Genomic DNA, 54,984 nt, shown 5'->3' with positions numbered 1-54,984 from the left:
GCCTTCCGGCTGCTCGGCATCCTCCAGCGCAACGACCTGGTCGAGCGCGTCGGGAGCAACTACCGGCTGGGCGCCCAGATGCTGGACATCGGCACGCGCGCCTACGGTCCGACCCCCCTGTTGCTGCGGGATGTCCTCATGCCGCACCTCGCGGACCTGTACGAGCTGACGCACGAGACCGTCCACCTCGCCGTCCTCCACGGCACCGACATCGTGTACGTCAACAAGCTGCACGGCCACCGCGCCGCCCGCTCCCCCTCCCAGGTCGGCGCACGGCTGCCCGCGTACTGCACGGGCGTCGGCAAGGCACTGCTCGCCTTCGACCACGACGCGGCGGAAGCCGCCGTGGCGGAAGGTCTCCCGTCCCGCACCGAACACACGCTCTCGGACCCCGCCCTCTTCCGCGCGACGCTGCGGCGCATCCGCCAGGACGGCATCGCCTACGACCGCCAGGAGGCCGCCCCGGGACTCAGCTGTGTGGCCGTGCCCATCATGGGGCCCGCCGGGCGGCCGGTGGCCGCGTTCTCCATCGCGGGCGCCGAAGCCCGCTTCGACGGCGCCCGGTTCGCCCCGGCCCTGCGCCGGGTGGCCCACGAGGCTTCCCGGGCGGTCAGCGCGGCGCGGGCCCGGCAGACCGCGTACGCCACGGCCTGAGACCCGGTTCAGCGGCGGCTGTTGCCGTGCGTGCGCCCGATGCTGGTGCCACCCGTGCCCGGCTGCACGCGTGGAACACTCACCACCACGTGGACGAGGCTCTCGCCCTCCAGCGATGCGTACATGTGCGGACGGTCCCCCGGGTACCGCGCGAAGTCCCCGGCCGACAGCTCCACCGGCGAGTCGACCGGCCCCACCCGCACCCGTCCGCTGATCACGTACAGATGCTCCAGCGTGCCCACGGGATGCGGCTCGGACGGCTTCACCACACCCTCCGTGTCGTGGCCGACACGCAACAGATAGTTCTCGATGACGCCGGAACCGTAGATGTGGTCCAGTGCGCGGGAGGCGTATCCCGCATGCTCCTGCCAGGTGACCTCGTCGCCCCGCTGCACGGTCATCACCTGTTCCCGCTCGGCCACCAGCCGGGTGACCGGCACCCCGAGCGCGGCGGCGACGGAGAACAGGGTGTCCACCGTGGGGTTGCCCGCTCCCTGCTCCAGATTGGACAGGGTCTGCTTCGCCAGCCCGGCCTGCCGGGCCAGTTCGGCCAAGGACAGACCCCGCTGCTCTCTGAGAAGGCGCACATTGCGCGCCACCACGGCGTTTCCTGAGGACACGCACACACTCTAGGCCCAGGTCACGTACGCGAAGCCACCGCCCATGGACTCCACGCCCCGCAAGGACCAGGTCGTCCGGGACCGTCCCGTACGACGACCACGTCGGTGTCCCACGGTGGCCCGGTCGCGGGCGTGCCCCTGCGCCCCGCACATCCTCGCGTCCACTCGGCCGTTGCCCGCAACTGGTGCAACGTCAGGGCGAGTTGCTCGCCGCCATGCCGCCGCGTGACCCGTCCACCTCCGTCGCCGTACGGGAACTGAGCGTTCCCGGGCGGGAAGGAGCGCCCGACGTACCGGTGCGGATCTGCACACCCCAGGGCGGCGCGGAACCCCGCGGCGCGCTGGTCTACCTCCACGGCGGCGGATTCCGCCTCGGCAGCGTCGCCCTGTCCCGCGGGATCGCGCGGCCCCGACATGGAGCCGCCTACGCAGGGTCTCCGCCGAGATCGGCCGCCGGTGAATCTGCCGGTGCAGGGCATCCTCCGCTCGCGCCCGTGCCAAGAGTGCGTCGTCACCGTCAGGCAGAGTTGCGATCTCCTCCGGCTGCACACTGGGTGGTGGTTCCCCGCTGATGGCCTGCAGCGATCCGGGACCGACCTCGGCCCAGCCGATCAGGAGCAGGGGGCCGACCGCGTCGAAGGCCGCCCGCCCCCACGTACCTGCGAGCAGGGGTTCGGTGACGTTGAGAGCGAGCGTGAGCAGACTGGTCAGGAGCAGCAGTCGGCGAGCCGGACGGAGCGCCGCCGGAGGGGCCCCGGACCTCCACCGGATCCCCAGCCGCCGCGTCCGCGTCCGGATCAGGCGAGTACTCCCCCAGGAACCGTGCCAGCTGCGCGGCCGCCGGCAGACCGGAAACGACCCACGCGAAAAGGGCCCGCACAGGCTCTCGCCTGCGAAGACCCTTCGCACCGTCGGGACGACAGGATTTGAACCTGCGACCCCTTGACCCCCAGTCAAGTGCGCTACCAAGCTGCGCCACGTCCCGGTGCCGTTTGACCTGGGGTTTCCCCGGTCGAAACGCGCAAGGAAACAATACCGCACCGGGCTCGGTGGTCGCGCACGCGTTTCGTCCGGATCGGAAAGACGTCTTGACCTGAAGTTTGGTTGAGGTTGGACGATCGTCGTCATGACGATCACCGAGGAACAACCGCTCGGCCACGCGGACCTGCCCGCCCTGATGAGCCTGATGACCGGCGACGAGAAGCACGGCCCGGCCGCGACCTCCACGCTCGACGTGCTGTGGGTGCTCTACGACCGGGTGCTGCGGATCACGCCGGAGCGCGTCGGCGACCCGGCCCGGGACCGGTTCCTGCTCAGCAAGGGGCACGGGCCGATGGCGTACTACGCGGTGCTGGCCGCGAAGGGGTTCGTGCCGCGGGAGTGGCTGGCGGGCTTCGGCTCGTACGACTCCCCGCTCGGCCACCATCCCGACCGGACGCTGGTGCCGGGCGTCGAGATCGGCAGCGGTTCGCTGGGGCACGGGCTGCCGATCGCCGTCGGGACCGCCCTCGGGCTGCGCGCCCAGGGGCTGGCCGAGCCGCGGGTGTGGGTGCTGGTCGGGGACGCGGAGCTGGACGAGGGCAGCAACCACGAGGCGATCGCCTTCGCCGGGCCGGCCGGGCTGGAGCGGCTGGACACCGTCGTCGTCGACAACTCCTCCGCCCGTCATGCCCGGCCGGGCGGGATCGCCGCCCGCTTCGAGGCGGCCGGCTGGTCGTCGGTGACCGTCGACGGACGTGACCACGAGGCGCTGTACGCCGCGTTCACCACCCCGCATCCGGGCCGCCCCCATGTGGTGGTCGCCCGGGTCGAGCCCAAGTCCGCCTGAGTCGTCAGGCGGTTCACCGAGAAGGGAACCCCCGTCCATGGACACCATGCGTGACCGCTTCACCCCCGTCGCCGCCCGGCTCCTCGACGAGAACCCCCGGGTCGCGGTGGTCCTCGCCGAGATCGGCGCGGCCGACTTCGAGGAGGCTCTCCGTCGGCACCCGGACCGGGTGATCAACGTGGGCATCCGCGAACAGCTCCTGGTCGGGGCGGCGGCCGGGCTGGCGCTGACCGGGCTGCGGCCGGTCGTGCACACCTTCGCCTCCTTCCTCGTCGAGCGGCCCTTCGAGCAGCTCAAGCTGGATCTCGGCCACCAGGACGCCGGCGCGGTGCTGGTCAGCGCGGCCGCCTCGTTCGACTGGCCGGCCGGTGGCTACACCCACATGGCGCCCGGTGACATCGCCCTGCTCGACACCCTGGACGGCTGGACCGTGCGCGTGCCCGGGCATCCCGACGAGGCGGAGACCCTGCTGCGGCACGCGGTCGCCGCGGCCGACGACAAGGTGTACGTCCGCCTGTCCGCGCAGTCGAACCGGTCGGCGCTCCCGGTCGACGGCCGGCGCTCGCACACGGTCCGCGAGGGCCGCTCCGGCGTGGTCGTCGCCGTCGGGCCGATGCTGGACGCCGTTCTGGACGCGACGGAGGGCCTGGACGTCACGGTGCTGTACGCGGCGACCGTACGGCCCTTCGACGGGGCCGCGCTGCGCCGGGCCACGGAGTCCGCGGGCACCGATGTCGTGCTGGTCGAGCCGTACCTGGCGGGGACGTCCACGACGGCCGTGACCGAGGCGCTCGCCGACGTGCCGCACCGGACGCTCGGGCTGGGCGTGGGGCGGCGCGAGCTGCGGCGGTACGGGACGGTGGCGGAGCATGTGGCCGCGCACGGGCTGGACGCGCGGAGTCTGCGGGAGCGGATCGGACGGTTCGTCGCGGCGCCGGTGCCGGGGTGATCAGTTCTCGCCGGGCAGTCCCAACTCCGGGTGGGAGTCCAGGAGTCGGGGCGAAGCCGCCTGTCTCCAGGAGTCGGCGAGGATGTCGCGCAGTTCGGCCTCGTCCTCCAGCGCGGCGAGGCGCACCCGGACCCAGGCGAACTGGGCCTCGTGATCGGCGATCCAGAACTTGCCCGGCTCGGCGAGCACCAGTTCGTCGCGCTCCTCCTTCGGGCAGCGCACGGCGATGGAGGTCTCGTCCTCGGGGAGGGTGGCGAACATCTTCCCGGCGACCCGGAAGGTGGGCATGCTCCAGGCGACCTTCTCGCTGGTGTCCGGCAGGGACAGGGCGACACGGCGTACGTCTTCGGCTTCCGGCATGCCACGAACGGTAGCCCCTGGCACTGACAGTCACCCGGCCGGAACGTCCAGCTGCTTGTAGTAGAGGGTCGTCGGCCGCCGCACCCCGGCGGGGTCTGCCGCGTAGTCGGGGATGACCCCGGCCCGGGTCCAGCCGGCCGTGCGGTAGAGGTGTTCGGCGGGGCTGCCGGTCTCGGTGTCCAGATGCAGCAGGGTGATCCCGGCGGTGGCCGCGGCCTCCTCGGCGACGGCCAGCAGCCGGCGTCCGAGGCCGCGGCCCCGGGCGTCGCGGTGGACCATCAGCTTGACCAGTTCGGCGCGGTGTGGGCTGTTGGGCTTGTCGGGGAAGGGGAAGGACAGGCTGACGGTCCCCACCACCCGGTCCCCGCCGTCCAGGGCCACCCACACCGCGAGCCGTCCCGTCGCCACGGCGTCCACCCGCCCCTGCCACCAGGCGGCGGCCCGCTCCCGCTCGAAGGGCGCCAGGAAGCCGACGGACGCCCCGGCGTTCACGGTGTCGGCGAGCAGGTCGGCCAACTCCCCCACCCGCTCCGGCAGTCGGTCCGCCCCGAGCCGCAGCGCCGTCACGGCCGCACCACCGCCAGGACGTACCGCGTCGCCTCCGGCCCCGCGCAGCGGAAGCGCGTCGGCCCCCACACCCGCAGCCGCAGGCAGTCGCCCGTGTCCAGCCGGTGCTCGCTCCCGTGGGCGGTGACGGCGAGCGTCCCGTCGAGCACCCAGATGTGCTGCTCCAGACCGGGCACGGGCGGGCGGTCGTAGGCGAGGTCCGCGCCCGCCGCGAGCCGGCCCTCGACGAGTTCGCCGCGCAGTCCGCCGTGCGGCGGCGACACGGACCGTCGTACGAAACCGGCGGCGCGGTCCTCCCACACCTGCTGTTCGGCGGCGCGCAGCACCGGCGCGGGCTCCGCCTCGACCTCGCTGAGCAGCTGGGACATGGTCCGGCCGTAGACGTTGCAGAGCCGGTTGAGGAGGGCGGCGGTGGGGCTGATCTCGGCGCGCTCGGCCCGGGACAGGGTCGACTTGCTGATGCCGCTGCGCTCCGCCAGCTCGCCCAGGGACCAGCCGTGTTCGGCCCGCAGTTCGGCGAGGCGGCCGCCGAGCCGGGCGTCGACGGGGTCGGGGGCCGCCGCCGTCTCGTCTCGTTTCATATCCGGGACGCTATCCCTGATATGAAACATCCGTGTTAAGAGCCGCGTTACGGAAGGCTCACAGGCGGGCGGCCTCGCCCAGCGCCTCGAGCACCGGGCGGATCAGCGGATGGCCCTCGGCTCCGCGTCGTACGGCCGCGAACACGCGGCGGGTCGGGGCGACGCCGTCGACGGGGCGTACGACCACTCCGGTCAGGTCCGTGCCGCGCAGGGCCGAGCGGGGGACGAGGGCGACCCCCGCGTCGGCCGAGGCCAGCGCCACCACGGCGCGGAAGTCGTCGGAGGAGTGTTCGAGGCGGGGCTGGAAGCCGGCGTTCTCGCAGGCCAGGACGACCACGTCATGGCAGGGGTTGCCGGGGTAGGGGCCGATCCAGGGGTCCTTGGCCAGCTCGGCGAGCGGGACCTCGGGGGCCTCGGCCAGGCGGTGGTGGAGCGGGACGACCGCGTCGAAGGGCTCGGCGTACAGGGGCACGTGGGTCAGGCGGGGGTCGTCGGCGGGCGGGGCGCCCCGGTACTCGACGGCCACCGCCACGTCGACCTGCCGGTCCAGCACCATCGGGAGGCTGGCGTCGCCCTCGGCGTCCTGGACGCGGATGCGGATGCCCGGGGCGGTGCGGGCGAGGTCGGCCACGGCCGGGGCGACGACCTGCGCGATGCCGGTGGCGAAGGCGGCGACGGTGACCGTGCCGGCCTCGCCGGAGCTGTAGGCGGCCAGTTCGGCCTCGGCCCGCTCCAGCTGGGCGAGGACCGCGTTGGTGTGCGCGAGCAGGATCTCGCCGGCCGCGGTCAGCCGTACGCCCTTGGCACTGCGCTCGACCAGGCGGTGGCCGGTCTCCTGCTCCAGGGCCGCCAGCTGCTGGGAGACCGCCGAGGGGGTCAGGAAGAGCGCGGCGGCAGCCGCGGTCACCGTGCGGTGGTCCGCCACCGCACGGAGGATGTGGAGCCGCCGCGCCTCGATCATGGGATTGATTATCGCAATGTGTCGGCGCCGCTCCGACCGGCGGTTCGTACGTCGACCGGACCGGCGGTTCCTACGTCGACGGGACCGCCGGTTCCGACGTCGACCGGACCGGCGATTCCGGCGACGACCGGACCGCAGCAGCAGCCGGTCGAGAGCCGGCCGACCCGCGGACGCCTCCGCAGCCGGTCGACAGCTGGCCGACCCACCGACGCCTCCGCAGCCGGTCGCCCCGCGAACGCCGGGCGCCGACCGGGTCACCGACGCCCGGGCTCCCGCCCAAGCCACCGCCGGTCCGCCCCCGCCCAGGCCGCTACCGCCCAGGAAGCCGCCTCCCAGGCCGCCGCCGCGCGGGCCGCTGCCGCGCGGGCCGTCGCCCTCGCCCAGGCCGTCGCCGCGCCGGCCGCCGCCCTCGCTCAGCCCGCCAGTTCCGCCCGGGCCGCGACGAAGGCGTCCACCGCGCGGTCGACGTCCTCCGTGGAGTGCGCCGCGGAGAGCTGGACGCGGATCCGGGCCTGGCCCTGCGGGACCACCGGGTAGGAGAAGCCGATCACGTACACCCCGCGCTCCAGCAGCAGCTCGGCCATCCGGGCGGCCTGGGCCGCGTCGCCGATCATCACGGGGGCGATGGCGTGGTCGCCGGGGAGGACGTCGAAGCCCTCGGCGGTCATCCGGCGGCGGAACAGGGCGGTGTTCTCGGTGAGCCGGACGCGCAGGTCGTCGGCCGACTCCAGCAGGTCGAGGACCTTGAGGGAGGCCGCCGCGATCACCGGGGCGAGGGAGTTGGAGAAGAGGTAGGGGCGGGAGCGCTGGCGGAGCAGGGCGACGATCTCCGCGCGGGCGGCGACATAGCCGCCGGAGGCGCCGCCGAGGGCCTTGCCGAGGGTGCCGGTGATGATGTCGACGCGGTCCATCACGCCGTGCAACTCGGGGGTGCCGCGCCCCGAGGGGCCGACGAAGCCGACGGCGTGCGAGTCGTCGACCATGACCATCGCGTCGTAGCGGTCGGCGAGGTCGCAGATCTCGCGGAGCGGGGCCACATAGCCGTCCATGGAGAAGACGCCGTCGGTGACGACCAGGCGGCGCCGGGCGGACTGCGCCTCCTTCAACTGCTGCTCCAGGTCGGCCAGGTCGCGGTTGGCGTAGCGGAAGCGGCGGGCCTTGGAGAGGCGGATGCCGTCGATGATCGAGGCGTGGTTGAGGGCGTCGGAGATCACCGCGTCCTCGGGGCCGAGGAGGGTCTCGAAGACACCGCCGTTGGCGTCGAAGCAGGAGGAGTAGAGGATCGTGTCCTCCTGGCCGAGGAACGCGGCGAGGCGTTCCTCCAGCTCCTTGTGGACCTCCTGGGTGCCGCAGATGAAGCGCACGGAGGCCATGCCGTAGCCCCAGCGGTCCAGGGCCTCGTGGGCGGCGGCGATCACCTCGGGGTGGTCGGCGAGGCCCAGGTAGTTGTTGGCGCAGAAGTTGAGGACCTCGCCGGGGCGGCCGCCCGCGGTGACCCCGACGGTCGCGGACTGGGGGGTGCCGATCACCCGCTCGGGCTTGTGCAGGCCGGCGGCGCGGATCTCGTCGAGGGTGGTGCGCAGGTCGTCGCGCACGGAGTCGAACATCGCAGAAGCTCCTAGGGGGTTACGCGGTCCAGTCGAGGATGACCTTGCCGCCGCGGCCGCTTGCCGCGTCGGCGAACGCGGCCTCGAAGTCGCGGTAGCCGTAGCGGCCGGTGATCACGGGGGTGAGGTCGAGTCCGCCCTCCAGGAGGACCGACATCGCGTACCAGGTCTCGAACATCTCACGGCCGTAGATGCCCTTGATGGTGATCATCGAGGTGACGACGCGCGCCCAGTCGACGGGGAACTCCTGGGCGGGCAGGCCGAGCATGGCGATCCGGCCGCCGTGCGTCATGTTGGCGATCATGTCCCGCATGGCCTCGGGTCGGCCGGACATCTCCAGGCCGATGTCGAAGCCCTCGCGCAGGCCCAGCTCCCGCTGCCCGTCGGCGATCTCGGCCCGCGCCACGTTCAGCGCGAGGCTCACGCCGATCTTGCGGGCGAGGTCCAGGCGCTCCTCGCTGACGTCGGTGATCATGACGTGCCGGGCGCCCGCGTGCCGGGCCACGGCGGCGGCCATGAGACCGATCGGCCCGGCGCCGGTGATCAGGACGTCCTCGCCGACCAGCGGGAAGGAGAGCGCGGTGTGCACGGCGTTGCCGAACGGGTCGAAGATCGCGGCCACGTCGAGGTCGACGGGGACGCGGTGCACCCAGACGTTGCCGGCGGGCAGGACGACGTACTCGGCGAAGGCGCCGTCGCGGCCCACGCCGAGGCCGACCGTGGCCCGGCACAGATGGCGCCGCCCGGCCTGGCAGTTGCGGCACTTTCCGCAGACGAGGTGGCCCTCGCCGCTGACCCGGTCGCCGACCTTGACGTCGGTGACGTCCCGGCCGGTCCCGACGACCTCGCCGACGAACTCGTGCCCGAGCACCAGCGGGGTGGTGATGGCCTGCTGGGCCCAGCCGTCCCAGGCCCGGATGTGCAGATCGGTACCGCAGATACCGGTCCGCTCCACCTTGATCAGTACGTCACCCGGTCCGACCGTGGGCTCCGGCACGTCCGCGAGCCACAGCCCGGGCTCCGCCTTCTCCTTGACCAGCGCCTTCAACGCTACGGCTCCTGTGCGTGAGGTCCCGGCCGCGGGCACGCCGGAGCGGCCCGCGGCCGGGCATGGGGGGTGGTATATCGGACAGCAATCTGCCGCACCGGGCGCACCGGGTCCATCGAGGATTTCTTAAGCGCCGCCACAGCTGCGCTTCACGCCGCCCGGACGGCCTTGTGGGTCACGCCTGTTCGAGGCGGGAGACCTGGTAGTGACCGATGAACCACTCCTGGGCCACCCGGGTGACGAGCACCGAGAGTTTCACGTCCAGCGGGGGCCGGTCCGTGAACGAGAACTCGACGGCCAGATAGCCGAGGACGACGCCGTCCGCGAGCCGCCGGGTCTCCAGGACGCGGTATTCCGCCTTCATGCCGAGGGGCTGGGAGGCGTAGTAGTCGGCGACGCCCTGCCGTCCGACGCTGTAGGGGTGCAGCCCCTGGAAGACGGCGTCCTCGGTGAAGAGGGCGGCGACGCGGTCGGGCCGGTGCGTGTCGACGTCCGCCTTCCACCGGTCGAGCACTCCGCTCAGGATCGCCGTGCCGTCCGTCGTCGTGGTCATGTCCGCTCCTTGGTCCAAGACGTGGCGTACGGTCAGTGACCGGCGCTCATACCGCCGTCGACGTGCAGAATCTCGCCGGTGACGAACGGGGCCGTCTCCAGGAAGAGCACCGCGTCGACGATGTCGCTCGCTTCACCCATCCGGCCGACCGGGTGCAGGGCGGCGAGGAACTCGTGGGTCTCCGCCGGGTGCATGGGGGTCTTGATGGTGCCGGGCGACACCGCGTTGACGCGGACGCCGCGGGTGGCGTACTCGATCGCCAGGGACTTGGTCGCGGACTGCAGACCGCCCTTGGTCAGCGAGGCCAGGACGGAGGGGACGCGGGCGTCCGCGCTGTCGACCAGGCTGGTGGTGACGCTGACGATGTGCCCGCCGCCCTGGGCGAGCAGGTGCGGCAGGGTCCGCTGGGTGAGGTGGAAGAAGCCGGCGACGTTGATGCCGGTCACGGTGGCGTAGTCCTCGGCCGTGTAGTCGGTGAACGGCTTGGCGACGAAGACACCGGCGTTGTTGACGACGGTGTCGATCCGGCCGAACCGGTCGAGTGCCGCCGCCACGACCCGCTCGGCGGTCGCCGGGTCGGCGATGTCGCCCTGCACGGTGAGGACGCCGTCGTCGTCGAGGGGGGCGATGGTGCGCGAGGTGGCGACGACGGCGTGGCCGAGCTTGCGGTAGCCCTCGACGAGGGCGGCGCCGATGCCCTGCGAGGCGCCGGTGACGATCGCGACCTTCTGCTGCTGCGTGCTCATGGTGACCTGCTTCCTGGTGGGTGACCGGTTACTAGCCGACCGGTCGACTATTGGGAAGGTAGGCCGAGCCGAGCCGGGGCGCCACGATCGGTTTCCTCACTGCTGGGAGCCGCGGCCTCCCAGTGCGCGGCTCGGCTCAGCGTGGGAGCGCGTACGGGTCGCCGGCCGGCAGCCAGGCGTCCGGGGCGTGGATCCCGAGGTCTCCGACGCCGTCGCACAGGGCGTCGACGGTGGCCAGGACGCCGGCCCGGTCCTCGCTCGCGCGCCGGACCAGGGACCAGGTCCAGTACGCCTTCGGCGCGACGACCTCACGGCGGACCAGGTCGGACGGGAGCGGAGCGGTCTGCCCCTTGGGCGAGTTGAGGACGGGGCGGGTGCAGCGGCGGACGTGGTCGAAGAAGGCGGGGCCGGTGACGGCGCCGTCGGAGATGCGGACCTCGCGGGCCCCGACGGCCTGCGCCAGTTCCGCGCCGTACTCGTTCCAGGAGGCCCAGGAGGTGAGGTCGTCGTCGATGAGGACGTCCACGTCCCGGGCCGCCAGGTCGGCGGTGTCGGTGCCCTTCGCGACGGCGTACAGCCGGTCGGCGCCGATCAGCCGGGCCCGCAGCCCGAGCCGTTCGAGGTCCTCGGTACGCACCCAGCAGACGGCCAGGTCCAGGCTGCCGTCGGCGACCCGGGCGGCCTGGGTGTGGGACGGGGCGACCCAGGCGTCGAGGTGCACCCGGGCCACCGCCGCCGTCCGCGAAGCCAGGTCCGGCGGAAGCCAGTTGACGTAGCCGAGCCGTACCGGCTGCGAACCCGACAGGCGCCCGGCACGGCGTTCCAGGTCGGCGGCCCGCTCCAGCAGGGCGCGGGTGTCCGGGAGCAGGGCGGCACCGGCCGGGGTGAGCGAGACCGAGCGGCGGTCCCGGTCGAACAGCCGGACACCCAGGTCCCGTTCGAGGGCCTTGATCTGCTGGGAGAGGGAGGGGCCGGCGATCAGCAGCCGCTCGGCGGCCCGGCCGAAGTTCAGTTCCTCGGCGACCGCGACGAAGTACCGCAGCTGGCGCAGTTCCACGCGCGCCATGCTACGCGCGGTGCGAGGCCGCGCCTCCCAGCAGCGAGGCAGCCGGTCGTGGCACCACCGCCGGTGCCGGACGCACGATGAGGTGAGCGACGACGGAGGGAGCACATCGTGCGGGAGTTCCTGGTGGAGATCACCACCACCGTCCCCGAGGGCACGGACCAGGACGAGGTCGACCGGCGGCGGGCCGCGGAGGCCGTCCGCGCGCGGGAACTGGCCGCGGAGGGCAGGCTGGCCCGACTGTGGCGCCCCGTGGGCGAGTTGCGCAGCATCGGCGTCTGGCGCGCCGCCGACGAGGAGGAACTCCACGAGAGGGTGCTCGGCACCCTGCCGCTGCGCCCCTGGATGACGCTGACGGTCACCCCGCTGGAGTCCCACCCCAACGACCCGGGCCGGGTCGACGGCTCCCGATGACCGCTCCCGCTCCCGCCCCGTCCCCCTGGGCCCATGTCGCCCGGGCCGCCGCCGCGCTGGCCGCGGGCATGGGGGTGGGCCGCTTCGTCTACACCCCGATCCTGCCCCTGATGCACGCCCGGGCGGGGCTGTCCGCGGGTGCCGGGGCGAACCTGGCCACCGCCAACTACGTCGGCTATCTTCTCGGCGCGCTCGCGGGCACCCTGGCCCCCGGGCTGGTCCGCTCGCGTGCCGTGCTGCGCGGCTCCCTGCTCCTGCTGACCGCCACGCTGGCCGCGATGCCCCTCACCCACGGCGTGCTCGTGTGGGGCGCGCTGCGGCTGCTGGCCGGGGCGGCGAGCGCCCTGGTCTTCGTCGTCGCCGTCGCCTCCCTCCTGGACCACCTGCGGGACCACCCGGCGCACCTGCCCGGCTGGGCCTTCGGCGGGGTCGGCGCGGGCATCGCGCTGTCCGGTCTGCTGGTCCTGGCCCTGCGGCCGGTCGCCGACTGGCGGGCCGCCTGGTGGTCCGCCGCCGCGCTCACCGCGCTCCTGGCCGCGGCTGCCTGGCGGCTACGACCCGAGGAGGCGCCCTCCGCCGGCCCGGTGGCCGGAGGCCGGGCGCGGGCGCGGGGGCGCGGCCACCGCTGGTTCGGCGCCCTGTTCGTGAGCTACTTCCTGGAGGGCGTCGGCTACATCGTCGCCGGTACCTTCCTGGTCGCGGCGATCGGCCAGGGCTCCCCCGGCTGGCTCGGCAGCGGCGCCTGGGTGCTGGTGGGACTGGCCGCCGTACCGTCCTCGGCACTGTGGGCCCGGCTCGGGCGCCGGTGGTCCCGACCGGGCCTGCTGCTCACCGCGCTCACGGTCCAGGCGGCCGGCATCGCCCTGCCCGCGCTGACCGGGAGCACCGCCGCCGCCCTGGGCTCGGCCGTGCTGTTCGGCGCCACGTTCCTGGGCGTCAGCACCCTCGCCCTGGCCACGGGGGCGCAGCTGCGCTTCCCGCGCTCCGTCGCCCTGCTGACCGCCGGATACTCCGTCGGCCAGATCCTCGGCCCCCTGGTCGTCGCCCCGTTCCTGCGCCACGGCTACCACCAGGCCCTGCTCCTGGCCGCCCTGGCGGTCCTCGCCGCGGCCGCGGCCGCCGCCGTCCTGCGGGCCGGCTTCCCGTACGCCGTTTCCGACCACATGGGCGCGGACCACACCCTGCCGGTACGACGGCGGCAGGCGTCCGACGTCACGCGTCCTCAGGCACCGTCACCCGGACACCGCCACTGAGACACCGCCACTGAGACACCGTCACCGGGGCTCTGTCACGCCGAGCAGCGCCCGGCAGTTCTGCCACAGGGGGCTCAGCCGCCCGGTGCTGTTGTACAGCTTGGCGAACATCACCTGGCCCTCCAGCTGGGCCACCACCGCCCGCGCCGCCTCCCGGGTGTCGGTCACGCCCACCTCGCCGCGCTCGCGGGCCTCGGCGACGACGGACTCCACCATGTCGACCTGCGCGTCGAAGATCTCCTGCAGCCGGCCACGGACCGCTTCGGTCTGGTTGCTCAGTTCCAGGGTGAGGTTCCCGAACAGACAGCCCGCCACCGTGCCGCAGCCCTGCTGGACGGCGAGTTGACCGGCCTCCGTCTCCTCGAACAGCCGCCGCAGCCGCTCCAGCGGCTCCGCGTCGCTTCCGAGGGCCCGGGTCCAGTCGCGTTTCTGGGCCGCCCAGTGCTCGTCGACGACGGCCAGCGCGAGGGACTCCTTGGAGTCGAAGAAGTAGTAGAAACTCCCCTTCGGCACCCCGGCCGCCTTGCAGATCTCGGCCACGCCGAGCGCCGAGTAGCCGCGCCCCTCGATCAGCGACCGGGCGGCGTCGAGGATCTTCCGCTTGGCGTCACTGGTCCGTCCCATACCGCAAGGGTACGGAAGTACTAGACCGGTCGGCTAGTGACGGGGCTGTTCCCGTCGTCACAGCAGCGGGAGGCCGTCGGCCTCGCGGCGCTCGATGCGGGCCACCAGCTCCGCCGCCGACGCCTTGATGGTCTCCAGACCGGGCCGGCCCCAGGGCCGGGGCTCCACGTCGATCACGCACACCGTGCCGAGCACCGTCCCGGTGCTGTCGATGAGCGGGGCGCCGAGGTAGGAGCGGATGCCGAACTCGTCGACGACCGGGTTGCCCGCGAACCGCGGGTAGTCGCAGACGTCCTCCAGGACGAGCGCCTTGCGCCGGACCACCACATGGGGGCAGAAACCGTGGTCGCGGGGCAGTTCACGGCCGAGCACGGGGATGGTGCCGTCGGGCTTCACCACGGGCGGTGCCACGGCCGGCAGGTGCAGGCCCGCGAAGAACTGGCGGTCCCGGTCGATGAAGTTGACCATGGCGTACGGGGCCCCGGTGACCTCGGCGAGCCGGTCCGCGAAGACGTCGAGCTCGGGCTCCGGGCGTTCGCCCAGGCGCAGTTGGCCGAGGCGGCGGGTGCGCTCGGGTGCCTCCTTGTCCTCCGGCGTGAGCAGCAGACGACCGACCGGGCGCGACGGGTCGTACCTCATGCGCCGGCTCCGTCGTTGTGGACGTGGGTCATATACGTGCTCCGTGAGGGGTGTGTGGGGATCACATGTGGGCGCCGTGGCTCGGCGCGGAGACCGGAGCATGGGCGATGAGATGGCGGACAAGCGTGAGCAGGGTCTGGACGCCGGAGCTGGAGATCCGGGCGTCGCAGCGGACGACCGGGACCTCCGGGTCGAGATCGATGGCGGCGCGCACCTCCTCGGGGTCGTAGCGGTAGGAGCCGTCGAACTCGTTGATGGCGACGATGAAGCCGAGGCCGCGCTCCTCGAAGAAGTCGACGGCCGCGAAGCAGTCCTCCAGGCGGCGGGTGTCGGCGAGGATGACCGCGCCGAGCGCGCCTTCGGACAGCTCGTCCCACATGAACCAGAACCGCTCCTGCCCGGGCGTGCCGAACAGGTAGAGCACGTGTTCCGCGTCCAGGGTGATGCGGCCGAAGTCCATCGCCACGGTCGTCTCGACCTTGTTCTCGACGCCGTCGAGACTGTCGGTCGCGGCGCTGACCGTGGTGAGGAGTTCCTCCGTGGACAGCGGCGCGATCTCGCTGACCGCGCCCACGAAGGTGGTCTTGCCGGCCCCGAACCCACCGGCCACCAGGATTTTCAGCGCGGTGGGGAAGGGGTCAGAGCTGTCGTCGTAGTCCATCGAGCACTGCCTCCAGTAGGGACCGGTCCGTGGGGTTGTGGTGGAAGACGGGGGGCTTGGCGGTCAGCGCCCCGCAGTCGACGAGGTCGGAGAGCAGCACCTTGGTGACCACGGCGGGCAGTTTGAGGTGCGCGGCGACCTCGGCGACCGGGACGGGCGCGCGGCACAGGTCGAGCGCCTGCGCGTGCTCGGGGCCGAGGTAGCCGAGCGGGGTGGCCCCGGTGGCCATCACCTGCGACATCAGGTCGAGGGCGATGCTGGGCTCGGTGCGGCCGTTGCTGACCGTGAACGGGCGCACCAGGCGTCCGGCCGCGTCGTCGAGCCACGGCCCGTCGCCGGCTGCCGCCACCCTCAAGGCCTCATCGCCGTGGATTCGACGGCGTGCTGCCGGGGCGCGGTGACGAGGTACGGGCGGACGCTCTTGACCAGCATCGCCATCTCGTAGCCGAGGACGGCGGCGTCGGCCTCGCGGCCGGCCATGACGGCGAGGCAGGTCCCGGAGCCGGCGGTGGTGACGAACAGCAGCGTCGAGTCGAGTTCGACGACGACCTGGCGGACGTCCCCGCCGTCACCGAACCGGACGCCCGCGCTGCGGCCGAGCGAGTAGAGGCCGGAGGCGAGCGCCGCCATGTGGTCGGCGCTGTCCGGGTCGAGGCCGTGGACGGACTTCACCAGTCCGTCGCAGGACAGGAGCACCGCGCTGGTGGTGTGCGGTACGCGCTGCACTAGCCCGCTCATCAGCCAGTCGAGGTCGGATACCTGGGCGGTCGGCGCATCGCTCGCCATGGTGGATCGACTCCTTGGGGTACGAAGGTCTGCGGGAGCGCTGGGGGTGGGGGTGGGGGTGAACGCGGTGCTGGTCATCCGGCCGGTGCGCTCCCGTCGGGCCGGGTGGTGAGGTCGGAGGTGTGCACCGGGCGCAGGGTCGGGGAGTGGGGCTGGGGCTGAGGTCGGGGCGCGGACCGGGGGTCGGCCGGGTCGCGGTGGCTTCGGCTCTGGGGTGCCGGGGCCATGTGGTCCGAGGCGAGGTACTCCGGGGCGGCGTGGTCCCCGGCGAGGTGGTTCGGGATCGAGTGGTCCGGGACGCTGTGTGCCGAACCCATGTATCCCGCGCCCACGTACTCCGGGCCCGTGTACGCCCGGCCTGTGTAGTCCGAGCCGGTGTGGTCAGGACCCATGTGTTCTGGCCCCAGGTGTTCCGGCCCCATGGGGTCCCCGGCCGACTGGTCCAGCACGCTCTGGCCCAAGGTGCTGTGGTCCGGGGTGGTGTGGTGCGCGGTGGTGTGGTGCGGGGTGGTGTGGTCCGGAGCCATGTGCCCGGCGTCCCTATGGGCGGGATCTCCGGGGGCCGCCCCCATATGCGCGGTCTCCATATGTGTGGCGTCGGCATGTGTGGCGTGGGACGTGCTGGTCGCCGCCTCGCCGCCCAGGCCGTTCGCCGCGTTCATGTGGTCCGCGCCCATGTCGGCGAAGCCCATGCCGGTGAGACCGGTGTGGAGGAAGTCTCCCTGTGCCCCGCCGCCCGTCGTCCCGTCGGCGGCTGTGGGCTCCCCCTGGGTGGCCTCCAGGTGCTGCTGGGCTTCGGCGAGGCCGATGCCTCGCTGGAAGGCGGCCATGAGGCCGGGGTCGTGTCCGGCCGGGTTCTCGTTGTCCGGGCGGGGCGCGGGGCCGCCGCGGAGCTGGGGGACGATGTGTTCCTGGGCGCGGCGGCGCGGCAGTTGGGGTTTGCCCATGGTGCCGCGCACGGCGCCGACCCGTGGGACGGGCGCGGTGCCCGCGTGCTCGGCCACCACGGGCCGGTCCTCGGGCCGGATGCCGGGCAGCGCGTCGGCGGGGTTGGGCCGGGCCTCCTGCGAGCCGCGTACCGGCAGCGGTGCGGCAGCACCCGCACCCCCCTGCTGCGCGCGCCGGCGCCGCCCGCCGACCGGCGTCGTGGTCGGGTCCTCGGCCGGCTCGGGCAGCTGCCCCACCGACGCACCGCTCACACCGCCCGCGCCGCCCACACCGCCCGCGCCGCCCACACCGGGCATGTCGGTCGTCCGGCCTCCGGCGGCCCCGGCGTTCGGCCCGGCGGCGATGCGCACGACCTCCAGCGGACCCGTGCCGTCGGACGGCCGCGCGGCTCCGCCTTCCGGCGCACCGCCCGGTCCCCCCGGCAGGGCGCCTCCGGCCCCCGGGTCACGCGGCTGCGGTACGGCCCCGGGTGAGCCCGGTGCCGTGCCGAGCAGGGCCTGCGGGACGACGAGGACGGCCTGGACACCGCCGTAGATGTTGGTCTGGAGGCGGACGTTGATGCCGTGGCGGCGGGCGAGCTGGGAGACGACGAACAGGCCGATGCGGCCGTCGGCCAGCAGGCTGGCGACGTTGACCTGGTCGGGGTCGGCGAGCAGGGCGTTCATCTTGGACTGTTCGCCGACGGGCATGCCGAGTCCGCGGTCCTCGACCTCGACCGCGAGGCCGGAGGTGACGAGGTTGGCGCGGAGCAGCACCTGGGTGTGCGGGGCGGAGAACACCGTGGCGTTCTCGACGAGTTCGGCGAGCAGGTGGATCACGTCGGCGACGGCGTGGCCGCGCAGTTCGCCGTCGATCGGCGGGACGAGTTTCACCCGGGAGTACTGCTCGACCTCGGCGATGGCGGAGCGCAGCACCTCGGTCATGGAGACCGGGTTGCTCCACTGCCGCCGGGAGACCGCGCCGCCGAGCACGGCGAGGTTCTCGGCGTGCCGTCGGATGCGGGTGGCCAGGTGGTCGACGTGGAAGAGGCCCTTGAGGAGGTCCGGGTCCTCGATCTCGTTCTCCAGGTCGTCGAGAATCGAGATCTCCCGGTGCACGAGGGACTGAAGCCGCCGCGCCAGGTTGACGAAGACCTCCAGCTTCTGTTCGCTGCCGGCCTGGCTGGAGAGCTGGGCCGCCTGCACGACGGCGGTGACGGCGCCGTCGTGCGCGCGGGACAGGTCGGCGGCGAGCAGTTCGAAGTCGTCGGCACCGGCGGGCGGTCCGCCGCGCGGGGTGCGCTGCGGCGGGGTCTCGCCGCGGCGCAGCGCGTCGACGAGGGCCAGCAGGTCGGCCTCGCCGCGGGCCGCGTTGCGGCGCAGGGCGCCGACCCGGTCGCTGACCGAGCGGGCGGCCCGGCCGGCGGCCACGGCGGCGATCACGACGGCCGCGGCCGTCACCGAGACCGCTCCGGCCAGCACGGCCAGCAGGGTGAGGCCGGGCCGCGCGCCGGCGGAGCGGACGGTGAACAGGACGGCCGCGCAGCCGCTGAGCGCCACCGCGACCGGCGGCAGCACGGCGAGACGCATCAGCTGAGGCCGTATGTGGGTCTCGGGCAGCGCGGGAACGGGTCGGGCGACCGGACGTCCGTGCCGGCCGCCCTCACGGCGGTCGGCGCGGGCGGCCGGTGCACGGAGGTGAGACATCTGCGTCCTCGTACTGGTCCGTCGGGCCTGATTCCTCGCGCGGGGCGCGCGAGGTGGGCATGCGCCATCGCGATGTTGGACGAGGGGACCGCAAAAGAATTCGGCCCCGTGTCGTCCGACGGACACTCACAGTAGTCGCCGACGCATCATGTGCGGTGGGCAGTTGACAAAGTCCCCCGGGGAGGGTCCCGCTCTGGTATGAGCCGTCGTACGAAAGACCGATAACCCCCTCGACGCTTCGCCCCCGAACAGCCGACAACCGATCCGACCTGCTCAAAAAAGGTCACCCGCAGAACATGAGAACCGGGGCGCCCCACGCTCCCCGTCCATGCACCGGGCGCCCGTCCGTACGCCCCCGGCCGCCCCGGCAGCACGCCCGCGCGACCCACGCACCCCCGCCATCATCGCCCAGAACATCACTCACGGTGACCGCGCTGGGGGTCGATGCCCGTCACCGCGTCGGTCGCGGCCCCGGCCAGGTCCGGGTGGCTCAGGACCTCGGTGCTGTCGATGAACTGGTCCACCGCGCCCGCCGTCCGCAGCTCCCGTATGTCCGGGTCCTTGATGCGGGCGGTGAGGGCCCGGGTGAAGCGATCGGCGCGCAGGACGCGGAACGGCCTGGAGTGGTAGGGGCGGGTGCCGGGGTCGACCCGGTCGGTGAGCTCCAGTTCGTTGTGGAGATGGGCGACGATCTCGTAGGCATGGGCCAGGTGCCGCTCACGGGTGTGCCAGTCCGTGGCGGCGAGCACGGCGGTGAGCTCGGGGGTGAGCCGAGGGGCCGCCGGGGTGCCGGCGAAGGCGCTGCCGAGCCATTTGCCGTACGGCGGGTAGCGCCGGTCCATCAGCAGGCAGAGCCGCATGAGGTCGCGGACCAGGCGGGCGGCCTCGACGGCGGAGCCCAGTTCGTCGCCGACCTCGCCGCAGCGGCCGACGAAGGCCTCCTCCTGGGCGATGCGCCGCCACTGGCAGGCGAGGAGGTGGAGCCAGAGGTCGTGGGGGTACCAGCGCAGCGCGGCCCGGGCCGGGGTGAGCGTGCGGAGGCCGTCGTGGAACACGGCGCCGGCCGTGGCCTCGGCGAGCAGCTGGGTGGGGGTGGCGAGCCAGTGCGCCGGGGTGACGCCGGAGGCGGGGTCGAAGCCGAGGGCGGCCCGGAACCAGGGGGACACGGCGGTCACCTCGACACGGTGGTGCACGGGCCCTTCGGTGACCTGCATGACCCGGATGTCCCGGTCCTTGGTGGCGGCGAAGTGGGTGGGCCAGCCATGGAAGGTCTTCGGGAGGTGTTGGGCGAGTACATGTCTGATGCGAGCGGCATGGCGCGGCACATCGTGGGGGTGGAGGAAGAGCTGGAGGCGTGGGCCCCATTCGTGGTCGGCGGAGCGTTCGGTGTCGTAGCCGAGGACTTCGGAGCCCGGGCCGATACGGGCCGCCGTATGGGGTATTCCGGGGGCGGCCTCCTCCAGCAGCGAGCGCACGGCCTCGGTGTAGAAGCGTCGGGACAGCTCAAGTCCCGGTAAGAAGGCGGGGGTTGGCATATGTGCATGGCTCATGCCCATGCCCCTGCCCAGGTTGTGCAGGGGCATGCGCGCCGTTTTCACGCCACCGCCACAACGGTGGCGCAACTACTTCACAAGATCGTCCGCGTCCGGTGCCACCGCGTCGCCGGCCAGGCCGAGGTCGCCCGGCCCGGCCTCGCCGCGCGGCTGGAGGGCGCGGCGCCAGGGCCGGGCGATCGGCGCCGACACCTCGCGCCACCACGGGTCGACCGGCGGTTTCCCGGCGGGCTCGAAGGGCTCCCCGGGGCGCGGCAGCGCGATCGTCTGGCCCACCGCGTCCCCGGCGTCCTTCGTCCACTCCCCCGGTTCGGCCCAGGCGTGCGGGGCGAGGTTGAAGGTGCCCCAGTGGATCGGCAGCAGGACGCCGTGCGGGCCACCGCCCTGGAGGTCCAGGTGGGCGCGCACACCTTCCTCGGGCGTCATGTGTATGTCGGGCCAGTACTCGCTGTACGCCCCGATCTGGATCATCGTCGCGTCGAACGGGCCGTGGTCGGCGCCGATGTCCTTGAAGCCGTCGAAGTAGCCGGTGTCACCGCTGTGGTAGATCCTGTGCTCCTCGCCGGCCACGACCCAGGACGCCCACAGGGTGTGCTGGGTGTTGCGCAGCCCGCGGCCGCAGAAGTGCCGAGCGGGGGTGGCCGTCAGGGTGAGTCCGCCGATCCTGGTCTCCTCGTGCCAGTCCAGCTCGCGCAGCCGGTCGGCGGAGACACCCCACTGTTCGAGGTGGGCACCGACGCCGAGCGGCACGGCGAACAGGGTGTCCGTGCCGGCCAGCGCCTTGATGGTGGGCAGGTCGAGGTGGTCGTAGTGGTCGTGCGAGATGACCACGACGTCGACCTTGCCGAGCGCGGCGATCGGCAGCGGCACCGGGTGCAGCCGCTTGGGCCCGGCGAACGGGAACGGCGAACAGCGCTCGCCCCAGACGGGGTCGAACAGGACGCGGTGCCCGTCGATCTCGGCGAGCACGCTGGAGTGGCCCATCCACGTCAGCCGCAGGCCGCCGGCGGCGGGCCTGGCGAGGTCGGCGAGCGTGGTGGCGTGCACCGGGACGGTGCCCCGGGGGGCACGGCGGGCGCGCTGCTCCTTCTCGAAGTAGGTCTTCGCGAACTGGAGCATCGAACCGGAGGGCCGGGTCCGGGCGGTACCGCCCGGGTTCTGGAAGACACCGTCCTTGAAGTGCGGTGAGCCCTGGATGCGGGCCAGGCGCTCGCCGCCGGGGTCCGCGCCGAAGGCGGCGGGCCGCAGCGCACGGAGCCCGGAGCTCAGGGAACTCGAACCGGTCACGGTACCTCCAGTGGTAAGGCTGAGGCCCTCCATTATGGTCGGCCCCTCCGACAGTCGGCGTTGACACCGGACCGCCCGCCTCCCGATACTGACCCACTGTTCAGTAGGAACCCGCTCGCCCCCGCTCGCCCCCGCTCGCCCCCCACTCGCCCCCGCTCACCGCCTTCCTGCGAGGAAACTCCATGACCGCTCCCCTGATGTCCCTCGTCTGGACCGACCACGTCACCGGCCGCCGGGGTTTCCTGGTCGTCGACCGGCTGGTGCGGGGCGTGGCCAGCGGCGGTCTGCGGATGCGGCCCGGCTGCACCCTGGAGGAGGTCACCGGCCTCGCGCGCGGCATGACGATGAAGGAGGCCCTGCACTACAACCCCGGGGGCCGCTACGTCCCGCTGGGCGGCGCCAAGGGCGGCATCGACTGCGATCCGCAGGACCCGGGGTCGTACGACCTGCTGGTCCGCTATCTGCGGGCCATGCGGCCGCACATCGAGAGCTTCTGGACCACCGGTGAGGACCTGGGACTCACCCAGGACCTGGTGGACCGGGCGGCCGCCGAGGCGGGGCTCGTCTCCTCGATCCAGGCCGTGTACCCGCTGCTGGACGACGAGGCGGCGGCCCGGCGGCGGCTGGCGGACGCCTTCGCGGTCGAGGTGGACGGCATCGGGCTCGACGAGCTGGCGGGCGGCTGCGGGGTCGCCGAGTCGGCGCTGACGGCGCTGGACCGGGCCGGGGTGCCGTACGCGGGGACGCGGGTCGCGGTGCAGGGCCTGGGCACGATGGGCGGGGCCACGGCGCGGTTCCTCGCCCGCGCGGGGCTCACGGTGGTGGCCGTCGCCGACGTCAAGGGCACGATCGCCAACCCGGCGGGCCTGGACGTGGAGGCGCTGCTGCGCGCGCGGGACGCGTACGGCACCGTCGACCGCGCGGTGCTGCGGCCCGGCGACCTGGAGCTGCCGGGCGACGCCTGGCTGTCCGCGGACGCCGAGGTGCTGGTGCCGGCGGCGGTGTCGTACGCGATCGACGCGGCCGACGAGCACCGGGTCACCGCCCGCTGGATCGTGGAGGCGGCGAACATGCCGGTGCTGCCGGAGGCGGAGGAGCGGCTCGCCGCGCGCGGGGTGACCGTGCTGCCGGACGTGGTGGTCAACTCGGGGACCAACGCCTGGTGGTGGTGGACCCTGTTCGGCGACATCGGCCCGGACGCGGACGAGGCGTTCGCCCACACCCGGCGTTCGATGCGGGCCCTGGTGGAGCTGATGCTGGACCGCGCGGAGCGCGACGGCACCACTCCGCGGGCCGCCGCCCATGCCCTGGTGACCGACCGGCTGCCGGTGATCGCGGAACGGTTCGGCTGGTACCGGTGACGGGTCAGCGGCGCCCCAGAGCGGCGGCGAGCAGCAGCGCGCCCAGGGCCGTGAGGGAAGTGCCCTGCCAGCCGAGGGTGTCGAGCAGCGGTGCGGCGACGGCCGTGCCCAGGGCGCCGATCGTGAAGTACACCACGAGGTAGACGCTGCTGAGGCTGCCGGAGCGGGCGGGGTCGAGGGCGATGACACGGCTCTGGTTGGCGGCCTGGGCGGCGAAGCAGCCGGCGTCGAAGAGGGCGAGGCCGAGGGCGGTGTGCCAGGGGGTGTCCAGCCCGGTGGCCAGCAGGGCGGTGCCGGCCGCGGCGGCGAGCAGGGCGGCGGTGATCACCGTGCGCGGGCCGTACCGGTCGGTGAGGCGGCCGCTGAGCGGGAGCGCGGCGAAGCCCAGGAGCCCGGCCAGGCTGTAGAGGCCGATGGCGGTCGGGCCGAGCGAGTGCGGCGGCTGGGCCAGGGCGAGGGTGAGGGCGATCCAGACGAGGTTGAAGGCGAAGTACCAGAGGGCTCCGGTGGCCACCGCGCGGCGCAGCCGCGGCTGGTGCAGGAGCAGCGGCGGGAGGGCCGCCAGGGTGGCGCGGTAGCCGCGGTCGGCGAGCGGCCGTCCCCGGGGCAGGAGCGTGGCGGCGGCGAGCGCGCCGAGCAGCGCGAGGGCGGCGAAGACGAGGAGCATCCGCCGCCAGCCGAGGGCGTCGGTGAGGGCGCCGCCCACCAGCCGGCTGAGCAGGATGCCGGCCGACATGCCGGCGGCCACCAGGGCGACGCCGGTTCCGCCGCGGCCCGGCCGGGCGTGCCGGCCGGCGATGTTGCTCGCCTGGGCGGCCACGCTGGCGGCGGCGCCGACGAGCAGGTACGCGGCCAGCAGGACGACCGCGTCGCGCGCGGTCGCGGCGAGCGCGAGGGCGGCGGCCAGGGCGGTGAGCTGGGCGGTGACCAGGCGGTTGGGGGCGAGGTGGTCGGTGAGCGGGAGCAGCAGGGCGAAGCCCGTCATGCAGCCGGCGAGCGCGGCGGTCGGCACCAGGCCGATCACGGAGAGCGGCACGTCCAGGTCGGTGGCGACCGCGGTGAGCGCGGGCTGCACGGCGTAGTTGTTCGCGATCGCCGTGCCGGCCATGGCGGCCAGCAGGAGCGTGCCGCCGCGGGGCAGCGTGCGGCTCACGGCCGGGTGTCGCGGGTGAGGACGACGGCGTAGCGGCACTCGGCGTCGGTGGTGTTGGCGAAGACGCGCTCGGCGGGCGCACCGAGTTCGATGGTGTCGCCGGCGTCGAGTTCGTGGACCGTGTCGCCGTCATGGAAGGTCAGCCGGCCGTCGAGGACCCAGACGAGCTGGCGTACGAAGGCGAAGGCCGCGGCCGGGTACGGCACCCGGGCTCCGGCGGGCAGCCGGATCTCGGCGATCTCCGCGGGGAAGCGCGGGCCGGTGATCTGGCGGCGCCGGTAGCCGGTGCCGGGGTCGCGCCACTCGGCGGCGTCGGCGCCGCGCCGCACGCCCGGGGTGTCGGCCATGGACTCCGGGGCGTCCTGTGTGCCTTCGGCGAGGGCCAGCAGCGAGGCGACGCTGAGCTGGAAGGCGGCGGACAGCTTGCCGAGGACGACTGCGGTGGGGCTGCTCTCGCCGCGTTCGATCCGGCTGATCATCGCCGGGGAGACACCGGAGGCGTCCGCGAGCTGCGCCAGGGTCCAGCGGCGGCGCTCCCGCTCGGTGCGGACCCGGGCGGCGATCTGCCGTACCAGGGGCTCCGCCGATGGTTCTACTATGTTGGACATGAATCCAATATACGAGAGAAACGCGGTGACCGTCCGCCCGGCCCGTCCCGGGGACCAGGAGGCCGTCCGCGCGATCCGCAATCACGCGATCGAGCACTCCACGGCCCTGTGGACGGAGACCCCGCAGTCCCCCGCCGAGGGCGCGGTGTGGTTCGCCGAGCACCTGGAGCGCGGCTCGGCGCTCGTGGCCGAGGTCGCCGACGCGCCGGGCGAGGTGGCGGGGTTCGCGGCCTACGGCCCCTGGCGCGCGCTGGACGGCTACCGGCACACGGTGGAGAACTCCGTCTACGTCCGCGAGGGCAGTCACGGGCTCGGCATCGGCTCCGCGCTCCTCGGCCCGCTGATCGCCTCGGCGCGCGAGGCCGGCCACCATGTGATGATCGCCGGGATCGAGGCCGGGAACGCCGCGTCGATCCGGCTGCACGACCGGTTCGGCTTCGAGCACGTCGGTACGGTCCGGGAGGTGGGCACCAAGTTCGGCCGCTGGCTGGACCTCACGCTCATGCGGCTGCCGCTGGCCTGGGACGGCGACGCGGGCGGCGGGACGACCGATTAGGGTGACCGCGTGGCGAGAGTGCGGTTGAGCGTGGCCGAGCGGCGGGAGGAACTGCTGCGGGCGGCCATCGAGCAGATCGAGGCGCGGGGCGTGGCGGCGGTGCGGATCGCCGATGTGGCCTCGGCCCTCGGGGTGAGCAACGCGCTGGTGCTGTATCACTTCTCGACGAAGGAGAAGCTGGTCGCCGCCGCCTTCGCCTATGCCGCCGAGGACGATCTGGCGCATCTGCGCAAGCTGCTGGGCCGCCGTACGTCGGCGCTGCGCCGGCTGCGGGCCGCGGTGCGCTGGTACGCGCCGACCGGGCAGGCCAAGGGCTGGCGGCTGTGGATCGAGGGCTGGGCGGTGGCCTTGCGCGAACCCGCGCTGCGGGACGTCGGCAAGGGCCTGGACCAGCAGTGGAAGGCGGCGCTCACCGAGGTCATCGCCGAGGGGGTGGCCGCGGGCGAGTTCCGGTGCCCGGACCCTTCGGCCACGGCGCTGCGTCTGACCGCCCTGCTCGACGGGCTCGCCGTCCAGCTGACGTCGTATCCGGGCGGCGTACCGCGGGCCCGGGCGCAGCAGTGGGTCGACGAGGCGCTGGCGCGCGAACTGGCACTGCCCGAGCACGAGTAAGGGGCGGCCCGGGCACGAGTAAGGGGCGGCCCGCAAGGAGACCACCCCTTACCCGCCGGCGCCGCCTCCTCAAGCCACGGAGGCGATCCGCATCTTGATGTCGTCCGGGGAGAGCGCCCCCTTGGCCGTCACATGGTCGCCCGACGACTCGCCGCGCAGCCGTCGCCCGATCCACGGGACCAGGTACTCGCGGGCCCAGTGCACGTCGTCCCGGCGGACCTCCAGGGTGCCGCGGGGCGGCAGCGGAGGCCACGGCTGGTCCGGGTCGGCCGGCACCTCGACGCCGAGCACCTGGCCGGCGCGGAGCGCCACCCGCGTGTGGCCTTCGGGGGACAGGTGCAGCCGGTCGCCGTCCCAGGCCCGCCGGTCCTGCACGGTCTTGAGGGACCACAGGTCGAGGACCGGGCAGCCGTACCGGTCGGCGATGGCCCGGACATGTCCGTTGTACGTGGCGATCTTGCCGCGCAGATGCTTGAGGACGGGCACGCCCCGGGTGTCGAATCCGGTGGTCACGAGCACCGTGCCGATGGCCTCGGTCAGTTGGGCCACGGCCCGCTCGAACCGCTCGGCCACCTCGTCGGGGTCGGTGCCGGGACGGATGATGTCGTTGCCGCCCGCGCAGAAGGAGACCAGGTCCGGGGCGAGTTCCAGGGCCTGCGGCACCTGGTCCGCCACGATCTGGTCGAGCAGTTTGCCGCGCACGGCGAGGTTGGTGTAATCGAAGTCGCCTTCGGGCTGCCGGTCCGACAGCAGTACCGCGAACCGGTCGGCCCAGCCGACGAACGCCCCGTCGGGGCCGGGGTCGCCCACGCCCTCGGTGAAGCTGTCCCCCACCGCCACGTACGACCCGATCACTGATGCAATGTCACTCTTCGAATCGTCTGCCACATCGGACCATGATTCCCCTTGAGGTGTGACCTACGCGACCGTAATAAGGGGTTGACGATCGGTGAGATAAGACACTCTTAAATACTTCGCCAAGCCTGGAATAAGGCCCCCATCAGGGACGTTGACGGGTTGATCGCCAGACCCGGAAGTCACTGATACGGAAGTGGCTCCATGTGGTCCGAAACGCGAAGTGCCCACCCGTGTAAGGCTCCGGGTCGGTGTAGTCGAACACCGGCCGGCCGTTGTTCCACCACTGCACGGTCGAGCCGTCGGAGACGATCCGGACGCGGTTCGGTTCGTTCGCTACGAGCAGCGGCTCGGTGTAGTCGTAGATCAGCGGCCGGACGCCGGGTTCGCCGACGTAACGGCGCAGCCGGGTGGTGGTGTTGTAGTTGGCGCCGAAGCCTGCGTAGTAGGTCGTGAGGTAGTCGTACTCGGCGAGGGCGCCGCCGCGCGGGGTGGCGAACAGGTCGTCCGGGGAGCGGACGTCGGTGGCGTTCCAGAAGTTGTTGAGGTCCGACACCCGGTCGTCGGGACCGCCCGCCGAGACCGGGATCGCGGTGTACTCCAGGACGTACGGCCCTTCGAACCGGCGCCGGAACCAGACGGTCGCGCCGGCGGGCACGTCGACCTCCAGGATCCCGTGCGACGCGGTAACCGAACCGCCCTGTTCCAGTTCGACGAACCACTGGCCGAGGCCGTGGCGGAAGTCGTCGTGGGCGAGCAGCCGGCGGTGCCGGGGCGCGGCGCTCGCGGGCGCGGCGGGAGCGAGGGCCGCGAGGGCGGCTCCGACGGTTCCGGCGGCCAGGGCTCCGAAGGCGCGGCGGGTGGTCGTCATGCGCGGGATTCCTTCCGGCGGGGCGACAGTGACAGTGACATGACAGCGCAGGAGGCGGACATGGAAAGCGCTTGCATGCAACGGGATCACTCTGCCGCCGCACCGCCTTCGTTGTCGATGCCCTGAACACTCCCGCCACGAGAACGCAACGTGCCGAAGGCCGGACCCGGGGATCGGGGGTCCGGCCTTCGGAGTGTGCGGCAGGGCGGCGGGGCGTCGGATCAGCCGACGGCGAGACCCTTGGAGCGGAGGTAGGCGACCGGGTCCACGTCCGAGCCGTAGTCGGGGGTGGTGCGGATCTCGAAGTGCAGGTGCGGGCCGGTCACGTTGCCGGTCGCGCCGGAGAGGCCGACCTGCTGGCCCGCGGTCACGGTCTGGCCGACCGAGACGGAGAGGGCGGAGAGGTGGCCGTACTGCGCGTAGTAGCCGTCGGCGAGCCGGATGACGACCTGGTTGCCGTAGGAGCCGCCCCAGCCGGCCGTGACGACCGTGCCGGCGCCGACGGCCTTGACCGGGGTACCGGTCGGGACGACGAAGTCGACGCCCGTGTGGTAACCGCTGGACCACATGCCGCCGGCCACGTGGTAGCCGGTGCCGACGGTGGCACCGACGACCGGGAGGCTGAAGCCGGAGGCGTTCGCCGCGGAGGCGTCCGCGGAGGACGACGAAGAGGACGAAGGGGATGAAGAAGACGGCGCGGGCGACGAGGAGTCGGAGGCCCGCGCCTCGGACCGGTAGCCGGAGTCCGTGGTGTCGTCCGTCGTCGTGGCGCGGCGGCCGTCGAGCGTGAGCTTGAGACCCGGGTGGATCAGCGAGGGGTTGTCGCCGACGGCCTGCCGGTTGTCGGCGTAGAGCCGGTGCCAGCCGCCGCTGACGTTCTGGTCACGCGCGATCTTCGAGAGATAATCGCCGGGGACCACCGTGTAGGTGCGGTGCGCGGAATGCGCGGCGGCGGACTTCCGTACGGCCGCCGTCTTCTTCATTGCCGACTTCTGGACGCCCGGCAGCGACTGCGCGGCCTTTTCGGGAACGGACTGCGCGGTGGCCGCGTGGGCGCCGGCGGCCCCCATGAGCGGCAGCGCCAGCGCGGCGCCGCCGGTTCCGGCGACGGCCATCGAGCGGGTGAATCGCTGGGCCTTGGGACGGCGGTGCTTACCCTTCGCGGGCATGGCGCGTTTCCTCTCCGGCGCCTGCGGGGTGAGCTGTCGGGTTCGGGCTGGAGCTGCCCGGCCACACGGGAACGCGTGACTACACCCCTAGCCGTCCCGGGAACCGGAACAGGCGGTCATACCTGGTGGGTCCCCCGCTCCTGCCGGGCACGGGTGAGTGTGTGTGGGGACTCCGGACGGCGGCAGGATTCGGCGTTCCGTCCGGATGCGTGGCGAACGTAAGCGAGCAGGACGCACCCGGACAAGCGACTGGTTCCCTCTGTCCGAGTTTCGCTTGATCCGTTACGGGACATCACGGTCACCCTCCGTGAATTCCATCGGCCCGCGTTTATCAATTCCTCAGCGAAAGCCGAGAATTACGTGAACATGACGCGCGACGGACGGTCACGAATATGACGCTCCTCACGCACTCGCCCATCACTCCCCTTTATTCCAGAGCGAGTTGGAATGAAGGGGAGCGAAGACGCCAATTCGGACAGAAGACTCAGATGCGTCGCAGCCGGAGAACCGTCGCATCCAGGTCGCCCTTCAGGCCGGTGCGCAGACCGTGGTGCAACAGAACGGCACCCCGGTGCACTTCGCCCGTTTCGCGGCATTCGTACGACGCGGTCGGGTCGAGCCCCCGCAGCCGCAGCGCCGGCGCCGGCTCGCCGTAGCTCTGCGCCTGGAGCCAGGCGAGGACGACCGTCTCGTCGCCGAGGGTGTACTGCACGGCGCTGAGCCCGCCGGTCGGCGGCCGCAGCCGGAACTGGTCGCCGCGCTGCACCAGCGGCCGGATCTCCTTGTAGAGCTCCACCCAGCGGCCGGCCTCGGCGAGCTCCTCCTCGGTCCACTGCGAGAGGTCGCCGCCGACGCCGAGCGCACCGGCCATGGAGCTGACGAACCGGAAACGCAGCGAGCTGACCCGGCCGTTGAGCTGGTGGTTCGGGCTGTCGGTGACCCAGGCGGACATCACCCGCGCGGGGTGGATCTGGCTGAAGCCGTGCTGGATGGCGAGCCGGTCCAGCGGGTCGGTGTTGTCGGAGGTCCACACCTCGTCGGTACGGCTCATGATGCCGAGGTCGATCCGGCCGCCACCGCCGGAGCAGGACTCGATGGCGACGTTCGGGTGGGCCGCGCGGATCCGGTCGAGCAGGGCGTACAGCCCGCGCACGTGGTCGACCCACAGACGCTGCGGGTAGGGCTCGCCGGGCCAGCCCGCGTCGGTGAAGCAGCGGTTGAAGTCCCACTTGACGTAGTCGATCGAGGCGCTGGACAGCAGGGTGTCGAGCTGCTGCCAGAGGTACTCCTGGACGTCCTCGCGGGCGAGGTTGAGGACGAGCTGGTTGCGCAGCTCCGTCCGCTTCCGCCCCTGCTGGTACTGGACCCAGTCGGGGTGGGCGCGGTACAGGTCGCTGTCCGCGTTGACCATCTCGGGCTCGACCCAGATGCCGAACTGCATGCCGAGGGCGTGCACATAGTCGGCGAGGGGCTTGAGGCCCTTCGGGAAGCGGTCCGGGTTGGGGGTCCAGTCGCCGAGGCCCGCGCGGTCGCTGGTGCGGGCGCCGAACCAGCCGTCGTCCACCACGAACAGTTCGACGCCGATCGCGGCGGCCCGCCGGGCGAGGGTGGCCTGCTGCTCCTCGGAGATGTCGAAGGTGGTGGCCTCCCAGGAGTTGAACAGCACCGGCCGGTCGCGGTCGGCGTCCGGGATGACGTACGCCCGCTGGTAGGCGTGCCAGGCGCGGCTGGCCCCGCCGAAGCCGCCGTCGGTCCACAGGGCGGCGAAGACCGGGCTGGTGTACGACTCGCCCTCGGCCAGCATCAGCAGGCCCGAGTCGTCGTAGCCGGCGCCGCCGGTGATCTGGACGCGCGCGTCGGGGAGTTGGGCGACGGCGATCCGCCAGGAGCCGGACCAGCCGAGGGCACAGCCCCAGACCTCGCCGCGCTCCTCGGTGGCGTCGGTGTCGAGGGCGACCCAGGGCAGGTGCTGGTGGCCGGTGTGGCCGCGTCGGCTGCCGATGACCTTCTCGCCGTAGGTGAGCGGGGCGCTGACCAGCCGGGACTCGGCGGCCCAGCGGCCGTGCAGCTGGGAGAGCCGCCAGCCCTCGCGGTCGGGCAGGGTCCAGGTGGCGGGGTCGGCGCGCAGCAGCTCCAGGGGTGCGTGCCCCCCGTTGCCGACGGTCACCCAGCGCTCGACGACATCGCCGCGCATCCGGTAGTGCAGGGTGATGACGATCCCGTCGTCCGTGAAGCGCAGCCGGAGCTCGTCCTCCTCGACCTCGTACGCCTCGAAGGCCCACTCGGTGCCCCGGCGCTCCTCGGTGCGCACGGACAGCGCGGGGCGCACGAACCGGGGGCCGCCCTCGACCGGGTACTCCTCGCGGCCGTCCAGGGGGGACTCGAAGGCCCAGTACTCGGGCAGCGCGCGGGTGCTGAGCTCCTCGGCGTCGGCGAGCCGGATCCTGGGCCCCCAGTGCAGGTGGAGCAGTTCGTCGGCCTCCGTCAGATGCAGCGCGTAGCTGCTGCCGGGGCCCGACAGGAGCCAGGTACGACCGTTTTCGGCGATGTCCACCATCGAGAAACCTCACACAGGTGCCAACAGATCCGCTCAAGCACCAACATCATCAAGGTCTACCGGCCCCTGAGGCAACGCCTGTGGACAACTCATTGCCCGCGGAAACCGATGTCGTATGGTCGATCCAGTGCCCGTCGACGAGCAGCGCCGACGGGGCCGGCCGGGAGGAGCCCCCCGTGACGCAGCAGGTCCCGTCGACCGAGCCCGAGCTGGCCGGTGTGCGCAACTTCCGTGACGTGGGCGGCCTGCCGACGGTGGACGGGCGGCGGGTGCGGCCGGGCGTCCTGTTCCGCAGCGGGCACCTGGCGCACGCGACGGAGTCGGACGCGGAGTTCCTCGCCTCCCTCGGCCTGCACACGATCTTCGACTTCCGCAACGCGGCCGACCAGAAGCTGGAGGGCCCGGACGTCGAGCTGCCCGGCGTACGGAACCTGAACCTGCCGCTGACCGACCCGGCGCACGGGGCCGACTTCTGGAAGATGGTCCGCGAGGGCGACATCGAGCAGCTGCGCGCGCTCCTGGGCGACGGCAAGGCCGCGAACCGGATGGTCACCTCGTACCGCACGATCGTCAAGGACCGCACCGAGGAGCACTCGCGCGTGCTGCACGCGGTCGCCGAGGACAGCGTCCCGGCGCTGATGCACTGCGCGGCCGGCAAGGACCGGGCGGGCATCTCCATAGCCGTGACGCTGCTCGCGGTGGACGTGGAACGGGACGCGATCCTCGCCGACTACCTGGAGTCCAACGCCAAGCACCGCCGCTACAAGGTGCGGCGCAGCGGCGGCGGGGAGTCCGCGTACAGCCCCGAGGTGATGGAGCTGCTGAGCCCGCTCTTCGACGCCCGCGCGGAGTACCTGACGGCGGCCTTCGAGAGCATCGACGAGACCTGGGGCGACGTCGGGACCTACCTGGAGCAGGGCCTGAAGGTCACCCCGCGGACCCGGGAGCGGCTGCGCGAGCGGCTCCTCGACTGAGGCCGGGCGGGGGGCGGCGGCTCAGCCCTTGCCGCCGAGGGAGAACAGCAGATAGAGGAAGCCTGCCAGGACGTGCCCGACGGCGAGATAGATGACCAGCCGGATCCACAGGGACCGGGGGAACTTCTCCTCGATGTTGCTCACGGCAGCTCTCCAGTGATCGGTCCCAGGCACAGCGTGGCCGTGGGGCTCTGCAGCAGGGTGTGGACGAACAGGAGCTCGACCCCGTCCTGGTCCTCGGCGGCGAGCCGGTGCGGGGTCAGCGAGTCGAAGTGCGCGCTGTCGCCGGGCGCGAGCACGTGCGTGGTGTCACCGAGGCGCAGCCGGAGCCGGCCGCGCAGGACGTACAGCCACTCCTCGCCGGGATGCACCCGCACGATGTCGCCCTGGGAGCCGTACGGCACCCGGACGCGCAGCGCCTGCATCCCCCGGCCGGACGCCCCGGCCTGCCAGTACGTCCAGCCACCGGCGCGGGTCGGTTCCATGTCGCCGGCGCGCACGATCGCGTCCCGGTCGGCGGCGGTCTCACCGAGCAGTTCGGAAACCGTCGTACCGTAGACACGTGCGAGCGCGAGCAGCATCGGCAGCGAGGGCTGCCGCTGCCCGGTCTCCAGCCGGGAGAGGTGAGCGGGCGACAGCCCCGCGTCCCGGGCGGCGGCCTCCAGGGTGAGGCCGGCGCGGCGGCGCAGGGAGCGCAGCTGCGGGGCGACGGCGGGCAGGTCCGTGACCGGCCCGCCCGTGCCCTCGTCGTCGGAGGGGTTCATGCCTCCATTCAGCCGCACTTTTGCCTCTGCGGCAATTTCCTTGCCTCAGAGGCAAAAAGTCAGCGGTTGGCCACCGCCTGCTTGATCAGCGTCTTGCCGAAGTCCCACATCAGGCCGCCGCCGCTGTGGGCGTCGTCCATGACGTCCGTGAAGGCGTCCACGAAGCGGTCGACGTCCCCTTCGTCGACGATCAGCGGCGGGATGAGCTTGATCACCTCCAGGTGGTCGCCGGAGACCTGGGTGAGGATCCGGTGGCGCTGCAGCAGTGGTACGACGACCATCTGGGCGAACAGGCCCTTGCGGGCGGCCTGGAGCATGGTCCATCGGCTGCGCAGCTTCAGTGAGCCGGGCCGGCCGAACTCGATGCCGATCATCAGGCCCCGGCCGCGCACGTCGGCGAGCAGCTCGTACTTGTCGGTCAGCGCGACGAGCCGGGACTTGAGCTGCTCCCCCACGGCCCTGGCATGGGCCACGATCTGGTCGTTCTCCATGACCGACAGCACGGCGAGCCCGGCCGCCATCGCCTGGGCGTTGGCGCCGAAACTCGCCGAGTGGACCAGGACGCGGTCCATGGACGAGTAGACCTTCTTGAAGATCCAGTCCTTGCCGAGCGTGGCGCCGACCGGGACGTACCCGCCGGACAAGGCCTTCGCCACGCACACCAGGTCCGGCTCCACGCCCTCCTCGTGCTGGTAGGCGTAGAAGTCACCGGTGCGGCCGAGGCCCGTCTGCACCTCGTCGGCGATCAGCAGCGCCTTGTGCCGGTGCAGCAGCTCCTGGGCGGCGCGCAGATACCCGGGCGGGGCCTCGTGCACGCCCTTACCCTGGATCGGCTCGACGATCAGGGCGGCCACATCGCCCTTCTTCAGCTCCCGGGCGAGCGCGTCCAGATCACCGAGGGGAACCGCCGTGTCGGGCAGCAGCGGCGCGAATCCGTCCCGGAAGCCGTCCTCGCCGTTGACCGACAGCGACCCGGTGGTCAGACCGTGGAACGCGTGGTCGCAGTAGAGGACGCGCGGTCTGCCGGTGGCGAACCTGGCGAACTTCAGGGCCGTCTCGACCGCCTCGGTGCCGCTGTTGCCGAAGAACACCCGGTCCAGGTGCGGGCTGTGCGCGAGGAGCCGCTCGGCGAGCAGACCGGGCAGCGGCTGGCAGTCGAAGCGGGTGAGGTCGGCCAGCTGGGCGTCCAGCACGTCGTGCAGGGCCTTGCGGACGACGGGGTGGTGGCGGCCCAGACCCATCACCCCGAACCCGGCGAGCATGTCCAGGTAGTCGTTCCCGTCCGCGTCCCAGAAGTGCGCGCCCTCGGCCCGCTCGTACACCTTGTCGAAGCCGATGGTGTGCAGCATGCGCGGGAGCTGGTGGTTCAGGTACTTCGCATGCAGCTCGTAGCGCTCGGCTCCGCGCTCGGCGAGCAGCGCACCGAGGTCGAACTCCGTACTCATTCCTTCTCCTTGGCAGCGCTCTCGGTGAAAGCGCCCTCGACTTCGGCGCCCTGAAGGGGCGCGGGGAACTGCGCGACCAGCCGAGACGGCGCCGCACCCGCCACACGACCCCCCGCTGCTTCCCGCCCCGCGAGGCTCGACCCGATCCGCCCCGCGATCTCCACCGGCGTCAGCCCGATGTCGGCCAGCACCTCCCCCCGCTTCGCATGCGCCAGGAACTGCTCGGGAATCCCGAACCGCCGTACCGGTACATCCACATCGGCGTCGCCAAGCGCCAGCGAGACCGCCGCACCGACGCCGGCCGCCCTGCTGTTGTCCTCGACGACCGCCACGAGCTCGTGGTCGGCCGCCAGCACCGGCAGCGCGGGATCCACGGGCTTGACCCAACGGGGGTCCACGACCGTGCAGTTGATCCCCCGAGCGGCCAGCAGCTCCGCGGCCTGCAGACACACCGGCGCCATCACCCCGACCGCGACCAGCAACACCCGCGCGTCCGTGTCGCGATGGAGCACATCCACCCCGCCGACCCGGTCGACCGCGGGAATCTCCGGTCCCACCGACTCCTTCGGGAAGCGCACCAGCGTCGGCGCGTCGTCGACGGCCACCGCCTCCCGCAGTTGGAGGCGCAGTTGCTCGGCGTCGCGCGGGGCGGCGATCCTGAGGCCCGGCACCACCTGGAGGACGGACATGTCCCACATGCCGTTGTGGGACGCGCCGTCGACCCCGGTCACCCCCGCCCGGTCCAGCACGAACGTCACCCCGCAGCGATGCAGCGCCACGTCCATCAGCAACTGGTCGAAGGCACGGTTCAGGAACGTGGCGTAGACGGCGACCACGGGGTGCAGTCCGCCGGTCGCCAGCCCCGCCGCGGAGACCGCCGCGTGCTGCTCGGCGATGCCGACGTCCCAGACCCGGTCGGGGAAGCGCTCGGCGAACTTGCCGAGGCCGACCGGGTGCAGCATGGCCGCGGTGATCGCGACGACGTCGTCCCGCTCCTCGCCGATCCGGACGATCTCGTCGCCGAACACCGAGGTCCAGGAGGGCCCGTTGGACGGCGCGAGCGGCTCGCAGGTGAGCGGGTCCATCACGCCGACGGTGTGGAAGTGGTCCTCCTCGTGGGCGAGGGCGGGCTCGTAGCCGCGTCCCTTCTCGGTGAGGCAGTGCACCAGCACCGGCCCGTGGAAACGTTTCGCGCGCCGCAGCGCCGACTCGACGGCCTTGATGTCGTGGCCGTCGATCGGGCCGACGTACTTGAGGCCCAGGTCCTCGAACATGCCCTGCGGGGCGAAGGCGTCCTTGAAGCCCTTCTTGGCGCCGTGCAGGGACTCGTAGAGGGTGGTGCCGACGATCGGGGTGCGCAGCAGGACGTCCTTGCCCCAGGCCAGCACCTTCTCGTAGCTGTCGGTCGTGCGCAGGGTCGCCAGGTGGTTGGCGAGGCCGCCGATGGTCGGCGCGTACGACCGCTCGTTGTCGTTGACGACGACGATCAGCGGCCGGTCCTTGGCCGCCGCGATGTTGTTGAGCGCCTCCCAGGCCATTCCGCCGGTCAGCGCGCCGTCGCCGATGACCGCGACGACATGGCCCTTCTCCCCCTGCACCTGGCGGGCCTTGGCGAGGCCGTCGGCCCAGCCGAGCGCGGTGGAGGCGTGGCTGTTCTCGATGACGTCGTGCGCGGACTCCTCGCGCGAGGGGTATCCGGACAGGCCGCCCTTGCCGCGCAGCTTGGAGAAGTCCTGACGGCCGGTCAGGAGCTTGTGGACGTAGCTCTGGTGGCCGGTGTCCCAGAGGATGCGGTCGACCGGGGACTCGAAGACCCGGTGCAGCGCGACGGTCAGCTCCACGACGCCCAGATTGGGCCCGAGGTGGCCGCCGGTCCTGGCGACCGCGTGCACCAGGAACTCGCGTATTTCTTCGGACAGTTCACCGAGTTCCGCCTCGGACAGCGCCTTCAGGTCGCGTGGTCCCCGGATCTTCTCCAGAATCGTCACGCTCGGCCCCCTCTCGGTCCGTGCTGATCAGCTCACGGTGACGGCGGGTGCTCCGGACCCGGCGCCGTCCTTCTCCATCTGCTCGGCGATCTTCATCGCTTCCTCGATGAGGGTCTCCACGATCTTCGACTCGGGCACGGTCTTGACGACCTCGCCCTTGACGAAGATCTGGCCCTTGCCGTTGCCGGAGGCGACCCCGAGGTCGGCCTCCCGCGCCTCGCCGGGGCCGTTGACCACACATCCCATGACGGCGACCCGCAAGGGCACTTCCATGCCCTCCAGACCGGCCGTCACCTCGTCCGCCAGTTTGTAGACGTCGACCTGGGCGCGGCCGCAGGACGGGCAGGAGACGATCTCCAGGCGCCGCTGCCGCAGGTTCAGCGACTCCAGGATCTGGATGCCGACCTTGACCTCCTCGGCGGGCGGGGCCGACAGGGACACCCGGATGGTGTCGCCGATGCCCTGGGACAGCAGTGCCCCGAAGGCCACCGCGGACTTGATCGTGCCCTGGAAGGCCGGGCCCGCCTCGGTCACGCCGAGGTGCAGCGGGTAGTCGCACTGGGCCGCCAGCTGCCGGTACGCCTCGATCATCACGACCGGGTCGTTGTGCTTGACCGAGATCTTGATGTCCCGGAAGTCGTGCTCCTCGAAGAGCGACGCCTCCCAGAGAGCGCTCTCCACGAGCGCCTCGGGCGTCGCCTTGCCGTACTTCTCCAGCAGCCGGCGGTCGAGCGAGCCGGCGTTGACCCCGATCCGGATCGGCGTGCCGTGGTCCTTGGCGGCGCGCGCGATCTCCCGTACCTGGTCGTCGAACTTCTTGATGTTGCCGGGGTTCACGCGGACCGCCGCGCACCCGGCCTCGATCGCGGCGAACACGTACTTCGGCTGGAAGTGGATGTCCGCGATCACCGGGATCTGGGACTTGCGCGCGATGGTCGCCAGGGCGTCCGCGTCGTCCTGCGTGGGGCAGGCGACGCGGACGATCTGGCAGCCGGACGCGGTGAGTTCGGCGATCTGCTGGAGGGTGGCGCCGATGTCCGAGGTGCGGGTGGTGGTCATCGACTGCACCGACACCGGGGCACCGCCGCCGACCGCCACCGGCCCGACCTGGATCCGCCGGGACACGCGGCGCTCGGCGACCGGGCGGGCCGGGACCTCGGGGAGGCCCAGGGAAATGGCGGTCATGCGGTCACTCCCGGTTCCCGGAGACCGTCTCGCGCATGGCGCGCAGCGACTCCTTGAGGGACCCCATGGTGGCGAGGACGGCGGTGGGCTCGTAGCCGCAGTGCGCCATGCAGTTGGCGCACCGCGGGTCCTTGCCGCGGCCGTACTTGTCCCAGTCGGTCTTCTCGATGAGTTCGCGGTACGTCGGCACGTACCCGTCGCTCATCAGGTAGCAGGGGCGCTGCCAGCCGAAGAGCGAGTAGTTGGGGATCGCCCAGGCCGTGCAGGGGAAGTCGACCTTGCCCTCCAGGAAGTCCAGGAAGAGCGGGGAGTGGTTGAGCCGCCACTTCTTCCGGTTGCCGCCCGCGAAGGCCTTCTTGAACAGCTCGCGGGTCTGCTCCACGCCCAGGAAATGCTCCTGGTCCGGGGCCTTCTCGTAGGCGTAGGCGGGCGAGATCATCATCTCGTCGACCTTGAGGTCGTCGTTGAGGAAGTTGAGCACCTCGACGATGGTCTGCGGGGTGTCCGTGTTGAAGAAGGTGGAGTTGGTGGTCACCCGGAAGCCGCGCCGCTTGGCCTCCTTGATGGCCTCCACGGCCTCGTCGAAGACGCCTTCCTTCGCGACGGACTCGTCGTGCCGCTCGCGCAGCCCGTCGATGTGCACCGCGAAGGCGAAGTACGGCGAGGGCGTGAACTTGTCCATCTTCTTGCGCAGCAGCATCGCGTTGGTGCACAGGAAGACGTACTTCCGCTTCGCCACCAACTGCCGCACGATCTCGTCGATCTGAGGGTGCATCAGCGGTTCGCCGCCCGCGATGGACACCATCGGCGCACCGGACTCCAGCACCGCCCCGACCGCCTGGGCGACCGGCATGCGCTGCTTCAGCACCCCGGCGGGATGCTGGATCTTGCCGCAGCCCTCGCACTTCAGGTTGCACGCGAAGAGGGGTTCCAGCTCCACGATCAGCGGGAACTTGTCCCGCTTGCGAAGCTTCTGTTCAGCCAAGTAGGTAGCGACCTTGATCGACTGGCGCAGCGGCATGGCCATCTGGGCTCACCTCCGGGGGAGCAGCAAAGAACGGTGCCATTCGAAGAAAGCTGGAAGAACGGATCGAAGAACGCGGAAAGCCGATATTCCACCGCGGACCGTGCCGATCCGGACGAGTTCATGTTCAGGAGCGTCCACGACCACCCTGACGGCCGCAACGGGGCGTTCGCCCGCGCGCACGGCGCTCAGGAGTGTGGCCGCCGATTCCATGTCGACCGCGATTGCGCCGGTCGCAAGCAGATCGGACCGTTCGTGACCGCGGACGACGTGGTCGGAGCCGGTGAGGGGGCCGGTGTGGACGGTGCGGCCGGGTACGGTCCGCACCAGCTCTTTGACGAGGAGTTCGGTGGCGACGCAGGGCACGCTGCCGCGCGGGTCCCGGGTCTCCTCGGCGACGACCAGGTCGCCGGGGTGCATCCCGGGGGCTAGGCCCGCGCAGAAGCCGGTGGCCAGCACGGCCGCGCCGGCGAACGCGGGATCGGCCAGGAGCCGGGTGACGGACCGTTCCGCCGCCTTGGGCCCCATGCCGGTGCGCAGCACGGTGACCGGCCCGTCCGCGCCCCCGCGTTCGCCGGCGCGCAGGGCGAGGTGCTCGATGCCGAGCGCGCAGGCGATCAGCAGCGGGGCCGGAACGGGCGTGGTGCTCAATTCAGCTCCTCTCGGCCTCGGGGAACGGCTCGCCGTGGACGTAGCGGCCGAGCGCGGTGAGCGGGAAGACCTGCCGGTAGAGGTGGTAGTTGATGGAGAAGTCCCAGGGGAAGCCGGTGCCGGTGAAGTACGGCTCGTCCCAGGAGCCGTCCTCGGCCTGCGTCTCGGCGAGCCACCGGACGCCCCGCTCGACGGCCTTGGAGTCCTTCTCCCCCGCCGCGAGCAGCGCCATCAGTGCCCAGGCCGTCTGGGAGGCGGTGGAGGCGCCGCGCCCGCTCCATTCGCCGACGTGCTTGTAGGAGCGCAGGTCCTCGCCCCAGCCGCCGTCGTCGTTCTGGACGTTCTCCAGCCAGGTGACCGCGCGCCGGATCGCCGGGTGCGCGGCGGGCAGTCCGGCCGCGGTCAGCGCGGGCACCACGGAGCCGGTGCCGTAGACGTAGTTGACGCCCCAGCGGCCGAACCAGGAGCCGTCCGCCTCCTGTTCGGCGAGCAGCCATTCGATGCCGCGCCGGGTGCGCGGGTCGTGGGACATGCCCTCGAAGGCGAGCATCTCCACCACGTGGGCGGTGACATCGGCCGAGGGCGGGTCGATGACCTCGCCGAAGTCGCAGAACGGCAGCCGGTTGGGGAACGGGCTGGTGTTGTCGACGTCGAAGGCGCCCCAGGCCCCGTTCTTGGACTGCATGCCGAGGTTCCAGCGCACCCCGCGCCCGATGGCCTTCTCCATCCGCTCGGGGTCGTGGTGGCGGACCCGGCGCAGCGCGAGAACCACCTCGGCGGTGTCGTCGATGTCGGGGTAGTTGTCGTTGTGGAACTCGAACGCCCAGCCGCCCGGCGGAAGTTGGGGGCGCTTCACGGCCCAGTCGCCGCGCCGGACGATCTGCTCGCCGAGCATCCAGTCGGCGGCTCTGACGAGTTGCGGGTGGTCGGCGGGCAGTCCCGCGTCGGCGAGCGCGATGGTCGCCAGACAGGTGTCCCAGACGGGCGACTGGCAGGCCTCGATCATCCGGGCGCCGTCCTCGCGCCACACGGCGTAACGATCCAGCGACTCAAGGCCGGCGCGCATCACGGGGTGTTCGAGGTCGTAGCCGAGCAGGTACAGGGCGATCACCGAGTACACGGCGGGGGGCTGGATACCGCCCCAGGCGCCGTCGTTCTCCTGGCGTTCGACGATCCAGCGGGCGGCGGAGTTCAGGGCGGAGCCGCGCAGCCGGCGCAGCGCGACCTTGCGGTAGCCGCGGACAACCTTGTCGAGCCGCTGGAAGACACCCTCCCAGCTGGCCACCGGGGCCAGCGGCTGCGGCGGGTTCGGCACGGCCGGGTCGGTGTGCAGCTCGTCCAGCGGGAAGGGGGCCGGGCGCACCGGGCGCTTGGCCGAGACGACGGTGAGCGGCACGATCGTCTGCCGGGCCCACTGGCCGAAGTTGTAGATGCTGAGCGGGAACCACTTGGGGAAGTAGAGGAGTTCCGGCGGGAGTTCGGGCAGGTCCTCCCATTTCCACCAGCCGAACAGGGCGAGCCAGATCCGGGTGAACACCCGGGAGGCGGCGATCCCGCCGCGCTCGCGGATCCAGGCCGATGCCTTCGCCATGTGAGGGGCGTCCGGGGCGTCCCCGGCCAGCCGCAGGGCGACGTACGCCTCGATGGTGGTGGAGAGTTCGCCGGGGCCGCCGAAGAAGGTGGCCCAGGTGCCGTCCTCGCGCTGCTCGCCGCGGATGAAGAGGGCGGCGGCGGACACCGTCGACTCGTCGAGGGTGCCGAGGAACTGACGGAGCAGCAGGTCCTCGGCGTCCATGGTGACGTTGGTCTCCAGGTCGCCCTTCCACCAGCCCTGCGCGTCCTGCTGGGCGAGCAGATGGTCGGTGGCGCGCCGCACGGCGCGTTCGGCGGCTTCTTGTACCCCGGCCGCCACGGGGGTGCTGAGGTCGGTGGTGGCCGAGTCGGCCCGGGGCGGAACGGTGGCCCCGGTGCTTCCGTCGGTCGTCGCTGTCATGGCTTCCCCTTCTTGCAGTCGTACGAAATCGTTCTGCTGTGGGTCCGCCGTCGGCCGGTGCTGGCTGCGCGCTCGCACCGGCCGGCGACTACGCGAGGGCTATTCGACCGATAGTGATCATCTCTTTCGTACGACGACGAAGTCGGCCAGCGCCGTGAACTGCGCCCGCACCCGGTCGGGCATGTCGACGGCGTGCAGGGCCTCGATGGCGATGGTGTGCTGGCGACGCGCCTCCTCGGCGGTCCACTCCCGGCCGCCGGCCTCCTCGATGAGGGCGGCGCGGGCGGCGAACTCCTCCTCGGAGAAGTTCTCGAAGTCGCTGCTCTTGGCGTCGGCGGCGAGGATCTCGCCGAGCCGCTCGGAGGCGGGCCCGCCCGCGGCGAGGGCGGCGACGACCGGCAGGGACTTCTTGCGCTGGCGCAGGTCGCTCCAGGTCTGCTTGCCGGTGGCGTCCGGGTCGCCCCAGATGCCGAGCAGGTCGTCGACGGCCTGGAAGGCGAGGCCGAGGTGGTAGCCGTACTTCTCCAGGGTGTCGGCGGTGCGGTCGTCGGCGCCGCCGAGCACCGCGCCGATGGAGCTGGAGGCGGCGAGCAGGGCGCCGGTCTTGTTGCCCTCCATCTCCAGGCACTCCTCGACGCTGACCCGGTCGCGGTGCTCGTAGGAGATGTCCTGGGCCTGGCCGTCGATCAGGGCCCGGGTGGCGGTGGTGATCCGGCGGGTGGCGCGGCCGGCCTCGACGGTGCCGAGTTCGAGCAGCACCTCGTTGGCGAGGGCGAACAGGGCGTCGCCGACCAGGATGGCCTGGGCGGGGCCGTGCACCTTCCAGACGGTGTCGCGGTGGCGGCGCTGTTCGTCGCCGTCCATCAGGTCGTCGTGCAGCAGCGAGAAGTTGTGGACGAGTTCGACGGCGACGGCGCCGGGGATGCCGACCTCGGGGGCGGCCCCGGTGACCTCGGCCGACAGAACCGCGAGGGCGGGGCGTACGGCCTTGCCGCCGTCGCCGTCGGCGGGGTTGCCCTCGGCGTCGATCCAGCCGAAGTGGTAGGCGGCCACGGTGTCCATGGGAGATGCCAGGCGGTCCACGGCCGCCCGCAGTACCGGTGTGGCAAGGGTCCGGCCGCGCTCCAGGAGCGCGGTCACGTCCACCGCGTCGGCAGCCGTCTCGGCCGGGGGCACAGTGGGCACAGTTTCTCCTCTTGTTGCGGTACCGGGGGTGCGGGGGCCTGCCGCCTGCTGATCGAGCGTCACGCCGCCTCCTCGAACTCGAAGAGGCGACGGGGGCGGGGCCGACCCAGGGTGTTCAACGCGGCGTCGGCCGCGAGGACACCGCTGCGGACCGCACTCTCCATGGTCGCGGGCCACCCGGTGGCGGTCCACGCTCCGGCCAGGTACAGGCCGGGGGCTCTGGTGCGGGCGCCGGGCCGCAGCCGCCCGACGCCGGGGGTGGGGGCGAACGTCGCGGTGCGCTCCCGGGTCACGAAGAAGTCCAGCACCCCGGCGCCGCGCGCGCCGGGCAACAGCCGTTCCAGCTCGGGCAGATAGCGCTCGCGCAGGTCGGCCACGGGGGTGTCGATCTCGTCCTGGGCCGCCGACTGGGACAGCGCGAGGTACTGTCCCGCGCGCAGCCCGGAGGCGTGGGTGCGGTCGAACACCCACTGGACCGGGGTGCCCAGGGCCGCGAAGAACGGCTTGGTGAGCACCTGACGGTCGTAGACCACATGGACGTTGAGGATCGGCGCGGTGCCGATCTCCAGCAGGTTCTCCGGGGCGTCGAGGGCGCCGGCCGGCAGCAGGTCGTGGGCCTCGCGCTGGGCCACGGCGAGCACCACGGCGTCCGTCGTGAGCGTCTCGCCGGGAACCTGAACGCTCCACGTCCCGTTCTCGTTAGTGGAGACGGAGGTGACGCGTGTACGGACCTCGGTACGCACGCCCGCGGAGTCGAGCGCCTTGCGGGCGAGCCGGTCGTGCAGTTCGCCCAGCGGCACATGGGCCCAGCCGATGTCGGCCGCGCCCGGGTCGGACAGCAGACCGGTCTTGAACACCATCGCGGCGAGCCCCAGCGAGGCGTCGCCCGCGACCGCGTTGAGGGTGGCGACCCCGACCAGGTCCCACAGGGCCTCGACGGCACGCGCCGACTGGCCGTGGGCGGCCAGCCAGCTGCCGAAGTCCTGTGCGTCCAGGCTCGGATCGGCGAGGTCGAGCCCCTTGAGCGCGAGCGCGGCACGCCCCACCCTCGCCCGCTCGGCGAGCGAGAGGTGCGGATAGGCGGCCAGGCTGCGCCCCAGATGCAGGGGTACGGGCAGCGGGTCGCGACGGAGCCTGCCCAGGCGCCGCCCCTCCGGCTTGGCGAGGTCGAGCACGGGCACGTCGAGGCGGTCCTGCAGCGGTGCCAGCGCCGTGCCCTCGATGCGGTCGAGGAACCAGCGGTAGGCGGTGCAGCAACGCAGGTACACGTGCTGGCCGTTGTCCACGGTCAGTTCGCCGCGCTGGAAGGAGAAGGCGAGCCCGCCGAGCCTCGGCCTGCCTTCGAGAAGGGTGACCCGGACGCCCGCGTCGGCGAGCGCGAGCGCGGCCGTGATCCCGGCGAGCCCGCCGCCGACCACGACGGCACTGCGCCCGGACGTGATGTCGTCCCGCGTCCGTCCGGATCCCGTGCCGTCGGTCATCGTGCGCCCTCCCCCGCCTGCCCGCCGCCCCTGCGGAACGGGACAGGGCGGGCCGTCGCAGTCAGGGACGCGGCGCCGCACCGGAGGGTTGCCTGCCGTTTTTCTCCGGTGGAGTCACCTTGGCCCACTTTGTCCATCAGGCGCGCCTCCTGACGGTCAGGCGGGAGGTGTGACGCCGGGTGTCGATCCCGGAGAGGCCGCGCACGGCGACGTACGCCTTCTCGCGCCCGGGCAGCGAGACCCGGCCGCGCAGCACCGCCTCGGGTTCGCGCTCGATGCGGTCGAGCAGCCGGCGGTAGATCCCGGCCATGGCGGCGACACAGGCGCCGCTGCGCCGGTCGAGCATGGGCAGCAGCCGGTAGCCCTCGGCGAAAAGGGCACGGGCGCGCCGTACTTCGAAGTGCACCAGGCCCGCGAAGTCCGAGCCCTCCGGCGGGGTCGGCCCGTGGAACCCGGCCGAGCAGCCGAACTTGGCGAGGTCGTCGGCGGGGAGGTAGGTGCGGCCGTTCCCGGCGTCCTCGCGGACGTCCCGGAGGATGTTGGTGAGCTGGAGCGCGAGCCCGAGCGTGTCGGCATACTCCGGCGCGCGCTCGGCACCGCGCGCCCCCGGTTCCGTACCGAACACACCGAGCGAGAGCCGGCCGATGGCGCCGGCCACACAGCGGCAGTAGACCTTGAGGTCGTCCCAGGTCTCGTAGGTCTCGCCGCGGACGTCCATCAGCACGCCGTCGATCAGCTCGTCCAGGCCGCCCAGCGGGATCGGGAAGGCCTGGGCGGAGTGCGCGAGGGCGACCGCGACCGGGTCGGTGTCGTCCTCGGCGACCGCGCCCTCCTGGACCCGGGCGAGCAGTGCCCGGGTGTCCTCCAGGCGGGCCACCTTCACCTCGTCGGCCAGCGCGCCGTCGCCGATGTCGTCGACGCGCCGGGAGAAGGCGTAGAGCGCCGACATGGCGCGCCGCTTGGACGTCGGCAGCAGCCTGATGCCGTAGGCGAAGTTCCGTGCCTGCTGTCCGGTGACGGTCTCGCAGTAGCTGTAGGCGGCGAGTACCGGTGCGGACACAGGTGTGGGAGAGTCCACGGTCCGGATCACCCCTCTCCTCGCAGAGTCACGCCCACCTCACGCAGCAACCGGCCCTTGCCGGGCTTGGGCGGGCCGGGAAGTACGTCGTATTCGGCGGCGGCGATCGCGTGGACCGCCGCCCTTCCCCCCGCCACGAACCCCGCGAGCAGCAGCTTCAACCTGCCGTGGACGCTACCCACAAGGGGGGCGCCTTCATTCAGGAGATCGCGGGCGCGTTGTGCTTCATATGCAACCAGTGCACGCACCGATGCGCCCGCGGTTTTCCTGGCGAGATCCGCCTCCTGGACGTGAAAGCGCTTCATGTCCTCGGCGGGCAGATAGATCCGGTCGCGGCCGAGGTCCTCGGCCACGTCCTGGAGGTGTTCGACGATCTGGAGTGCGGTGCAGATCGCGTCCGAGAGGACGATCCGCTCGGGGGTCGAGGTGCCGGTGACGGCGAGGACCAGGCGGCCGACGGGGTTGGCGGACAGCTCGCAGTAGGCGAGGAGGTCGTCGTAGGTCTCGTACCGCTTGACGAGCTGGTCCTGGCGGTTGGCGGCGATCAGGCCGAGGAAGGGCTCGGGGGTCAGCTCGCGGCGGCGGACCGTGGGCTGCAGGCGGCGCAGCAGCGGGTGGTGCGGGCTGGCGTCGAAGACGCGGCGCAGATCGGCCTCGAAGGCGTCGAGGAGGACCAGCCGGTCCTCGGCCCGCGCGTCGGGCACGCCGAGCAGGCGGGCGTCGGCGCCGCCGGGGGCCAGGTCGCCGTCGCCGATGTCGTCGACGAGACGGGCGAAGCCGTAGACCGCCATCAGGTCGTCGCGCCAGGCCTTGGGCAGGAAGAAGGGGGCCACCGGGAAGTTCTCGTCCGCGGCCTTGTCCAGGGTGCCGCGCTCCGCGTCCGCGGTGCGCTCCGAGGCGGTCGCCGTCACCGGTCGCTGCCCGGGGCGGGGACGGCGCGGCCTGCGTTGAGCTGGGGAGTTTCCGTAGCCATTGCCGTCACATCTCCCGTTCTACACTGCCGACCCAATACACACTATTTCGGACACGCCGCCCAGCAATCCACGGGGCGGCCCGGCGGAGGGTGTCGCGCATTATCGCCCCACTTGCCGCTTTCCGGGACCGGTACAGCTTACGTTGTACAACGCATCGAGGTTCGTCGGGGTGTCCCGCAGATCACAACAACACACCGATTGGCGTCAAGATTCCTAAGGCGAGCCGGAGTTGACGTTTCCTTTGCAGACGCCGGGCCCCGCCGGAAAGGTTCCGGCGGGGCCCTGGGCGTGGCGGACTACTTGCCGGTGAACTTCTCGTACTCCTTGAGCACCTCTTCGGTCGGGCCGTCCATGCGCAGTTCACCGCGCTCCAGCCACAGGACCCGGTCGCAGGTGTCGCGGATCGACTTGTTGTTGTGGCTGACCAGGAAGACCGTGCCGGCGTGCTCGCGCAGCTCGCGGATCCGGTCCTCGGAGCGCTTGCGGAAGGCCGCGTCACCGGTGGCCAGCGCCTCGTCGATCATGAGGACGTCGTGGTCCTTGGCGGCGGCGATGGAGAACCGCAGCCGGGCCGCCATGCCGGAGGAGTAGGTGCGCATCGGCAGGGTGATGAAGTCGCCCTTGTCGTTGATGCCGGAGAACTCGACGATCTCCTCGTAGCGGTCCTTGATCTCCTCGCGGGTCATTCCCATGGCGAGCCCGCCGAGGATGACGTTCCGCTCGCCGGTGAGGTCGTTCATCAGGGCCGCGTTGACGCCGAGCAGCGAGGGCTGGCCGTTGGTGTAGACCCGGCCCTTCTCGGCGGGCAGCAGGCCGGCGATGGCCCGCAGCAGCGTGGACTTGCCGGAGCCGTTGGAGCCGATCAGGCCGATGGCCTCGCCGCGGTAGGCGACGAAGGAGATCCCGCGCACCGCGTGCACCTTGCGCACGCCGCGGTCGTCGCCGCGCTTGACGATCCGGCTGAGGGCGGAGGTCGCGCTGCCCTTGCCGCTCTTGGCGCCGTTGACGCGGTAGACGATGTGCACGTCCTCCGCGATGACGGTGGGGATCCGCTCCCCGATGGTCTGCTCAGCCACGGCCGTACCGCTCCTCAGCCTTCCAGAAGTACACGAACCCGCCCACGAACACGACCACGGCCCAGGACAGGGCGACGGCCCAGACGTGCGGCGGGAGGTTCGAGGCGCCGTAGCCGTCGATGAGCGCGAACCGCATCAGGTCCATGAAGACGGTGGCGGGGTTGACCTGGAGGAGCGTGCGCGCCCACTCCGGGCGGCCCTCCATCATCTTGGTGATCGAGAACATCACGCCGGACATGTACATCCAGGTCCGCAGCACGAACGGCAGCAGCTGCGCGAGGTCCGGCGTCTTGGCGCCCAGCCGGGCCACGATCAGGGCCAGCCCGGTGTTGAAGAGGAACAGCAGGAACAGGACCGGGACGACCAGCACCCAGGACAGGCCAGGACGGCTGCCGAAGCCGACCACCACGGCGACCATGACGATCATCGAGAACAGCAGCTGCTGGAGCTGCTGGAGCGCGAAGGAGACGGGCAGCGCGGCGCGCGGGAAGTGCAGCGCGCGCACCAGACCGAGGTTGCCGGAGATCGCGCGCACACCGGTCATGATCGAGCTCTGGGTGAACGTGAAGGTGAACACGCCGGTGACCAGGAACGGGATGTAGATGTCCTGCGACATACCGCGGCTGGCGTGCAGGATGACGCCGAAGATGAAGTAGTACACGGCCGCGTTCAGCAGCGGGGTGGCCACCTGCCAGAGCTGGCCGAGCTTGGCCTGGCTGTACTGGGCCGTGAGTTTCGCCTGCGAGAAGGCGAGAACGAAATGCCGGCGTCCCCAGAGCTGGCGTACGTACTCGACGAGCGAGGGCCGGGCGCCGCTCACCGCGAGCCCGTACTTGGCGGCGAGCTGCGCCGCCGTGAGGCCCTCGTCGGGCGACGGCATCGCGGTCACCGCGATCCCGCCGTCATGCGTTGTCTCACTCAAGGGTCGGAGCCTTGTCCTCAGAATCGTCTTACGTTCGTCTTACTGAATTGTGCTACTGGACGCGACAGGTATCCGCCATCGGACACGGTCCAGGGGGCGTCCGCGTGCCCCGCACGCGGACGGCGCACGCCTTCGAGCTTGTCAGATCACCGGGGGACGGCCCAGTCGCGTGAGCTTCCACACGGTCCGCCAGCGCATCGGGCGGCGGGGTCCGCAGGGGGTGGTCCAGCCCTCCCGGAAGCCGGCGAACCAGGCGTGCAGGGCCGGACGGGAGGGGCGGCGCGCCAGGGTGAGCAGCATCCACACGCCGAGGTACACCGGGACCAGGAGGGCGGGCAGGTTGCGGCGGGCCAGCCAGACCCGGTTGCGGGCGACCATCCGGTGGTAGACCGCGTGCCGGGAGGGGGCGGTGGTGGGGTGGTACAGCACCATGTCGGAGCGGTAGTCGATCATCCAGCCGGCGTCCAGCGCCCGCCAGGCCAGGTCGGTCTCCTCGTGGGCGTAGAAGAACTCGTCCGGCAGGCCGCCGACCTCGGCGAGGACCTGGGTGCGGACGGCGTTGGCGCCGCCGAGGAAGGTGGTGACCCGGGAGGAGCGCATCGGGTCGGAGGCCCGCAGCCGCGGCACGTGCCGGCGCTGAGTGACGCCGGTGTCCGGATCGGCGATGCGGAAGCTGACGATGCCGAGCCTCGGGTCGGCGTCGAAGGCCTCCCGGCACAGCTCGGCGGTGTCCTGCTCGGGGAGCAGACCGTCGTCGTCGAGGAAGAGCAGTATGTCGACATCGCGGCCGCTGGGGCCGAAGGCCTCTATGCCGACGTTGCGGCCGCCGGGGATCCCGAGGTTCTCGGGCAGCTCCAGGGTGCGGACGCCGTCCGGCACCTCCGGGACCGGCGAGCCGTTGCCGACGACGACCACCTGGACCCGCTCGCCGTCCTGCTTGGCGACCGAGTCGAGGAGGGCGCGCAGTTCGTCGGGGCGGTTGCCCATGGTGATGACGACCGCGCCGACCTTCAGCCCGGCGCTCACCGCAGCCTGCTCGACGCGAGGACGGAGACCAGGTGCAGCAGGGTCTGCAGCAGCGCGATCCCGGCGAGCACGGCGGTGCCGAGGCGGGTCCAGAAGAGGTCGCCGTGGAAGTGGTCGGCGACGGCGAGCAGCAGGATCAGCAGCGAGGCCTCGATGCCGAGGATCAGCCGGTGGAACCGGAACAGGGCGGCGGCCCGGCGGGCCAGCGCCATCCCGGAGGAGCGCATCTCGGCGGCGGCCTCCTTGACCACGGGCAGCCCGGCCTGGTGGCGGGCCACGCCGACCAGGTCGGTCTCGGCCTTGATCAGGATCGCGCCGAGCGCGGCCAGGGTGCCGAGGAAGGCCCACAGCCAGTCGATGCGGCCGCTGCCGAACAGGTCGGCGGCCCGCAGCCCGAGCCCGACCAGGACGGCCGCGTCCGTGAGGTACGCCCCGACCCGGTCGAGGTAGACCCCGCCGAGGGAGTACTGCTGCTTCCAGCGCGCGACCTCGCCGTCGACGCAGTCCAGGAGCAGGTACATCTGGACGCACACCACGCCGAGGACGGCGCCCCAGACGCCCGGCACCAGCAGGGCCGGGCAGGCGAGGACACCGAAGAGGGTCATCAGGTACGTGAGCTGGTTGGGCGTGACCCTGGTGTTCACCAGGTAGCGGTCTACCCGCAGGGACACCTCACGCATGTAGAGGCGCCCCATCCAGTGCTCACCGCTGCGCCGGTCCTTGACCCCTGCGGGGTGGACGACCGGACGGAGTTCAGCTACCGATGGCCTTGACATAGTCGACGTAGAAGTCCTTGATCTGGTGGGTCTTGAGGTCGAGGTGTTCGAGGATGGTGTAGCGGCCGGGGCGGGTCTCCGGGGCGTACTCGACGACCCGGACGAACTCGTCCACGGTGAAGCCGATCTCCTCCGGCAGCACCGGCAGTCCGTGCCGGCGCAGCACGTCGGCCATGTACGCGGACTCCTCGTGGGCTCCGCGCAGGTACATCGCGAAGGCCGCGCCGAGCCCGCACTGCTCGCCATGGCTGGCGGCACGCCTCGGGAACAGCAGGTCGAAGGCGTGGTTGATCTCGTGGCAGGCGCCGGAGGACGGGCGGGAGTCGCCCGACACCGACATGGCGATGCCGCTGAGCACCAGCGCCTCGGCGAGCACCTGGAGGAAGTCGTTCTCCCCGATGCCGCCGGGGTGGCGCAGCACCGCCTCGCCGGCCTGCCGGGCCATGGCGGCCGCCAGTCCGTCGATCTTCTCGCCGGTGACGCGGTGGGACAGCTCCCAGTCCGCGATCGCCGAGATGTTGGAGACGGCGTCGCCGATGCCCGAGCGCACGAAGCGCGCCGGGGCCTCCCGGATGACGTCGAGGTCGATGACGACCGCGATCGGGTTCGGCACGCCGTAGGAGCCGCGGCCCGCGTCGTTGTCGAGGGTGGCGACCGGCGAGCACAGGCCGTCGTGGGCGAGGTTCGTCGGCACCGCGACCAGCGGCAGGCCCACCCGGGCCGCCGCGAACTTCGCGCAGTCGATGATCTTGCCGCCGCCGAGGCCCACGACCGCGTCGAAGCGGCCGGCCCTGATGTCGCCGGCCAGCCGGATCGCGTCGTCGAGGGTGCCGCCGCCGACCTCGTACCAGGTGGCGCCGGGCAGGCTCGGCGAGACGCGCTCGCGCAGCCTGGAGCCGGAGCCGCCACTGACGGCGACGGCCAGCCGGCCGGAGTGCGAGATGCGTTCGTCGGCGAGCACGCCGGCGAGGTCGTCGAGGGCACCCGGGCGGATGTCGACGACGACCGGCGAGGGGATCAGCCGGGTCAGTACTGGCACGCGATCTCCCGTCCCCGGGCGAGATCGTCGTGGTTGTCGATCTCGACCCACCGGACGTCGCCGATGGGCGCGACGTCGATGCGGAAGCCGCGGTTGACCAGCTCCTGGTAGCCGTGCTCGTAGAACTGCTGCGGGTCGGTCTCCCAGACCGTCTTCAGCGCGTCGGCGAGCTCGGGGGCCGCGTCGCCCTCGATGAGGGTGACGCCGATGTACTCACCGGTCGCCTCGGCCGGGTCCATCAGCTTGGTGATCTTCGTCATGCCCTGGCCGTCGCCGACGACGACCTTCATCTCCTCGTCGGCCAGCGACTTCACGGTGTCGAGGGCGAGGATGATCTTCTTGCCGTCGCCGCGGGCGGCGAGCAGCGTCTTCTCGACGGAGACCGGGTGCACGGTGTCGCCGTTGGCGAGGATCACGCCGTCCTTGAGGGCGTCCCGGCCGCACCACAGGGAGTAGGCGTTGTTCCACTCCTCGGCCTTGTCGTTGTCGATGAGGGTGAGCGTGAGGCCGTACTTCCGCTCCAGGGCCGCCTTGCGCTCGTAGACGGCCTCCTTGCGGTAGCCGACGATGATCGCGACCTCGGTCAGGCCGATCTCGGCGAAGTTGCCGAGGGTCAGGTCGAGAACGGTGATCGAGTCCTCTATACCGGCGGGCCCCACCGGCACCAGCGCCTTGGGCAGGCTGTCGGTGTAGGGGCGCAGACGCCGTCCGGCGCCGGCCGCCAGCACGAGGCCGATCATGCGGGTTCTCCTTCATCGTGTACGGCGGGGGCCCCTGCGGACACCCAGAAGCGGATGCTCTCGACGAGCACCAGCCCGGCCACGAGCACGGCGAGGACCGTGAGCGCGACCTTGAACTGCGTGGCGGTGAGCGCCGCGGCCACCACGGTGACCAGCAGCGTTCGCCCTTCCTGCCCCCCGATGGCGCGTACCAGCCAGGCCGGCGGCGCCCCGGCGTTCCCGCGGATGCGGTACACCGTGTCGTAGTGATGGTAGGCGACGGCGGCCACCAGACCGAAAGCCGCGGGAAGGGCTCCGTTCACCCCAGCTTTGCTTGCGAGGACCAGGACCGTGCCGTACTCGGCGGCCCGGAACAGGGGCGGGACCAGCCAGTCGAGGGCGCCCTTGAGCGGGGCGGCGAGGGCCCGGCCGGAGGCGACGGCGTAGACGAACGCGCCCGCGACCGGCGCCCAGGTCACCCCGGAGAAGAGGGAGGCGGTGAGAACCGCCACTCCGCAGAGCGCCAGCAGGAGCGGGGAGCCGAGCGGGGCGCGCCCGGTGCGGGACACGAGTCCCGCGAGGAGGCCGTTGTCGGCCAGGTCCGCCAGCGCCTGCGCCGCCCGGTCGGTGCGCTTCGCCTTGCGGGTCAGCGACCGCAGCACCCGCCCGGCCGTGGTGTAGGTCGCGGCCAGGGCGCAGCCGACCAGGAGCACGTAGAAGGTGATCCGCGGGGTCGTGGCCGCCGTCAGCACGGCTATCAGCGCCCACCGTTCGCCGATGGGCAGGACTACCATCCGGCGCACCCAGACCGTCCAGCCGACGCTGTCGAGCCGGTCCGAGAGCGCGGCGGTGGGGCTGGTGTTGGCGGTGGCGTCGTGGTTGGCCTCGTTGAAGGAGAAGTCGACCACGTGCCGGCAGGTCTGCAGGATCATCGCGCCGAGCGCGAGGGCCCACACGTCGTCGCCGCCGCGGGCCGCGCCGAGGGCGAGGCCGGCGTAGTAGGCGTACTCCTTGGCCCGGTCGAAGGTGGCGTCCAGCCAGGCGCCGAGCGTGGAGTACTGCAGGGAGTAGCGGGCGAGCTGGCCGTCGGTGCAGTCCAGGACGAACGAGCAGATCAGCAGGGCGCCCGCGGCGACGAAGCCGATCCGGGTGCCGGTGGCCGCGCAGCCCGCCGCGATCAGCGCGGTGAGCAGGGAGGCGGTGGTGACCTGGTTGGGGGTCAGTCCGCGCCGGGCGCACCAACGGGCGAGGTAGCGGGAGTACGGGCTGATGAAGAAGGTGGTGAAGAAGCCGTCGCGGGACTTCACGGCCGACTTCAGGCGTACGGCCTCGTCGTCCACGGCGGCGACGGCCTGCCGTGCCTCGTTGCGGGCCTGCGGGTCGGCGGGGACGGCGGCGACGAGACTGCCCAGCTCGGGGCGGTGGACGTCGGCGTCCAGGGCGGTGACGAGACCGTCGACGGCGAGGTCGGTGGAGCCGCCCGCGGCGGCCTCCCGGGTCAGCGCCAAGCTCAGGGCCTGGCGGCCGGCCGGCTGGGCGGTGACGGCGCCGGGGATGGCGGCGAGCGGGAAGCGCGGGTCGGTGAGGCCGAGGCGCAGGGCGTGCAGGTGGCCGACGAAGCGGGCGTCGACGACGGCCACGCGCCGGTCGGCGGGTACGGCCGCGAGAAGGTTCCCGGTGTCGGTGGCGTCGGAGGCCGTGAGCACCTCGAAGCCGAGCGCCCGCAGATCGCTCTCCAGTGACGATCCGGGGACCGGCTGACCGGTGACGATGGCGGTCGACAACCGAACTCACTCCCTGGGTGCGGCGCGTGGGGCGCCGGTCTCTCCTGCGTGGTGGGGCGCGCTGTGCCTGGTGGCCCCCGGGCGGCATTCGGCAGAGGTTAGCGGATGGTGAGGATTGCTTGTTCACCGGCCGTTCACGGCACGGTCGACCCAGTCTGCCCCGGCCTTTGCCGAGATCATCATCCGTGATCCGGGCCCCGGCCCACAAACCGCGCTCGCAGAACGGGCATTGGGGACACCGGGACAAGGGCCGCGCGACCGTCCCCGACCGACCACCCGGAATCCCCACCCGCTCACGGCGGGTAACTGAGGCTACCCTGACCTGGGGTTTGTTTCCGCAGGTCAGAGCATATGACAACGGTGTTCAGTGCCGCGTTGCCGGATACCCCCCACCCGTAGTTCACTGTGATCCCGGGAGGCACGGCGGAGCGGAACAGAGGAGGCGTATCCCATGGGGGCAGGGCACGACCACGGCCACGCGCACACGCACGCTCCGGCCGGCGGCACGGCGGCGGCGGCGTACCGCGGGCGGCTGCGGGTGGCGCTCGCCATCACGCTCGGGGTGATGGTGGTCGAGATCGCGGGCGGCCTGCTCGCCGACTCGCTGGCGCTGATCGCGGACGCGGCCCACATGGCGACCGACGCGCTGGGCCTCGGCATGGCGCTCCTCGCGATCCACTTCGCCAACCGCCCGGCGAGCACCCACCGCACCTTCGGCCTCGCCCGCGCCGAGATCCTGGCGGCCCTGGCCAACTGTCTGCTGCTGCTCGTGGTCGGCGGCTATGTGCTGTACGAGGCGGTCCAGCGGTTCGTCACGCCCGCGGACACCGAGGGCGGCCTGATGATCGTGTTCGGTCTGATCGGCCTGGTCGCCAACATGATCTCGCTCACGCTGCTGGTGCGCGGGCAGTCCGAGAGCCTGAACGTGCGCGGGGCCTTCCTGGAGGTGGCGGCGGACGCGCTGGGTTCGCTGGCGGTGCTGGTCTCGGCGGTGGTGATCCTGACCACCGGCTGGCAGGCGGCCGACCCGGTCGCCTCCCTGGTCATCGGCCTGATGATCGTGCCGAGGACGCTGAAGCTGCTGCGCGAGACCCTCGACGTACTGCTGGAGTCGGCGCCCAAGGACGTCGACATGGCGGAGGTGCGGACGCACATCCTGGCGCTGGACGGGGTCCGGGACGTCCACGATCTGCACGCCTGGACGATCACCTCGGGGATGCCGGTGCTCTCGGCGCACGTGGTGGTCGGCTCGGACGTGCTGAACGCCATCGGACACGAGAAGATGCTGCACGAGCTGCAGGGCTGCCTCGGGCACCACTTCGACGTGGAGCACTGCACCTTCCAGCTGGAGCCGAGCGGGCACGCGGAGCACGAGGCCCGGCTCTGCCACTGACGGCCCGGCGGCCGCCGTCCCGGAACGCATCGGTCCGGACTCCCCCGGCGTCCTGGTGTTCGAGGCCCCCGAGCGGTTCCCGTTCGTACCCGTAGGGCACGATCAACTACCGGGTCCCTCTTCCGGCGTGCCCGTGCCGGGAAGTGCCGGGAGTGTCGGATTCGTACGGCAGACTTGGTGCGAAGACCGAGGCGAAGGATGGGTATGCCGATCACACCTGCCACCGCGACGCACAGCACGTCGGAGGGCACCGCGGACGCGATTTTGCTTGAACTCGTCGACGAGAAGGGTGTGACCATCGGGACCGCGGAGAAGCTGGCCGCGCATCAGCCACCCGGGCAGCTGCACCGGGCGTTCTCGGTCTTCCTCTTCGACGAA

The 54,984-nt window shown here is 72.1% G+C and carries 55 protein-coding genes, 1 tRNA gene and 1 riboswitch (2 of these 57 running past the window's edge); of the genes, 11 read left to right on the top strand and 45 right to left on the bottom strand.

The genetic code is table 11. The features are described from left to right. Positions 1-654, top strand: partial view of an IclR family transcriptional regulator gene (locus ACGFZS_RS26570; RefSeq protein WP_393659830.1) — the 3' portion only. It extends 138 nt beyond the left edge of the window; 654 of the gene's 792 nt are visible here — the last part of the coding sequence; its start codon lies beyond the left edge, outside the window; the stop codon is at positions 652-654. Positions 655-662: 8 nt separating this feature from the next. On the opposite strand, the gene ACGFZS_RS26565 is transcribed toward ACGFZS_RS26570, so the two are convergent. Both ACGFZS_RS26565 and ACGFZS_RS26560 read right to left on the bottom strand, forming a co-directional pair. Further along, on the bottom strand, positions 663-1,274 hold the full coding sequence (locus ACGFZS_RS26565; RefSeq protein ID WP_393659827.1) for a helix-turn-helix domain-containing protein: 612 nt from the start codon (positions 1,272-1,274) through the stop codon (positions 663-665). Between the two features lie 911 nt (positions 1,275-2,185). Continuing rightward, positions 2,186-2,259: transfer RNA gene (locus tag ACGFZS_RS26560), tRNA-Pro, on the bottom strand. A gap of 141 nt (positions 2,260-2,400) precedes the next feature. On the opposite strand from ACGFZS_RS26560, the gene ACGFZS_RS26555 reads away from it, so the two are divergent. Continuing rightward, complete coding sequence (locus ACGFZS_RS26555; RefSeq protein WP_393797243.1) at positions 2,401-3,102, top strand: transketolase; 702 nt, start codon at positions 2,401-2,403, stop codon at positions 3,100-3,102. Between the two features lie 37 nt (positions 3,103-3,139). Further along, complete coding sequence (locus tag ACGFZS_RS26550) at positions 3,140-4,051, top strand: transketolase family protein (RefSeq protein ID WP_393797242.1); 912 nt, start codon at positions 3,140-3,142, stop codon at positions 4,049-4,051. Here the strand turns inward: ACGFZS_RS26550 and ACGFZS_RS26545 are convergent, their stop codons facing one another. The 9 genes from ACGFZS_RS26545 to ACGFZS_RS26505 all read right to left on the bottom strand — a co-directional run bounded on the left by ACGFZS_RS26545 (position 4,052) and on the right by ACGFZS_RS26505 (position 11,540). Further along, the gene (locus ACGFZS_RS26545) at positions 4,052-4,411 is read right to left on the bottom strand and encodes an MmcQ/YjbR family DNA-binding protein (RefSeq protein ID WP_393659821.1); all 360 of its coding nucleotides are present in this window, start codon (positions 4,409-4,411) and stop codon (positions 4,052-4,054) included. A gap of 30 nt (positions 4,412-4,441) precedes the next feature. Continuing rightward, a complete protein-coding gene (locus tag ACGFZS_RS26540) occupies positions 4,442-4,978 on the bottom strand; it encodes a GNAT family N-acetyltransferase (protein ID WP_393797241.1) in 537 nt (178 codons plus the stop codon). Next, positions 4,975-5,559 (bottom strand): helix-turn-helix domain-containing protein, encoded by a 585-nt coding sequence (locus tag ACGFZS_RS26535; protein ID WP_393797240.1) that lies wholly within the window; start codon positions 5,557-5,559, stop codon positions 4,975-4,977. The genes ACGFZS_RS26540 and ACGFZS_RS26535 overlap by 4 nt, the downstream gene beginning before the upstream one ends. Positions 5,560-5,617: 58 nt before the next feature. Then, entirely contained in the window at positions 5,618-6,520 is a 903-nt protein-coding gene (locus tag ACGFZS_RS26530) for a LysR family transcriptional regulator (RefSeq protein WP_393659814.1), read from the bottom strand. Between the two features lie 413 nt (positions 6,521-6,933). Further along, positions 6,934-8,127, bottom strand: a complete 1,194-nt coding sequence (locus ACGFZS_RS26525; protein ID WP_393797239.1) for a glycine C-acetyltransferase — start codon at positions 8,125-8,127, stop codon at positions 6,934-6,936. Positions 8,128-8,146: 19 nt separating this feature from the next. After that, positions 8,147-9,175 (bottom strand): L-threonine 3-dehydrogenase, encoded by a 1,029-nt coding sequence (gene tdh, locus ACGFZS_RS26520; RefSeq protein WP_355714792.1) that lies wholly within the window; start codon positions 9,173-9,175, stop codon positions 8,147-8,149. 175 nt (positions 9,176-9,350) lie between these two features. Then, entirely contained in the window at positions 9,351-9,728 is a 378-nt protein-coding gene (locus tag ACGFZS_RS26515; RefSeq protein ID WP_393797238.1) for a hypothetical protein, read from the bottom strand. Between the two features lie 32 nt (positions 9,729-9,760). Further along, complete coding sequence (locus ACGFZS_RS26510; protein ID WP_393797237.1) at positions 9,761-10,474, bottom strand: SDR family NAD(P)-dependent oxidoreductase; 714 nt, start codon at positions 10,472-10,474, stop codon at positions 9,761-9,763. 136 nt (positions 10,475-10,610) lie between these two features. Next, on the bottom strand, positions 10,611-11,540 hold the full coding sequence (locus ACGFZS_RS26505) for a LysR family transcriptional regulator (RefSeq protein WP_393797236.1): 930 nt from the start codon (positions 11,538-11,540) through the stop codon (positions 10,611-10,613). A 108-nt stretch (positions 11,541-11,648) separates the two neighbouring features. Here ACGFZS_RS26505 and ACGFZS_RS26500 point away from each other — a divergent pair, with 108 nt between their 5' ends. Beyond that, positions 11,649-11,951: a muconolactone Delta-isomerase family protein gene (locus ACGFZS_RS26500; RefSeq protein ID WP_393797235.1), complete on the top strand. Its 303-nt coding sequence runs from the start codon at positions 11,649-11,651 to the stop codon at positions 11,949-11,951. Continuing rightward, a complete protein-coding gene (locus ACGFZS_RS26495; protein ID WP_393797234.1) occupies positions 11,948-13,204 on the top strand; it encodes a YbfB/YjiJ family MFS transporter in 1,257 nt (418 codons plus the stop codon). The genes ACGFZS_RS26500 and ACGFZS_RS26495 overlap by 4 nt, the downstream gene beginning before the upstream one ends. Positions 13,205-13,225: 21 nt before the next feature. On the opposite strand, the gene ACGFZS_RS26490 is transcribed toward ACGFZS_RS26495, so the two are convergent. The 8 genes from ACGFZS_RS26490 to ACGFZS_RS26455 all read right to left on the bottom strand — a co-directional run bounded on the left by ACGFZS_RS26490 (position 13,226) and on the right by ACGFZS_RS26455 (position 21,387). After that, complete coding sequence (locus ACGFZS_RS26490) at positions 13,226-13,828, bottom strand: TetR/AcrR family transcriptional regulator (RefSeq protein WP_365688165.1); 603 nt, start codon at positions 13,826-13,828, stop codon at positions 13,226-13,228. Between the two features lie 57 nt (positions 13,829-13,885). Then, positions 13,886-14,467 carry a GAF domain-containing protein gene (locus ACGFZS_RS26485; RefSeq protein WP_365688164.1) on the bottom strand — a complete coding sequence of 194 codons (582 nt, stop codon included), beginning with the start codon at positions 14,465-14,467 and terminating at the stop codon, positions 13,886-13,888. Positions 14,468-14,528: 61 nt separating this feature from the next. After that, entirely contained in the window at positions 14,529-15,128 is a 600-nt protein-coding gene (locus tag ACGFZS_RS26480; RefSeq protein ID WP_393659798.1) for an ATP/GTP-binding protein, read from the bottom strand. Next, complete coding sequence (locus ACGFZS_RS26475; protein ID WP_359221684.1) at positions 15,106-15,477, bottom strand: DUF742 domain-containing protein; 372 nt, start codon at positions 15,475-15,477, stop codon at positions 15,106-15,108. Before ACGFZS_RS26475 ends, ACGFZS_RS26480 begins: the two co-directional genes overlap by 23 nt. 2 nt (positions 15,478-15,479) lie before the next feature. Further along, positions 15,480-15,914: a roadblock/LC7 domain-containing protein gene (locus ACGFZS_RS26470; RefSeq protein ID WP_393659796.1), complete on the bottom strand. Its 435-nt coding sequence runs from the start codon at positions 15,912-15,914 to the stop codon at positions 15,480-15,482. Between the two features lie 74 nt (positions 15,915-15,988). Then, positions 15,989-18,547, bottom strand: coding sequence for an ATP-binding protein (locus ACGFZS_RS26465; protein WP_393797233.1), 2,559 nt, complete (start codon positions 18,545-18,547; stop codon positions 15,989-15,991). Between the two features lie 416 nt (positions 18,548-18,963). After that, a complete protein-coding gene (locus ACGFZS_RS26460; protein WP_393797232.1) occupies positions 18,964-20,082 on the bottom strand; it encodes a DUF4037 domain-containing protein in 1,119 nt (372 codons plus the stop codon). An 87-nt stretch (positions 20,083-20,169) separates the two neighbouring features. Then, positions 20,170-21,387: an MBL fold metallo-hydrolase gene (locus ACGFZS_RS26455; protein WP_393797231.1), complete on the bottom strand. Its 1,218-nt coding sequence runs from the start codon at positions 21,385-21,387 to the stop codon at positions 20,170-20,172. 182 nt (positions 21,388-21,569) lie between these two features. On the opposite strand from ACGFZS_RS26455, the gene ACGFZS_RS26450 reads away from it, so the two are divergent. Then, positions 21,570-22,748 (top strand): Glu/Leu/Phe/Val dehydrogenase dimerization domain-containing protein, encoded by a 1,179-nt coding sequence (locus ACGFZS_RS26450; RefSeq protein ID WP_393797230.1) that lies wholly within the window; start codon positions 21,570-21,572, stop codon positions 22,746-22,748. A 4-nt stretch (positions 22,749-22,752) separates the two neighbouring features. Here the strand turns inward: ACGFZS_RS26450 and ACGFZS_RS26445 are convergent, their stop codons facing one another. Both ACGFZS_RS26445 and ACGFZS_RS26440 read right to left on the bottom strand, forming a co-directional pair. Further along, entirely contained in the window at positions 22,753-23,901 is a 1,149-nt protein-coding gene (locus ACGFZS_RS26445; RefSeq protein WP_393797229.1) for an MFS transporter, read from the bottom strand. Further along, entirely contained in the window at positions 23,898-24,509 is a 612-nt protein-coding gene (locus ACGFZS_RS26440; RefSeq protein ID WP_393797228.1) for a helix-turn-helix domain-containing protein, read from the bottom strand. Before ACGFZS_RS26440 ends, ACGFZS_RS26445 begins: the two co-directional genes overlap by 4 nt. Here ACGFZS_RS26440 and ACGFZS_RS26435 point away from each other — a divergent pair. Together ACGFZS_RS26435 and ACGFZS_RS26430 are read left to right on the top strand one after the other, a co-directional pair. Continuing rightward, positions 24,508-25,065: a GNAT family N-acetyltransferase gene (locus tag ACGFZS_RS26435; protein ID WP_393797227.1), complete on the top strand. Its 558-nt coding sequence runs from the start codon at positions 24,508-24,510 to the stop codon at positions 25,063-25,065. The two genes, ACGFZS_RS26440 and ACGFZS_RS26435, sit on opposite strands and share 2 nt — an antisense overlap. Before the next feature lie 9 nt (positions 25,066-25,074). Then, entirely contained in the window at positions 25,075-25,677 is a 603-nt protein-coding gene (locus ACGFZS_RS26430) for a TetR/AcrR family transcriptional regulator (protein ID WP_393797226.1), read from the top strand. Positions 25,678-25,746: 69 nt separating this feature from the next. On the opposite strand, the gene ACGFZS_RS26425 is transcribed toward ACGFZS_RS26430, so the two are convergent. The 4 genes from ACGFZS_RS26425 to ACGFZS_RS26410 form a co-directional block, all read right to left on the bottom strand. Further along, entirely contained in the window at positions 25,747-26,532 is a 786-nt protein-coding gene (locus tag ACGFZS_RS26425; RefSeq protein ID WP_359221693.1) for an SGNH/GDSL hydrolase family protein, read from the bottom strand. Positions 26,533-26,677: 145 nt separating this feature from the next. Continuing rightward, entirely contained in the window at positions 26,678-27,403 is a 726-nt protein-coding gene (locus ACGFZS_RS26420) for a DUF6250 domain-containing protein (RefSeq protein WP_393797225.1), read from the bottom strand. Positions 27,404-27,624: 221 nt separating this feature from the next. Continuing rightward, on the bottom strand, positions 27,625-28,572 hold the full coding sequence (locus tag ACGFZS_RS26415; protein WP_393797224.1) for a peptidoglycan DD-metalloendopeptidase family protein: 948 nt from the start codon (positions 28,570-28,572) through the stop codon (positions 27,625-27,627). A gap of 5 nt (positions 28,573-28,577) precedes the next feature. Continuing rightward, a riboswitch (cyclic di-AMP (ydaO/yuaA leader) is annotated at positions 28,578-28,738 on the bottom strand. 318 nt (positions 28,739-29,056) lie between these two features. Next, entirely contained in the window at positions 29,057-31,129 is a 2,073-nt protein-coding gene (locus ACGFZS_RS26410) for an alpha-galactosidase (protein WP_393797223.1), read from the bottom strand. A gap of 176 nt (positions 31,130-31,305) precedes the next feature. On the opposite strand from ACGFZS_RS26410, the gene ACGFZS_RS26405 reads away from it, so the two are divergent. Continuing rightward, the gene (locus ACGFZS_RS26405) at positions 31,306-32,103 is read left to right on the top strand and encodes a tyrosine-protein phosphatase (protein ID WP_393797222.1); all 798 of its coding nucleotides are present in this window, start codon (positions 31,306-31,308) and stop codon (positions 32,101-32,103) included. Positions 32,104-32,124: 21 nt separating this feature from the next. Here the strand turns inward: ACGFZS_RS26405 and ACGFZS_RS26400 are convergent, their stop codons facing one another. The 20 genes from ACGFZS_RS26400 to ACGFZS_RS26305 all read right to left on the bottom strand — a co-directional run bounded on the left by ACGFZS_RS26400 (position 32,125) and on the right by ACGFZS_RS26305 (position 53,213). Then, a complete protein-coding gene (locus ACGFZS_RS26400; protein ID WP_365688150.1) occupies positions 32,125-32,247 on the bottom strand; it encodes a DUF6126 family protein in 123 nt (40 codons plus the stop codon). Next, a complete protein-coding gene (locus tag ACGFZS_RS26395; protein WP_393797221.1) occupies positions 32,244-32,867 on the bottom strand; it encodes a helix-turn-helix domain-containing protein in 624 nt (207 codons plus the stop codon). The genes ACGFZS_RS26400 and ACGFZS_RS26395 overlap by 4 nt, the downstream gene beginning before the upstream one ends. 59 nt (positions 32,868-32,926) lie before the next feature. Continuing rightward, positions 32,927-34,312: an aspartate aminotransferase family protein gene (locus ACGFZS_RS26390; protein WP_393797220.1), complete on the bottom strand. Its 1,386-nt coding sequence runs from the start codon at positions 34,310-34,312 to the stop codon at positions 32,927-32,929. Then, on the bottom strand, positions 34,309-36,300 hold the full coding sequence (gene dxs / locus ACGFZS_RS26385) for a 1-deoxy-D-xylulose-5-phosphate synthase (protein WP_393797219.1): 1,992 nt from the start codon (positions 36,298-36,300) through the stop codon (positions 34,309-34,311). Before dxs ends, ACGFZS_RS26390 begins: the two co-directional genes overlap by 4 nt. 27 nt (positions 36,301-36,327) lie before the next feature. Continuing rightward, positions 36,328-37,485 (bottom strand): flavodoxin-dependent (E)-4-hydroxy-3-methylbut-2-enyl-diphosphate synthase, encoded by a 1,158-nt coding sequence (gene ispG, locus ACGFZS_RS26380; RefSeq protein ID WP_355714727.1) that lies wholly within the window; start codon positions 37,483-37,485, stop codon positions 36,328-36,330. A gap of 4 nt (positions 37,486-37,489) precedes the next feature. Next, entirely contained in the window at positions 37,490-38,512 is a 1,023-nt protein-coding gene (gene hpnH / locus ACGFZS_RS26375) for an adenosyl-hopene transferase HpnH (protein ID WP_365688145.1), read from the bottom strand. Positions 38,513-38,518: 6 nt separating this feature from the next. Next, on the bottom strand, positions 38,519-39,160 hold the full coding sequence (locus ACGFZS_RS26370; RefSeq protein ID WP_365688144.1) for a 1-hydroxy-2-methyl-2-butenyl 4-diphosphate reductase: 642 nt from the start codon (positions 39,158-39,160) through the stop codon (positions 38,519-38,521). Between the two features lies 1 nt (position 39,161). Continuing rightward, complete coding sequence (gene shc, locus ACGFZS_RS26365) at positions 39,162-41,153, bottom strand: squalene--hopene cyclase (RefSeq protein WP_393797218.1); 1,992 nt, start codon at positions 41,151-41,153, stop codon at positions 39,162-39,164. A 117-nt stretch (positions 41,154-41,270) separates the two neighbouring features. Continuing rightward, positions 41,271-42,338 (bottom strand): polyprenyl synthetase family protein, encoded by a 1,068-nt coding sequence (locus ACGFZS_RS26360; protein WP_355714719.1) that lies wholly within the window; start codon positions 42,336-42,338, stop codon positions 41,271-41,273. A 59-nt stretch (positions 42,339-42,397) separates the two neighbouring features. Continuing rightward, positions 42,398-43,819, bottom strand: coding sequence for a hydroxysqualene dehydroxylase HpnE (hpnE, locus tag ACGFZS_RS26355; RefSeq protein ID WP_393797217.1), 1,422 nt, complete (start codon positions 43,817-43,819; stop codon positions 42,398-42,400). After that, the gene (locus ACGFZS_RS26350; protein ID WP_393659759.1) at positions 43,816-43,956 is read right to left on the bottom strand and encodes a DUF6380 family protein; all 141 of its coding nucleotides are present in this window, start codon (positions 43,954-43,956) and stop codon (positions 43,816-43,818) included. The genes hpnE and ACGFZS_RS26350 overlap by 4 nt, the downstream gene beginning before the upstream one ends. Continuing rightward, the gene (hpnD, locus tag ACGFZS_RS26345) at positions 43,956-44,909 is read right to left on the bottom strand and encodes a presqualene diphosphate synthase HpnD (RefSeq protein WP_365688141.1); all 954 of its coding nucleotides are present in this window, start codon (positions 44,907-44,909) and stop codon (positions 43,956-43,958) included. The genes ACGFZS_RS26350 and hpnD overlap by 1 nt, the downstream gene beginning before the upstream one ends. Next, positions 44,906-45,808, bottom strand: coding sequence for a squalene synthase HpnC (gene hpnC, locus ACGFZS_RS26340; protein WP_393797216.1), 903 nt, complete (start codon positions 45,806-45,808; stop codon positions 44,906-44,908). The genes hpnD and hpnC overlap by 4 nt, the downstream gene beginning before the upstream one ends. A gap of 359 nt (positions 45,809-46,167) precedes the next feature. Then, positions 46,168-46,947 carry an ABC transporter ATP-binding protein gene (locus ACGFZS_RS26335; RefSeq protein ID WP_393797215.1) on the bottom strand — a complete coding sequence of 260 codons (780 nt, stop codon included), beginning with the start codon at positions 46,945-46,947 and terminating at the stop codon, positions 46,168-46,170. Further along, positions 46,940-47,869 carry an ABC transporter permease gene (locus tag ACGFZS_RS26330; protein WP_393797214.1) on the bottom strand — a complete coding sequence of 310 codons (930 nt, stop codon included), beginning with the start codon at positions 47,867-47,869 and terminating at the stop codon, positions 46,940-46,942. The genes ACGFZS_RS26335 and ACGFZS_RS26330 overlap by 8 nt, the downstream gene beginning before the upstream one ends. A 141-nt stretch (positions 47,870-48,010) precedes the next feature. Beyond that, positions 48,011-48,895 (bottom strand): glycosyltransferase family 2 protein, encoded by an 885-nt coding sequence (locus tag ACGFZS_RS26325; RefSeq protein WP_393797213.1) that lies wholly within the window; start codon positions 48,893-48,895, stop codon positions 48,011-48,013. After that, the gene (locus ACGFZS_RS26320; RefSeq protein ID WP_365688137.1) at positions 48,892-49,671 is read right to left on the bottom strand and encodes a CDP-alcohol phosphatidyltransferase family protein; all 780 of its coding nucleotides are present in this window, start codon (positions 49,669-49,671) and stop codon (positions 48,892-48,894) included. Before ACGFZS_RS26320 ends, ACGFZS_RS26325 begins: the two co-directional genes overlap by 4 nt. Further along, the gene (locus ACGFZS_RS26315; RefSeq protein WP_355714698.1) at positions 49,649-50,710 is read right to left on the bottom strand and encodes an iron-containing alcohol dehydrogenase family protein; all 1,062 of its coding nucleotides are present in this window, start codon (positions 50,708-50,710) and stop codon (positions 49,649-49,651) included. Before ACGFZS_RS26315 ends, ACGFZS_RS26320 begins: the two co-directional genes overlap by 23 nt. Continuing rightward, positions 50,698-51,450: a sugar phosphate nucleotidyltransferase gene (locus ACGFZS_RS26310; protein WP_393797212.1), complete on the bottom strand. Its 753-nt coding sequence runs from the start codon at positions 51,448-51,450 to the stop codon at positions 50,698-50,700. The genes ACGFZS_RS26315 and ACGFZS_RS26310 overlap by 13 nt, the downstream gene beginning before the upstream one ends. Further along, the gene (locus ACGFZS_RS26305) at positions 51,447-53,213 is read right to left on the bottom strand and encodes a DUF5941 domain-containing protein (protein WP_393797211.1); all 1,767 of its coding nucleotides are present in this window, start codon (positions 53,211-53,213) and stop codon (positions 51,447-51,449) included. Before ACGFZS_RS26305 ends, ACGFZS_RS26310 begins: the two co-directional genes overlap by 4 nt. Before the next feature lie 451 nt (positions 53,214-53,664). Here ACGFZS_RS26305 and ACGFZS_RS26300 point away from each other — a divergent pair, with 451 nt between their 5' ends. Next, positions 53,665-54,606, top strand: coding sequence for a cation diffusion facilitator family transporter (locus tag ACGFZS_RS26300; protein WP_393797210.1), 942 nt, complete (start codon positions 53,665-53,667; stop codon positions 54,604-54,606). A 204-nt stretch (positions 54,607-54,810) separates the two neighbouring features. Beyond that, on the top strand, positions 54,811-54,984 hold the beginning of the coding sequence (gene idi / locus ACGFZS_RS26295) for an isopentenyl-diphosphate Delta-isomerase (RefSeq protein ID WP_365688134.1). The gene runs 420 nt beyond the window's last position; only the first 174 of its 594 coding nucleotides appear in the window; it begins with the start codon at positions 54,811-54,813; the stop codon falls past the right edge of the window.

The organism is Streptomyces sp. NPDC048288 (assembly GCF_043201555.1).
In the GTDB taxonomy this organism is placed as follows: Bacteria; Actinomycetota; Actinomycetes; order Streptomycetales; family Streptomycetaceae; genus Streptomyces.
This window is presented reverse-complemented; position numbering and strand designations above follow the sequence as displayed.

What these genes read in the sequence shown, in the direction of transcription:
- ACGFZS_RS26465 (WP_393797233.1), bottom strand. Translation starts at nt 18,547, where the DNA reads ATGTCTCACCTCCGTGCACCGGCCGCCCGCGCCGACCGCCGTGAGGGC.
- ACGFZS_RS26390 (WP_393797220.1), bottom strand. Translation starts at nt 34,312, where the DNA reads ATGAGTACGGAGTTCGACCTCGGTGCGCTGCTCGCCGAGCGCGGAGCC.
- ACGFZS_RS26530 (WP_393659814.1), bottom strand. Translation starts at nt 6,520, where the DNA reads ATGATCGAGGCGCGGCGGCTCCACATCCTCCGTGCGGTGGCGGACCAC.
- ACGFZS_RS26555 (WP_393797243.1), top strand. Translation starts at nt 2,401, where the DNA reads ATGACGATCACCGAGGAACAACCGCTCGGCCACGCGGACCTGCCCGCC.
- ACGFZS_RS26350 (WP_393659759.1), bottom strand. Translation starts at nt 43,956, where the DNA reads ATGGACAAAGTGGGCCAAGGTGACTCCACCGGAGAAAAACGGCAGGCA.
- ACGFZS_RS26395 (WP_393797221.1), bottom strand. Translation starts at nt 32,867, where the DNA reads ATGAACCCCTCCGACGACGAGGGCACGGGCGGGCCGGTCACGGACCTG.
- ACGFZS_RS26495 (WP_393797234.1), top strand. Translation starts at nt 11,948, where the DNA reads ATGACCGCTCCCGCTCCCGCCCCGTCCCCCTGGGCCCATGTCGCCCGG.
- ACGFZS_RS26415 (WP_393797224.1), bottom strand. Translation starts at nt 28,572, where the DNA reads ATGCCCGCGAAGGGTAAGCACCGCCGTCCCAAGGCCCAGCGATTCACC.
- ACGFZS_RS26300 (WP_393797210.1), top strand. Translation starts at nt 53,665, where the DNA reads ATGGGGGCAGGGCACGACCACGGCCACGCGCACACGCACGCTCCGGCC.
- ACGFZS_RS26525 (WP_393797239.1), bottom strand. Translation starts at nt 8,127, where the DNA reads ATGTTCGACTCCGTGCGCGACGACCTGCGCACCACCCTCGACGAGATC.
- ACGFZS_RS26460 (WP_393797232.1), bottom strand. Translation starts at nt 20,082, where the DNA reads ATGCCAACCCCCGCCTTCTTACCGGGACTTGAGCTGTCCCGACGCTTC.
- ACGFZS_RS26515 (WP_393797238.1), bottom strand. Translation starts at nt 9,728, where the DNA reads ATGACCACGACGACGGACGGCACGGCGATCCTGAGCGGAGTGCTCGAC.
- ACGFZS_RS26435 (WP_393797227.1), top strand. Translation starts at nt 24,508, where the DNA reads ATGAATCCAATATACGAGAGAAACGCGGTGACCGTCCGCCCGGCCCGT.
- ACGFZS_RS26545 (WP_393659821.1), bottom strand. Translation starts at nt 4,411, where the DNA reads ATGCCGGAAGCCGAAGACGTACGCCGTGTCGCCCTGTCCCTGCCGGAC.
- ACGFZS_RS26320 (WP_365688137.1), bottom strand. Translation starts at nt 49,671, where the DNA reads ATGTCAAGGCCATCGGTAGCTGAACTCCGTCCGGTCGTCCACCCCGCA.
- ACGFZS_RS26420 (WP_393797225.1), bottom strand. Translation starts at nt 27,403, where the DNA reads ATGACGACCACCCGCCGCGCCTTCGGAGCCCTGGCCGCCGGAACCGTC.
- ACGFZS_RS26485 (WP_365688164.1), bottom strand. Translation starts at nt 14,467, where the DNA reads ATGAGGTACGACCCGTCGCGCCCGGTCGGTCGTCTGCTGCTCACGCCG.
- ACGFZS_RS26310 (WP_393797212.1), bottom strand. Translation starts at nt 51,450, where the DNA reads ATGATCGGCCTCGTGCTGGCGGCCGGCGCCGGACGGCGTCTGCGCCCC.
- hpnH (WP_365688145.1), bottom strand. Translation starts at nt 38,512, where the DNA reads ATGGCCATGCCGCTGCGCCAGTCGATCAAGGTCGCTACCTACTTGGCT.
- ACGFZS_RS26470 (WP_393659796.1), bottom strand. Translation starts at nt 15,914, where the DNA reads ATGGCGAGCGATGCGCCGACCGCCCAGGTATCCGACCTCGACTGGCTG.
- ACGFZS_RS26410 (WP_393797223.1), bottom strand. Translation starts at nt 31,129, where the DNA reads ATGGTGGACATCGCCGAAAACGGTCGTACCTGGCTCCTGTCGGGCCCC.
- ACGFZS_RS26550 (WP_393797242.1), top strand. Translation starts at nt 3,140, where the DNA reads ATGGACACCATGCGTGACCGCTTCACCCCCGTCGCCGCCCGGCTCCTC.
- hpnE (WP_393797217.1), bottom strand. Translation starts at nt 43,819, where the DNA reads ATGACCGACGGCACGGGATCCGGACGGACGCGGGACGACATCACGTCC.
- ACGFZS_RS26535 (WP_393797240.1), bottom strand. Translation starts at nt 5,559, where the DNA reads ATGAAACGAGACGAGACGGCGGCGGCCCCCGACCCCGTCGACGCCCGG.
- shc (WP_393797218.1), bottom strand. Translation starts at nt 41,153, where the DNA reads ATGACAGCGACGACCGACGGAAGCACCGGGGCCACCGTTCCGCCCCGG.
- ACGFZS_RS26450 (WP_393797230.1), top strand. Translation starts at nt 21,570, where the DNA reads ATGACCGCTCCCCTGATGTCCCTCGTCTGGACCGACCACGTCACCGGC.
- ACGFZS_RS26510 (WP_393797237.1), bottom strand. Translation starts at nt 10,474, where the DNA reads ATGAGCACGCAGCAGCAGAAGGTCGCGATCGTCACCGGCGCCTCGCAG.
- ACGFZS_RS26480 (WP_393659798.1), bottom strand. Translation starts at nt 15,128, where the DNA reads ATGGACTACGACGACAGCTCTGACCCCTTCCCCACCGCGCTGAAAATC.
- ACGFZS_RS26440 (WP_393797228.1), bottom strand. Translation starts at nt 24,509, where the DNA reads ATGTCCAACATAGTAGAACCATCGGCGGAGCCCCTGGTACGGCAGATC.
- ACGFZS_RS26490 (WP_365688165.1), bottom strand. Translation starts at nt 13,828, where the DNA reads ATGGGACGGACCAGTGACGCCAAGCGGAAGATCCTCGACGCCGCCCGG.
- ispG (WP_355714727.1), bottom strand. Translation starts at nt 37,485, where the DNA reads ATGACCGCCATTTCCCTGGGCCTCCCCGAGGTCCCGGCCCGCCCGGTC.
- ACGFZS_RS26505 (WP_393797236.1), bottom strand. Translation starts at nt 11,540, where the DNA reads ATGGCGCGCGTGGAACTGCGCCAGCTGCGGTACTTCGTCGCGGTCGCC.